This is a genomic window from Kitasatospora sp. NBC_00315, from assembly GCF_041435095.1.
Classification (GTDB): domain Bacteria; phylum Actinomycetota; class Actinomycetes; order Streptomycetales; family Streptomycetaceae; genus Kitasatospora.
Map to the genome: position 1 here is coordinate 1,776,588 of NZ_CP108025.1, position 57,671 is coordinate 1,834,258.

A 57,671-nucleotide genomic window follows, 5' to 3' on the forward strand; every position below is an offset into this window, starting at 1 on the left:
CGAGGTGACGCGTTCGTAGTGCTCCCGGAGTTCGACGATGTCCGGGTGATGCTCCATGCCCATCGGAATCTGGGTAGACACCGATACCACCTCCTCGGTTGCGGAACATGGAAGGCGCATGCCCACTACCCAGTTTGACCCTTTTCTAACATTTTGCTCAGATTCCGGGAACGATTCGCGGCCGCCGAACGTCAGGGGCGCTCCACCCGGAGGACCGACTCCTCCCCCAGGAAGCCGGCGAGGGCCTCGGACTCGTCCCGCAGCGCGCTCAGGACCGGCCGGGAGAGCACGCCGAACGGCTCCAGCACCAGGGTCGAGGCGCCGCGCGCCCGCTCGATCCGCCAGCGGCCGACCACCCGCCCGTCGGCCACCAGCGCCGGATGGATCACCCCGCCCCCCGCGTTGATCCGCTTCGCGTACGCCGGGTCGAGCATCAGCGCGCGGTCACGGTAGCCCAGCAGGTAGCCGTCGTACGCGCCGAGCAGCCGGACGTGCGGCGGGCCGGCGGCGGGCTCGGACCGGGGGTCGGCGAACAGGCCGGGTGCCACCTCGGGCAGCCCGGCCCCGGCGAGCGCGCGGCGGCACAGCGCCCGCGGCAGACCGGACCACGCGGCGAGGTCCTCGGCGCCGGCCGGGCCGAAGGCCGCGAGGTGGCGCCGGGCGAGCCCGGCGAGCTCCGCCTCCCCCGCGGGCTCCGGCGGCGGACCGTCGAGCAGTACGTACCCCGGCCTGCGCGGAGCGAGCTCACCACTCCGGCAGAGCACCCCGCGGGCCGCCGCGTACGCCATCAGATGGGCCGGCGCCTGGCCGCCGCGGTCCACCGCGACACCCCGCTCGATCAGCGCCGCGATCAGGTCCGCCCGGTCCAGCGGCGTGTGCAGCACCTCGGGGATGACCTCCACCGCCCGCGCGCAGACCTCCTCGGTGAGACCCAGCTCCCGCCGCCGCCGGGCACCGGCGGCCAGGTTCCGCGCCCCGAACACGCCGAGCAGCCCGCGCAGATCCGCCGCCGGGACGAGGTGCAGGGTGCCGCGCATCAGCCAGCTGGCGACGACCGAACCGTCCGCGTACGCCGCCTCGACCCGGGCCGGGGAGCGGACGCCGCGGGCCCGCAGCCCGAGCCGGGCCGCCGCCTCGTCCTGCGCCTGGACACCCGCGGCCCGGCCGGCGGCCACGGCCACCGCGCGCGGACCGTCCGGGGGCGCCGTGGCGGGCAGTTGGGCGTGCATCCGCCAGCGCAGCAGCCGCGCGTCGTCGATCGTCACGGCACCATTGTGCGCGGACCGGCGGCGCGGCGCCCGGGCGCCGGCGGGCTACTCCTCCAGCACCGACAGGATGTTCCCGGCCGGGTCCTTGAACCAGGCGATCGGCGGCCCCCAGCCACGGTGGACGCCGTGCTCGTCGGCCTCCATACCCGGGTAGCGCTCGAAGGTCACGCCCAGCTCGGCGAGCGCGAGGACGGCGGCGTCGATGTCCGCCACGGGGAAGTTGAGGACGGTGAAGGTCGCCGGGGTGTGGTCCGCCTTCGGGTAGACGATCACCCGGCCGCCCCCCGCGAGGTGCAGCTCCAGCATTCCGTTGCGCTCCGAGACCTCCAGGCCCAGCGGACCGCCGTAGAACTCCCTGGCCTTCTTCACATCGTCCACGGCGAAACCGCTGAACGCCTTGGCGCTGCCGAACATGACCGGCTCCTTCCCGCTCGGCGTACCACCGTCTCCAGTGTCCCCCCGGTCCGGGGGCGCGCGAGCGCTGGAGCGTCCGGCCGCACGCGGCGCCGCGTGTCGTCGGGCGCGGGCGTCAGCGCGTCCGGTCGCGCGGGCGGCCCCCGCCGCAGCGGCCCGCCGTCCGGGGCCCGGAGCGCTGCGGCGGGTGAGCTGCGTCTCAACCGGGCGGGGCGGCATTGCCTATGCAACTCGTTGCATAGCAGGATGCGGGTATGGCACTGGAGCACGCGATCCTCGTCTCACTGCTGGAGCAGCCCGGCTCCGGATACGAGCTGGCCCGCCGGTTCGACCGCTCCATCGGGCGCTTCTGGACCGCCACCCACCAGCAGATCTACCGCGTGCTGCGGCGGATGGAGACGGACGGCTGGATCGCCGCCGAGGAGGTCGCCCAGGACGGCCGGCCGGACAAGAAGGTCTACTCTGCCGCCGCGCCCGGCCGGGCGGCGCTGGCCGACTGGCTGCGCGAGCCGGTCGAGGCGGAGACCGTCCGGCACGAGCTGGCCGTGAAGATCCGGGCGGCGGCCTTCGACGAGCCCGCCGCGCTGATCCCCGAGGTCCAGCGGCACCGGGAGGGCCATGCCGCCCTGCTGGCCCGCTACCTCGCCGGCGAGCAGCGCGACTTCCCCGACGGCGCGGCCCTCGACGCCCGGCAGCAGCTGCAGCACGTGGTGCTGCGCGGCGGCATCGAGTACGAGCGGATGACCCTCGCCTGGCTGGACGACGTGCTCGCCACCCTGCACCGCCTCGGCAACTGACCACCGGACCCCGACCCTCATGGACGACATCATGCTGTTCAACCCGCGCACCTACGACCCCGTGCAGTTCGACGAGCCGACCCGCCGCCTGCTGCGCGCCACCGTCGACTGGTTCGAGTCACGCGGCAAGAAGGCCCTGATCGACAGCTACATCGACCGGGCCTGGTACGGCGACTTCCTCGAGTTCGCCGCCGAGGAGGGCCTGTTCGCGGCCTTCCTGACGCCGGCCACCGAAGCGGACGGCGACGTCGCCAAGCGCTGGGACACCGCCCGGATCGCCGAGCTGAACGAGATCCTCGGCTTCTACGGACTCGGTTACTGGTACACCTGGCAGGTGACCATCCTCGGCCTCGGCCCGGTCTGGCAGAGCGAGAACGAGGCCGTCCGGGCCCGCGCGGCCAAGCTGCTGACGGAGGGTCACGTGATGGCCTTCGGGCTGTCCGAGCGCACCCACGGCGCGGACATCTACTCCACCGACATGATCCTCACCCCGGACGGCGAGGGCGGGTTCACGGCCGAGGGCTCGAAGTACTACATCGGCAACGGCAACGTGGCCGGCCTGGTGTCGGTGTTCGGCCGCCGCTCGGACGTCGAGGGCCCCGAGGGGTACGTCTTCTTCGCCGCCGACAGCCGGCACGAGGCGTACCACCTGGTCAAGAACGTGGTGAACGCGCAGATGTACGTCAGCGAGTTCCGCCTCGACGCCTACCCGGTGCGCGCGCAGGACGTGCTGCACACCGGCCGGGCCGCCTTCGACGCGGCGCTGAACACCGTCAACGTGGGCAAGTTCAACCTCTGCACCGCCTCCGTCGGCATCTGCGAGCACGCGATGTACGAGGCCGTCACACATGCCCACAACCGCGAGCTGTACGGCCGCAAGGTCACCGACTTCCCGCACGTGCGACGGGAGTTGGCCGACGCGTACGTCCGGCTGACGGCGATGAAGCTGTTCAGCGCCCGGGCCGCCGACTACTTCCGCTCCGCCTCGCCCGAGGACCGTCGCTACCTGCTCTTCAACCCGATGACCAAGATGAAGGTCACCACCGAGGGCGAGAAGGTCATCGACCTGATGTGGGACGTCATCGCGGCCAAGGGCTTCGAGGCGGACACCTACTTCGACAAGGCGGCGAAGGACATCCGCGGCCTGCCGAAGCTGGAGGGCACCGTCCACGTCAACCTGGCCCTGATCCTCAAGTTCATGGGCAACTACCTGTTCAACCCGGCCGAGTACCCGCCGGTGCCGGCCCGACTGGACGGCGCCGACGACGCCTTCCTGTTCCGGCAGGGCCCGGCCCGGGGCCTCGGGGCGATCCGCTTCCACGACTGGCGCACGGCCTACGACGCGCACGCCCACGTGCCGAACGTGGCCCGGTTCCGCGAGCAGGCCGACGGGCTCTGCGCACTGCTCGCGGCCCACGCCCCGGACGAGGCGCAGCAGCAGGACCTGGACTTCCTGCTCTCGCTCGGCCAGCTCTTCGCCCTCGTGGTCTACGGCCACCTGGTACTGGAGCAGGCCGAGTCGACCGGCCTGGACGGCGACGTGCTGGACGAGATCTTCGACGTGCTGGTGCGGGACTTCTCCACCCACGCCACCGAGATGCACGGCAAGTCCGGGGCCACCGAGGCCCAGGCCGCCTGGGCGCTGGCACACGTGCGGCGCCCGGTGGCGGACGCCGGGCGCGCGGCCAGGGTCTGGGCCCAGGTCGAGGCGCTGTCCGGAGCGTACGAGATGCGGGACTGAAACCCCCGGACAGGGCCGGGCGGGGGCGCCGCACTGCTCGGCGGCGCCCCCGCCCGGCCGGTCCGCCGGGACACGGCGACGGCGCGCCGTCCTGGCCCGCGCGGTCGGCCCGCGAACCATTGGCGCGTCCATGATAGTTGAGTGACGCAAGGATGTCGCCGGGGCGACGCCGTCGCGCCCCGCGCCGGCGTCACAGCGGCCGCCGCCCGGACGTACGGTGGACCGTGGAGGCACTCGTCATGCACGTCACGGGTACGTACTTCACCGACCGGAGCGACGCCGGCCGGCAGCTCGCCGCCCTGCTGGAGCACCTGCGCGGGGCCGCCCCCGTGGTGGTCGCCCTGCCGCGCGGCGGAGTGCCGGTGGCGGCCGAGGTCGCCCACGCGCTGGACGCCCCGCTGGACATCTGCGTGATCCGCAAGCTGGGCGTGCCCGCCCAGCCGGAGCTGGGCATGGGCGCGATCGGCGAGGACGGCGCGCGGGTGGTCAACGACCAGGTGCTCCGGATGGCGGGCGTCACAGCGGCCCAGCTCGCCGAGGTCGAGCGGCTGGAGCGGGCCGAACTGGCACGGCGGGCCGAACGCTACCGGGGCGGGGTGCACCCCCTCGACCTGTGGGGGCGCACGGTCGTCGTGGTCGACGACGGCATCGCCACCGGCTCCACCGCCAGGGCCGCCTGCGGGATCGTCCGGGCCCGCGGAGCCGCCCGGGTGGTGCTCGCGGTACCGGTGGCGCCGAACGACTGGACGGTCCGGCTGCGGGGCGTCGCCGACGAGCTGGTCTGCGTCGCCACGCCCGCGCCGTTCTTCGCCATCGGCGAGTTCTACGACGACTTCACGCAGACCGAGGACGCGCAGGTGCTGCGCTGCCTGGAGCGGGCCGGGCGCCGGGGACACGTCGACCGGGAGGTCACGGTGCTGGCCGACGGCCGGCGGCTCGGCGGGCGGCTGACCGTGCCGGCCGGCGCCACCGGCGTCGTGGTCTTCGCGCACGGCAGTGGCAGCAGCCGGCACAGTCCGCGCAACCGCTTCGTCGCCGAGTACCTCAACCGGGCGGGGCTGGCCACCCTGCTGTTCGACCTGCTGACCGAGGAGGAGGAACCCGACCGGCAGAAGGTCTTCGACGTGGGACTGCTCGGCGGCCGGCTCGCCCAGGTCGCCGACCGGCTGGCCTACGAGCGGTGGGCCGGGGGCCTGCCGTTGGGCTACTTCGGCGCCAGCACCGGCGCGGCCGCCGCGCTCTGGGCGGCGGCGCAGAGCGGGTCGCAGGCCGCGGCCGTGGTCTCCCGGGGCGGCCGGCCGGATCTCGCCGGGGACTGGCTGGGCCGGGTGAACGCGCCGACCCTGCTGATCGTCGGCGGCCGTGATCCGGAGGTGGCCGAGCTCAACCGGCGCGCCGGGGAGCGGCTGCGGTGCGAGAGTGAGCTGGTGGTCGTGGAGCACGCGACCCACCTGTTCGAGGAGCCCGGGACGCTGGAGAGCGCCGCGCACCACGCCCGGGACTGGTTCCTGCGCCATCTGGCCGACCGGCACCACCCCGGCCCGCCCTGGCCGTGAGCCCGCCGCCCCGGCACGGCGGCCGCCGCGGCCCCGGCCGCCGTGCCGGGGCGCCACCCGCGCCCCGACACGGGCCGGCGGCCCGCCGCCGTACCCGGGCCGCGGACAGCGCAATGTGCTCAGCGGCCCGCGCGATTTCCTGCTCACCTTGTACACATTGAGCAGTGAGATCCCCCTCTGTTGCCCAATCGCCCCGGCAGGAGCAAGCTCGGCGATCAACCGCACCGCCCACCCCCGCGGCGCGGACGCCTCACCGTGGAGGAAGACCGATGACCCCGCAGTCGCCCGCCCTTGAGCTGACCCCCGAGGAGCGCGAGGCCGGCCTCACCGCCGAGCAGCTGCGCCGCCTGGTGGGCCTCGTCGAACACGACGCCGCCACGGACCCGTTCCCCGTCATCGCCCAGGACGCGGTGGTCTTCGTGGTCGGCAACGCCACCCTGACGGCCCAGCTCTACCAGGTCGTCTTCGGCATGGAGTTGGTCGCCTACTCCGGCCCGGAGACCGGCCGCCGCGACCGCAAGGCGTTCGTGCTGCGCTCCGGCTCCTGCCGGTTCGTGATCAAGGGCGGGGTCGCCCCGGACAGCCCGCTGCTGGAGCACCACCGCCGGCACGGCGACGGCGTCGTCGACCTCGCGATCGAGGTGCCGGACGTGGACAAGTGCATCGCCCACGCCCGCGCCCAGGGCGCCCGCATCCTGGAGGAGCCGAACGACGTCTCGGACGAGAACGGCACCGTGCGCCGCGCCGCCGTCGCCACCTACGGCGAGACCCGGCACACGCTGATCGACCGCTCCCGCTACCAGGGCCCCTACCTGCCGGGCTACGTCGTCGCCGAGACGAAGGCGCAGCGCCCCGAGGGCGCGCCGAAGCGGCTGTTCCAGGCGCTGGACCACGCGGTCGGCAACGTCGAGCTCGGCCACATGAACGAGTGGGTCGGCTTCTACAACAGGGTCATGGGTTTCGTGAACATGGCCGAGTTCGTCGGCGACGACATCGCCACCGAGTACTCCGCGCTGATGAGCAAGGTGGTCGCCAGCGGCAACCACCGGGTCAAGTTCCCGCTCAACGAGCCGGCCGTCGCCAAGAAGAAGTCGCAGATCGACGAGTACCTGGAGTTCTACGGCGGCCCCGGCTGCCAGCACCTCGCGCTCGCCACCAACGACATCCTCACCACCGTGGACGTGCTGCGCTCGCGCGGCGTGGAGTTCCTCGCCACCCCCGACTCGTACTACGACGACCCGGAGCTGCGCGCCCGGATCGGGCACGTCCGGGTGCCGGTCGAGGAGCTGAAGAAGCGCGGCATCCTGGTCGACCGCGACGAGGACGGCTATCTGCTGCAGATCTTCACCAAGCCGCAGGGCGACCGGCCGACGGTGTTCTTCGAGTTCATCGAGCGGCATGGTTCGCTGGGCTTCGGCAAGGGCAACTTCAAGGCGCTCTTCGAGTCCATCGAGCGCGAGCAGGACCGTCGCGGCAACCTCTGACCGGAGCACCGGCTGGCCGGGAGCCCCGTCGCACCCGGCCGGCCACCTGACCGGCCTCGATCGGCTCAAGGGAGAGCGGACCATGGCGCACTACCGGCAGCTGGGCAGCATTCCGCCCAAGCGGCACACCCAGCACCGCACGCCCGAGGGCGGGCTGTACTACGAGGAGCTGATGGGCGAGGAGGGCTTCTCCTCCGACTCCTCGCTGCTCTACCACCGGGGCATCCCCTCCGCCATCGTGGACGCCGTGCCGTGGGAGCTGCCGGACCAGGCCACCGTGGCGAACCACCCGCTGCTCCCCCGGCACCTCAAGCTGCACGAGCTGTTCGCCGGCCAGGAGTGGAAGGCCACCGACGCCGTCACCGGGCGGCGCCTGGTGCTCGGCAACGGCGACGTCCGGATCAGCTACGTCGCAGCCGGGGCCGCCAGCGAGCTGTACCGCAACGGGCTCGGCGACGAGTGCGTGTACGTCGAGGCGGGCGCGGGCACGGTGGAGACCGTGTTCGGTTCACTGGAGGTCGGCCCGGGCGACTACGTCGTCATCCCCCGGGCCACCACCCACCGCTGGGTCCCGGCCGGGGACGAGCCGCTGCGGGCGTACTGCATCGAGGCGAACAGCCACATCACCCCGGTCAAGCGCTACCTCTCCGAGTACGGGCAGCTGCTGGAGCACGCGCCCTACTGCGAGCGCGACCTGCGCGGCCCGGCCGGTCCGCTGCTGGCCGAGGGCGCCGACGTGGACGTGCTGGTCAAGCACCGCGGTCCGAACGGGGTCTCGGGCACCCGCTACACCGTGCCGCAGCACCCGTTCGACGTGGTCGGCTGGGACGGCTGCCTGTACCCGTACGTGTTCAACATCCGGGACTTCGAGCCGATCACCGGCCGGATCCACCAGCCGCCGCCCGCCCACCAGGTGTTCGAGGGCAACGGGTTCGTGATCTGCAACTTCGTGCCGCGCAAGGTGGACTACCACCCGCTGTCCATCCCGGTGCCGTACTACCACTCCAACGTGGACAGCGACGAGGTGATGTTCTACTGCGGCGGGGACTACGCCGCCCGCAAGGGCTCCGGCATCGCCCAGGGCTCGGTCTCGCTGCACCCGGGCGGCCACACCCACGGCCCGCAGCCCGGTGCGTACGAGCGCAGCATCGGCGCCGAGTTCTTCGACGAACTCGCCGTGATGGTGGACACCTTCCGGCCGCTGGAGCTCGGCGAGGCCGGCCGGGCCGCCGAGGATCCGGGCTACGCCTGGACCTGGTCGGGGCGGGGGCCGGGCCGGTGAGCGTGCCACCGCTGCTGCGGCTGCTGTTCGACGACGCGGCCGTGTTCCCGCCCGGGAACCTGCCGCTCGCCGAGGCCGTGCCCGCGCACCGCGCCCACCGGGTTGCCCGGTACGCCGACGCGGTCGGCCCGTTCCTCTGCGGGGCCGGCCGGCTGGCGGAGCTCGCCGCTGCGGCCGGCCCGGCGGACGGCCCGGCGCTGCGGGTCGGGCTGGTGCTGCCGGGGGGCAGCGCGAGCCTGGCCGAGGCCCTGGCGGCCGCCGCGCCCTTCGAGATCGCCGCCGTGGAACTGGTCTCGGCCGACCTCCCGAAGACCGTCGCCGTACTCGACGAGCGGTTGCCGGCCGGTACCACCGCCTACGTCGAACTCCCGCGCGACAGCCGGGTCGAGGACGCGCTCGACGTACTCGCGGGCACACCGTACCGGGCGAAGTTCCGTACCGGCGGGCTCACCGCCGAGGCCTTCCCCGGCGTGTACGAGCTGGCCGGGTCGCTGATGGCCTGCGCGGAGCGGGCCGTACCGTACAAGTGCACGGCCGGGCTGCACAACGCCGTCCGGCACACCGACCCGGTCACCGGCTTCGAGCACCACGGCTTCCTGAACGTCCTGCTGGCCGCGCTCGCCGCGCGGGCCGGCGACCGCACGGGAACGGCGGACGCCCTGCGGGAGCGCTCGGGCGAGGTCCTGGCGGGCGCGGCCCGCGCGCTGAGCGATGATCAGGTCACCCTGATCAGGGAATCGTTCACCTCGTTCGGCACCTGCAGCATCGCCGAGCCGCTGGCCGACCTCGCCGACCTCGGCCTACCGGCCACCACCTTGACCCCGCACCTGGAGGACCGTTGACCGCCGCCACCTGGATCGCCGCCGCGAAGGGCTCGCCGTTCGGCGTGCACAACCTCCCGTACGGCGTCTTCAGCACCGCGGACCGGCCGGGCCGGCGCCGGATCGGCGTACGGATCGGCGACTTCGTCCTGGACGCGGGCGCCGCCGCGCGCGCCACCGGGGCGCCCTCGGTGCTGCTCGACGCCGACACGCTCAACCCGCTGCTGGCCGCCGGGCGCCCGCTCTGGGCCGAGGTACGGGCCGCCCTCACCCACTGGCTGACCGAGGAGTCGTACCGGGGTGCCCTCACCCCGCTGCTGACCCCGCTGGCCGAGGCCGAGCTGCACCTGCCCTTCGAGGTGGCCGACTACGTCGACTTCTACTCCTCCGAGCACCACGCCACCAACCTCGGCCGGATCTTCCGCCCCGGCGCGGAGCCGCTCACACCCAACTGGAAGCACCTGCCCATCGGCTACCACGGCCGCTCCGGCACCGTCGTGGTCTCCGGCACCCCGGTCACCCGGCCGCACGGCCAACGCAAGGCGCCCTCGGACGCGGTGCCCGACTTCGGCCCGACCCGGCGCCTGGACATCGAGGCGGAGGTCGGCTTCGTCGTCGGCACCCCGTCCGAGCCGGGCAGCAGGGTGCCGATGGCGGGCTTCAGCGAGCACGTGTTCGGGGTCTGCCTGGTCAACGACTGGTCCGCGCGCGACATCCAGGCCTGGGAGTACGTGCCGCTCGGCCCCTTCCTCGGCAAGTCCTTCGCCACCTCGCTCTCGCCGTGGATCGTCCCGCTGGAGGCCCTGGAGCACGCCCGGGTCGCCCCGCCGGCCCGGGACGTGGAACCGCTGCCCTACCTCGACGACCGCGCCGGCGAGCCCTGGGGGCTGGACATCGAGCTGGAGGTCCGGCTGAACGGCCACACCCTCTCGCGTCCGCCCTTCGCCGGCATGTACTGGACGGCCGCCCAGCAGCTCGCCCAGATGACCGCCAACGGCGCCTCGCTGCGCACCGGCGACCTCTTCGCCTCCGGCACGGTCAGCGGCCCCGAACCGCGGACCCGTGGCGCGCTGATCGAGCTCACCTGGAACGGCACCGAGCCGATCGAACTCCCCGACGGCAGCACCCGCTCCTTCCTGGAGGACGGGGACGAGGTCACCATCACCGCAACCGCCCCCGGCCCGGCCGGCACCCGGATCGGCTTCGGCGAGGTCAGCGGCCGCATCCGGCCCTGAGCACCGCGCGCCGCCCCGGGTACGGTGTCGGAAGGACCAGGCAGGACGGCGAAGAGACGGGAACGGCCCGATGACCCCAGAGGTACAGCTGCGCAGGGACGGCCGGGCGGGACACATCGTGCTGGACCGCCCGCGCGCGCTCAACGCGCTGACCCACGGCATGATCACCGCCGTACGCGAGGCGCTGGACGCCTGGGCGGCCGACGACACCGTGGCCACCGTCGTGCTCACCGGCGCGGGCGGGCGCGGGCTCTGCGCCGGGGCCGACATCCGGGCGATCCACGACGACGCAAGATCCGGCGGGGCGGGCGCGCGGGCCTTCTTCCGGGACGAGTACCGGCTGAACGCGCTGATCGCGCGCTACCCCAAGCCGTACGTCGCGGTGATGGACGGCATCACCATGGGCGGCGGGGTCGGGCTCTCCGCGCACGGCGGCGTGCGGGTCGTCACCGAACGCTCCGCGGTGGCGATGCCGGAGACCAGGATCGGGCTCGTCCCGGACGTCGGCGGCAGCCTGCTGCTGGCCCGCGCGCCGGGCGAACTCGGCACCCACCTGGGCCTGACGGCCGCCTCGATGGACGCCGGGGACGCGCTGCTCTGCGGGTTCGCCGACCACTTCGTGCCGGCCGGACGGCTGGCCGGGTTCACCGGCGCCCTGGCCGTCCTGGACCCGGCCGAGGCGGTCGGCGGGTTCGCGGAGCCCGCGCCGCCGGCGGCCCTGGCCGCACAGCGCGGATGGATCGACGCCTGCTACGCCGCCGACACCGTCGAGGAGATCCTCGATCGGCTGCTCGACTGCGGCGTCCCGGAGGCCAAGGAGGCGGCCGAGCAGATCACCGCGAAGTCGCCGACCGCCGTGAAGGTCACCCTGGCGGCGCTGCGCCGGGCCCGGCTGCTCGGCTCCCTGGAGGCCGTGCTCGGCCAGGAGTACCGCGTCTCCTGCGCGGCGCTGGACTCCCACGACCTGGTGGAGGGCATCCGTGCCCAGGTGGTCGACAAGGACCGCGACCCGCACTGGGCCCCGGCGACTCTGGCCGAGGTCACCGAGGCCGACGTCGCCCGCTACTTCGCGCCCCGGGGCGACGACGAGCTCTGACCGCTCCGGACCGCTCCGGACCTCCACAGGGCGGGCGGCGGGCGGGCCGTGGCGGCCGGCAGCGGGACCGGGGGCCGTGGCGGCGGACGACGCCACGCCGGGTGACCACCGTCTCGCATACCAAGACTGGCGCGCTGCGGCGCCGGTCGGAGATCGTTGATCGGTCAGGGCGCGCACCTCGTGCCGCAGAGCAGGGAATGGGAGTCAACGGCGATGACCGACACCACGTCGACCGGGTACGACACGCTCTACGAGACCATCCTCGTCGAACGCAGGGACCGGGTCGGCCTGATCACCCTCAACCGGCCGAAGGCGCTCAACGCGCTGAACACCGAGCTGATGAACGAGGTGGTGGCCGCCGCCACGGCCTTCGACCGCGATCCGGGGATCGGAGCGCTGGTCGTCACCGGCTCCGAGAAGGCCTTCGCGGCCGGCGCGGACATCAAGGAGATGCAGGGCAACTCGTTCCCGGACGTCTACCTCGACGACTGGCTCGGCCCGTGGGACCGCCTCGCACAGCTGCGCAAGCCGGTCATCGCGGCCGTCGCCGGCTTCGCCCTGGGCGGCGGCTGCGAGCTGGCGATGCTCTGCGACATCCTGCTGGCGGCGGACACCGCGAAGTTCGGCCAGCCCGAGATCAAGCTCGGGGTCATCCCGGGGATCGGCGGCTCCCAGCGGCTCACCCGCGCGGTCGGCAAGGCCAAGGCGATGGAGCTCTGTCTGACCGGGCGGATGATGGGTGCCGAGGAGGCCGAGCGGGCCGGCCTGGTCTCCCGGATCGTCCCGGCGGCGGATCTGCTCACGGAGGCGCTCGCCACCGCGCGGACCGTCGCCGCGATGTCCGCCCCGGCCGCGATCATGATGAAGGAGAGCGTCAACCGGGCCTTCGAGACCACCCTCGCCGAGGGAGTCCGCTTCGAACGCCGGCTGTTCCACGCCACGTTCGCGACGGCCGACCAGAAGGAGGGCATGGCCGCCTTCGCCGAGAAGCGGTCGCCGGAGTTCGGGCACCGCTGAGCCGTGGCCGCCGGGGCCCGCCCAGGGCCCCGGCGGCGGCGCACCCCCGGCCCGCACCCCGACCGAGCGCCGACCGGAACCCGACCGAGTGCCGGGCCGAGCGCCGGGCCGGTTGGGTCAGGCCGGTTGCGTCAGATCGGCTGCGTCAGGCCGGGCTCTCCACCGGCGTGTTCAGCCGGGCCAGTCCGCTGCGGGTGGCGGCGACCACCACCCGGTCGCCCGGGAGCAGCCGGCGGGTGCGGTCCGCGTAGTTCCACAGGTGCTCCCCTGGGCGGCGCGCCAGACGGACCGCGATCACCCGCACGCCCCCCGGGTCCTCGATGTCGTGCTGGTTCATGCCGACCAGGCCCGTCCCCTCGTCGGCCCGCAGCTCGGCGATCAGCAGCACGTGCCGGAAGACCGAGAGGGTGCCGAGCACCTCGCGTCCCATCAGGGCGGCGGCGAAGGCGGGCGCGGAGAGGTAGGAGACCGAGCGCGAGGCGGCGTTGTCCAGTGTCGCGTAGACGTGGTGGGCGAAGTTGTCGTCGAACAGGCGCACGACGACGCGGACCTCGGGCTTGACCGCGCGCGCCTCCAGTGCCGCCTCCAGATTGGCCGCGTCGTTGGTCGTGACGGCGACCACGGCGCGGCTGCGGTGCACCCGGGCGCGCCGCAGCTGGGTCTCCAGCGGCGCGTCGCCGACCACCACCGGGATGCCCAGCGTGCGGACCGCCGCGATGCCCCGGGCCTGGGGGTCGTTCTCGACGCAGACCACCGGGACGCCCAGCTCGTGCACCAGGGACGCCACCCGGGTCCCGACGTTGCCGAGGCCCACCACGATGACGTGGTCCCGGGTGCCGGCGCCCGGGCCGCGGGCCTGACCGCGCCGCCCCGAGGCCAGCACCTCCACGATCACGGCGGTCGCCACCGGCACGAAGGTGATCCCGCAGAACGTGATCACCACCTGGGCGACCCGCTGCCACGTCCCGCCGGAGCCGTCCTGCTGGTCGGGCTGGGCGGCGCCGGCGAGGTCGAGCAGGCCCAGGTAGAGCGTCCAGCCGACATCCCGGTTGACGTACCAGAGCACTCCGAAGGAGGCCAGCACGGCGGCCAGCGCGGTGAGCAGCACCACGCGCAGCCTGACGCTGGTGACGTAGCGCAGGGTGTCGAGCAGCCGCCAGCGCAGCCGGCGGGCCCAGGGGATCCGGACGGCCGGCTCGCTCGGCAGGGCCTGCAGGGCGGCGACGCCCTCACCCTGCGCGTCGGGAGCGTCCGGCCCTCGCTCGCCGCCGGCGGCGCCGGGCCGGATCGGACCGTCACCGCCGAACCGCCGGGCCAGCTCGATGAATCCGGCGGAGGCCGCGCCGGGATCGGGCAGCAGGCGCAGCCGCCCGAGATCCTGCCGGTCGATCCGGTCGGCGACCACGCAGACCTGGCCGGCGTCGATGTCGTCGTCGTACGCGACGTGCAGGAAGCGATCCCCGACCCGGACGGAGTTGGGCCGGGCGAGCGCCGCGTTCGCGAAGGCGGGGGCCGCGGTGGCGGAGCCGGAGAGCGCGGTGGCGTTGCGCAGCAGGCTCTCGATGTTCTCGCCGAGGCGCTGGTTGAACATCCGCAGCACGATCCGGATGTCCGGGTTGTGGCCCTGGGCGCTCAGGGCGGCGTGGATGTTCTCCTGGTCGCTGCCCTCGACCAGCGCGATCCCGCGGGCGGTCTGCACCGAGGCGGCCCGCAGCGCCTCCTCGGTCACGCTGCTGTACTCGACCACGGCCGCGACGCCGGCGAGCCGTTCGATCCTCGGGGCGTGATCCCTGGCACGGTCGGGCACCAGGGCGATCACCGGGACGTCGTAGTGCTCGACCAGCTCCAGGATCAGCCGGTGGGCCAGCGCGTTGCCGCCGCACACGATGTAGTGGTGGCGGAGCGGCTCGACGGGAGGGGCCCCCGACCCTTCATGCGTCATATCGTCAGATCCTACTGACACGGCGGCAGTTGCGGGTGGCCGCCGGGTGACCGGACGGCGGTGATCCGCTGCACACTTCCCCGGCGCCCTGCCCGCCTGGCGTCCGGCCGGATCCGGCCGGATCCGGCGTGCGCCGCGGCGCCCGGTGACCGGCCGCCGAGGGCCGCCGCTGCCGGGCGCGGAGGTGGCGTGCTGGCCCCGAGAGCCCGGCCGGAGGCATCCTCGTACCCGTGAGCGGCGGTCCGCGACAGGAGAGGAGGACGCGATGAACCCGCGGTTCGAGGAGACGCAGTTCCCCATCTTCGAGCAGGGCCCGGCCGGCCGGACCGAGATCGCGCCGGGCGCGGTGCACGTGCCGGGCTGGCTCGGCCCCGAGGAGCGGCGCGAGCTGGTGGCGGCCTGCCGGGGCTGGGCCACCGGCCCGGTGCCGATCCGCCGGACCCGACTGCCACGCGGGGGCGTGATGTCCGTCCGGACGGTGTGCGTCGGCTGGCACTGGCAGCCGTACCGGTACACCCGCGTCGCCGAGGACGTGAACGGCGCGGCCGTCGCCGCCTTTCCGGACTGGATGGTCGCGCTCGGCCGCCGCGCGCTGGCCGCGGCCTACGGGGACGAGGCGGCCGCGGCCGACTACACCCCCGACACCGCGCTGATCAACTTCTACGACGGCGAGGCCACCCTGGGCATGCACCAGGACAAGGACGAGCGCTCCGCGGCCCCGGTGGTCTCGCTGAGCATCGGGGACACCTGCGTGTTCCGCTTCGGCAACACCGAGAACCGCAACCGGCCCTGGACGGACGTGGAGTTGGCCTCCGGCGACCTGTTCGTCTTCGGCGGACCGTCCCGCTTCGCCTACCACGGCGTCCCGCGGGTCCGCCCGGGCACCGGCGACCCGGCCACCGGCCTGGCGACCGGCCGGCTCAACATCACCATGCGGGTCACCGGCCTGCCGGGCTGAGGCCGCCGGATCGTGCGGTGGCGGTCGGAGCCGGGGCGGTCGGAGCCGGGGCAGTGGGAGCCGGGGCGGTCGGATCGGGGCGGTCGGGCCGGGGGCGGACCTGCCGGGTCAGAGCCACACCGGTGCGTCGGTGCCCCAGTGACCCGGCGGGCGGGCCCAGCCGGCGGGAGCGCCGTCGTAGCCGACCGGGGAGACGGCGTGCCGCAGCCGGCCCAGCGGGGAGTCGCTCTCGGCCAGCCGGGGCGCCGGGTCGGGCACGTCGGCCGGGTCGTGCGGGTCGGCCGCCGCCGGGCGCAGGCCGTGCAGCAGCCAGTCCGCGGTGCCGGCGAGGGAGAGCCGCAGCCGCCGTCCGCAGCCGTCCTGCGCCCGGTCGGTCAGGGCGCGCTGGACGGCGGCGGCCAACAGGTAGCCGGTCCCGTGGTCGAGCGCCTGGGCGGGCAGGACACCGGGGCGGCCGTCCGGGCCCGCCTCGACCACGGCGATGCCCCGGCCCGCCTGCACCAGGCTGTCGAAGCCGCGCCGGCCGGCCCAGGGACCGATCCGGCCCCAGGCGTCCAGTTGGGCGACCACCAGGCCGGGGCGGCGCTCCAGCAGGGCCTCCGGGCCGAGCCCGAGCAGGTCCAGGGCGCCGGGGCGGTAGCCGGTGACGACCACGTCGGCCGTGGCGAGCAGGGCCTCGAAGACGGCCCGGTCGTCGGCGGCGGCGAGATCCAGCCGGGCCGACCGCTTGCCGAAACCGGTGTCGGCGTGCGCGTCCGGGGACTCCGGCAGGCGGGGCGGGTCGATCCTCAGCACGTCGGCGCCGAGCAGGGCGAGGGTCCGGGTCGCCACCGGTCCCGCGATCACCCGGGTGAGGTCCAGGATCCTGACCCCGGAGCACGGCAGCGCGGCCGGCGGGAGCGGTCGGGCCACGCCTGCGCCGACCCGGACGGACTCGACCAGCGGGTGCCCGGCCGGCCCGGCCGCCGGGGGCGCGACCGCGACGGCGAGGGCGCCGGCCGCGAACGCGCGCTCCTGTACCTGCTCGGCAGCCGACTCCCGCAGGATGCCCGCGAGTGCCCGGACGGCCTGCGCGTCGCCGGCTCCGCCGCCGTCGTCGGGCAGGCCGAGGGCGGCGAGCAGCCGGGCCCGGTGGTGCGGGTAGTTGGCGTGGGTGCGGACCCAGCCGTCGGCGGTCCGCCAGAACCCGGACAGCGGGGCGAAGGTGGTCAGCGGCCGCCCGTCGATCCGCAGGTGGCGCTCGCTGACGAAGGCCGTCGCCACCGCGCCCTCGTCGATCCGGACGGCGGGCACGCCGCGCCCGCTCCCGCCGCCACGCGCGGCGGACAGTTCGGCGGCCGCGAGCGAGCAGGCCGCGACGGTGGCCCGCGCCAGCTCGCGGACCGGCAGTCGCGCCGGCAGGCCCGCCGGGCCGTGGAAGGAGACCCGTTCAAGGAGGGCTCCCGGGCCGCCGAGGGCGGTCCAGGCCTGTGCGGTGGCGGCGTCCTGCTGCTGCGTCATGCCGTCATTCTCGCTCCCGGCCCGCTCCGGCGGCGCGCGGCACTCCCCCGGCGCGGACGGCGGCCGACCGACCCGCCCCAACCGCCCCGACCCGAACTGCAGCGCCCGAACCGAACCGAGCCGCCCCGAACCGCAGCGCCCTAGCCGCAGCGCCCCGACCCGAGCCGACGAATGGGAGCAGGCCCGGAGCGCGGCGCAGTGGTACGGGGGCGATTTGTCCCACCGCCCGGCCGCTGATGGTAGGTTACGGCGCCGACGGTACGGCCCCGGAGGACCGGCGACGGGACGGCCGTACGGCCTGCTGCCCCCGGGCGGCGCCGCGCATGGACGGGGGCACCACATGGCGCGCCAGGAGCGTGCGATCAGGACCCGCCGCCTCATTCTGGAGGCGGCCGGCGCGATCTTCGCGGAACGCGGCTACGAGGGCGCCAGCCTCGCCGACGTGTACGCGCGGGCCGGGCTGACCAAGGGCGCGTTCTACTTCCACTTCGACTCCAAGCAGCACCTGGCGCAGGCCGTCCTGGAGGCGCAGATCGGGCAGGGCCGCTACCCCGTCGTTCCGCGGACGCTGAAACTGCAGGAACTCGTGGACGCCGGGCTGGTGTTCGCGCACCTGCTCGGCCAGGACACGATGCTGCAGGGCAGCGTCCGGCTCTCGCTGGAGCCGGGCACTCACGGGCTGGACCGGCAGGGGCCCTTCCGCGACTGGATCGAGCGCTGCCGGGCGACCCTCGCCGAGGCCCGTGACCGCGGGGAGCTGTACCCGCACGTCGAACCGGGCCAGACCGCCGAGCTCTTCGTCGGGGCCTTCTCCGGCGTCCAGGTGCTGTCGAAGGTGATGGCGGACCACGCGGACCTGGAGTACCGCGTCATCGCGCTCATGACGCATCTGTTCCCCGCCGTCGCCGTCCCCGGGGCGCTCGCCCGGCTGGATATGACGCCGGGTCGCGGCGCCCGGGTGCTGGACGAGGCGGGTGCCCGGGTGCTGGACGAGGCCGGCGCCCGGGTGCTGGACGAGGCGGGTGCCCGGGTGCTGGACGAGGCCGGCGCCCGGGTGCTGGACGAGGCCGGCGCCCGGGTGCTGGACGCGGGCCCCGGTGGAGGGACGGATCCCGGGCCGACGGCGGCCGCCGGCGCCCGCTGAGCCGGACCGGCCGCGCCGGAGCCGAGCCGGCCGGCCGGAGCGTGCGAATCGGCCCTGCTCGACAGTGCGTTCGGATATCGTCTACGTTCCGCACCCGTACTGACCCGACGTCACCGGCCGGTCCCCGCGGGCATCCGACAGGACCGCCCGCCCCGGCCCGGTGATCCTCCCGCCAGGAGACCATCTCCCTTGAGCACCTCACGCCGCTCCCTCCTGCTGTCCGCCGCCGCCGCCGGCGGAGTCGCGCTCGGGACCGCCGCCGCCGGGGGTGCCGAGGACGCCTCGGCCGCCACCACGGGCGGCGTCGACCCGAGCAGTACGAAGATCTTCGCCGCCCCGGTGAGCGGCAACGTCAACCTGGACGTCTCCACGGCCGCGGTGTTCGTCTGCACCCTCGCCGGGAACACCACGTTCACCTTTCAGAACTGGCCGGCGGGCGCCGTCACCACCGAGCCGACGGTGATCGCCGTCCAGGACTCCACCGGGCAGCACGGCATCTCGTTCACAGGCGTCAGCTGGCTGCCCGCGGGCGCCCTACCGGCCTTCCAGACCGAGCCGAACGAGGTCAACGTCACCGGCTTCTTCAGCACCGACAACGGCACCACCGTCTACGGCCAGGGCGCCCCGGTGGACGGTGCCCGTTCGGACGGCGCCCCGGCGGACGGCGGCCCGTCCGGGTTCTACGGCGACGGCGGGGACGGCGCGTTCGTGCTGGACGGCACCCGCACCTACGCCGGGGTCCTCGGCAAGTCGGGCAGCTACTACTGGCTGCTGCGCGACCTCTTCGCCTCCTCCGTCACCGTCGGCAGCGGTGTCACCCTGCAGCTGGCCGGCGGCGCGACGGCGTCCTACCGTCTGTTCTGCGCCGGGACGCTGGACAACGCGGGCAGCGTGGTGACCTACGTCAACACCGCCTCCAGCGGACGGACCGCCGGCTCGAACCTGGCCACCGGCACCCTGAAGCCGGGGCTGAACCCGCCCTCCGGCGGGACCGGCGCGGGCGCGGCCGGCACCGGCGGAGCGGGGCGGCCGGGCCTGTCCGCGGGGAGCGGCGGCGGCTCGGGTGCCCGCGCCGGCGGGGCGGGCGGCGTCTCGTCGCTGGCCGCCGGTTACAGCCTGCCGCAGGCCCTGCCGTGGGCCGCCATGATGGCGGCGACCGGCCCGAACGTCACCGGCGGCATCGACTACTTCCCCGGCGGGGCCGGTGGCGGCGCCGGGGCCGGGGACGGCACCAACGCGGGCGGCGCCGGCGGCCCCGGCGGCAACCCGCTGTTCGTGGCCGCCCGGAAGATCCTCAACAGCGGTCAGATCGTGGCGTACGGGGGCGGCGGCGGCGCGGGCACCGGCGGCGACGCGGGCGGGGGCGGCGGTGGCCAGGGCGGCCCGGTGATGGTCATCCACGGCGGCTTCACCGGCAACGACCCGAAGTCCGTCGGCGGCCCCGGCGGCGCGAAGCAGGGCAACGGCAACCCCGGCGGGGCCGGTGGCGCCGGCTGGGTCGTCAGGCTGGCGAACTGACCGTGCGGATGTTCACCGCGCCCGGTTGGGGCGCCGCCAGGACCTCCGACGCCCGGCCCGGCAACCTCGCGATCGGCGTGGCGCTGGGCTCCGGCTACCAGGCCCGGTTCGCGGCGCTGGGCGGGGACCGGCAGCAGGCCGAGATCGCCCGGATGCGGGCCGCCGGAATCAGCTGGGTACGGATGGACGCCGAATGGTGGACCGTCCAGCCGAGCGGCTCGGGCCCGTACGACTGGAGCGTCCCCGACCGGACGGCCGCCGCCCTGCTCCAGGGCGGCATGAACGTCGTCGTGCTGCTCAACACCTCGCCCGACGGGGGCCGGCTGGCGGCCGGCGCGCCGCCGCTGGGCAGCCCCTGGCGGGCGGTCGACCCGCAGGGGTTCGCCCGGTTCTGCGCGGCGGCCGCCGCGCACCACGCCGCGTCGGGCGTGCACGTCTTCGAGGTCTGGAACGAGCCGAACCTGGACTCCGGCGGCGACCCGGTCACCGGCTGGAGCACCGCCTCCGGCTGGGGCCACCTCTCGCCCTGGGGGTACGCGGACCTCGCGGTGGCCGCCTACCCGGCGATCAGGGGCGCCGACCCGCAGGCGCTCGTCCTCGGCGGCTCACTGGCCACCCACCCGTCCTTCGGCGTCGGCGGAGCGGCCCGGCCGGCCTCCTGGCAGGCCGTGGCAGCCGGGGCGACGAGCGCCACGATCAGCTGCCCGGCCGCGGTCGCGGGCGACCGCTGGGCGATGCTCGCCGACCCGGGCGGCCGCTGGCCGGACGGCACCGTCGTGACCGGCGTGAGCGCCGGCAGCGGCTACACCGTGTCACCGCCGCCGAACCTGGGCGCGTTCCCGGCCGTACCGCTCTCCGGCGGCGCCACCCTGAGCCTGGCCCGCGGCTACCCGCCGGACGTCTTCCTCCGCCTGGCGTACGACCGGGCGGCCGGGCAGCCGATGTTCGACGCGCTCGCCATCCACCCCTACACCCAGCCCTCGATGCCGGCCGCGCACCCGCCGGCGTACGGCGGCTGGGGCGCCGTCCCCGCGCTGCGCGACCTCATGGTCGCCCACGGCGACGGCGCCAAGCCGATGTGGATCACCGAGGTGGGAGCGCCCACCGGTACCGCCTCCGCCTCCTGGCCCGCTCCCGCCCCCGGCGCGGGAACGCTCACCGTCACGTCGGCCGCCGCGTCGGCCGCGGACCTCGGGTACCGCGTGGTCGCCCCCGGCCTTCCCACCGACAGCCACGTCACGGCGGTGGCGCCCGGCACCTCCTGGACGCTCTCACCGCCGACCGGGCTCACCCTGGCCGGTCCGCTGGCCGCCGGGGCCGCCGTCGGTGCGCTGAGCGTCAACTGCGCGACCGCCCTGACGATCCCGGCCGGCACCGAGCTCGGCGTGGTGGTACCGGCCGGCCGGCCCGGTGTCACCCGGGTGCTGGCGGTGACGACCACCACCGCCGTGACCACCGTGCCCGGCGCCGCCACCGGCGTCCCGGTCGGCGCCGTCACCCCCGCGTACGCGTATCCGGTGGACAGCACCGTCCGGGGCGCGCTCGGCCAGGGGTGGGGCGGTGCGACGGCCGGTGTCGACGCCACCGTCGAGTTGCTGGCACCCGGTGTGGCCGAGGTGCCCAGCACGGTCGGCGAGCCGGTGCAGGCCGCGCTGATCTCCCAGGTGTTCCGTTCGCTGGTCAGCGGCGTCCCGGCGGGTGGCGGCACGCCGGGCGCCGGCCCCTGGCCGTACGTGGGCCCGGTCTTCCTGTACTGCTGGAGCGACGACGGCGGCGCGGCGGGCCCGTTCGGCCTGGTCCGGGTGGACGGCACCGCCAAGGCGGCGCTCGCGGCGGTGACCGCCCTGTCCCTCACCGGCGGGGTCTGAGCGCTCCGATCCCCCACCGGCGGGTCCGCGCCCGGCCGGGCGGTCGGGTCGCCCACGGCTACCAGGTGAACTTCAGCGACTTCACCCGGTTGTCGAAGGAGGACGGGACGAGCACCGGCTCGCCGACCGCGCGCAGCCCCGGCAACCGGGTGAACAGCTCCCGCAGCAACACCTTCATCTCCTGCCGGGCCAGGTGGGCGCCGAGGCAGTAGTGCGGGCCGCCCCCGCCGAAGCCGAGGTGCGGGTTGGGCGTGCGGGTGATGTCGAAGGCGTCCGGGTCGCTGAACACGGCCTCGTCGCGGTTGGCGGAGCCGAAGAAGAGCACCACCTTCTCGCCCTCGGCCAGCCGGGTGCCGCCCAGCTCGTGGTCGGTGGCGACGGTACGGCGGAACTGGATGATCGGCGTGGCGTGCCGGATGATCTCGTCGACCGTGCCCCCGAGGTGGCGGTCCACGTCGGAGAGCAGCAGTTCACGCTGGTCGGGGTGGTCGGTCAGCAGGGTGAGGCCGTGCGCGAGGGCGTTACGGGTGGTCTCCACCCCGGCCACCAGCAGCAGCGAGAAGAACGCGCCGAGTTCGCGGCCGGTCAGGTTCCGGCCGTCGACGTCGGCGGTGACCAGGGCCGAGATCAGGTCGTCGGTGGGGTGGTCGCGGCGTTCGCGGCCGAGGTCGGCGACCATGCCCTGCATCGCGGCGAGGGCGCGCAGCCCGCGCCCGGGGATCCGGATCCGGCTGCGCAGCGGGCGATCCACGCCGGTGTTCTCGGACGCGTGGTCGACCTGGTCCAGGATGCTCCGGCGGGGCTCCTCGGGGATGCCCATCATGTTGCAGATGACCTGGAAGGGCAGCTCGGCGGCGACCGCGGTGACGAAGTCGTCCGGGCGGTGCTCGATCACCTCGTCGACCAGCCGGGCGGCGACCCGGCGGATGTCGGCCTCGGCCCGGGCGAGCAGGCGCGGGGTGAAGGCGCGGGAGATGATCCGGCGCAGCTGGGCGTGCCGGGGGTCGTCCAGGTTGACCATCGAGTCGCCGAACAACGCCCGTACCCAGCGGGCGGGTTCCGGGGTGGTGACCCCCGGACCGCTGAGGAACACCGAGGGTGTGCGGCTGGCCTCGACCACGTCGGCGTGCCGGACCAGCGCGTGGAAGCCCTTGGCGGGGCGGCGGCCGCCGGCGGGCCGCTCGGTGAAGTACACCGGGCCGGGGAGCCTGCGGAGTTCGGCGAAGGCGGCCGCCCTGGCCGGGGCGGGGAGTTTCCAGAACGCCGGGTCGGCGAGATCGATGCCGGGCGGAGCGGATTCGGCTCGCGCGGAAGTCCCCGCCGGTGCGGTCATGGTGTGTCTCCCTGTGCCTGTCGGTCCCCACCATTGGCGGCCACCGACTGGTTCGGTGTCAAACCATGCTGATCTACCGATGATCTGACTGTTCCTCACCCAGTGGGTACAAGAGCCCGCCGGGCACGCCGGCGCCCGACGTGCCGGAACCGGCCCGCCCTGCCCGGCCCCGCCCGGACCGGCCGCTCCGGGGGCTGCGGCCGCCGGGCGACGGATCCTGGCGAGCGCCCCGGGGGCCGGACGGGCGGATCGAGACGGCGGGAGGAGCAGCCTCGCGCGCTCCTGGCAAGGGTCGTCCGCGAATCGTCCGGTTGTGACCGCTCCCCCACCGGGGATTTGACGATTCGTCATCTGTGACGGCGACACTACGAAGTGCATCCGAACCATCCGTACCGAGCAAGGAGTAGCACCGTGCGCATACTGTTCACCGGCCCGGCGGCAGCCGGCCATCTGTTCCCGATGGTGCCCACCGCCCAGGCCCTACGGGCGGCGGGGCACGAGGTGTTGTTCGCGGCGTCCCTGCCGCTGGACCAGCTGCGCGGCTCCGGGTTCCCGCTCACCGAGATCGGTGACGGCAGCAGCATCCAGGACGCCTTCGCGCGCAGCGCCGAGCGAGGCGCGGGTTACGTCAACCACGACCGCACGCAGGACGAGATCCTCGCCCTCGCCGCCGTCGGTTTCGCCGAGCTCTCCCGGCCCACCGTGCCGGGCCTGCTGGACGTCGCCGAGCAGTGGCGGCCGGACGTCCTGGTCTTCGACTCGTTCCAGGCCGCTGCCCCGCTGGTCGCCGCGAAGCTCGGCATACCCTCGGTGCTGCACAACTTCGGGGTCACCTCCGGCCACGGCATGGTCGCCCGGCTGGCCGCGAACTTCGAGGACGTCTACAAGGAGCACGGGGTCGACGGCCCCGCCCGGCCGATGGCCCTGGACGTGCTGCCCGCCTCGCTCGGTGGCGACGGTGACGGCTGGCGCGTGCGCTACGTCCCTTACAACGGCGGGGGTCTGGTCCCGGCCGACCTGCTGCGTCGTGGCGAGCGGCCGCGGATCGCGGTCACCCTCGGCACCGTGCTGACGCAGGTGGACGGCGTCCGGGCGATCGCCGGGCTCGCCGCCGCCGCCGGCACGGTGGACGCCGAGTTCCTGTTCGCCGTCGGCGGCGCGGATCTCTCGCTGCTCGGCGACCTCCCGGACAACGTCCGGACGCTGCCCTGGGTCCCGCTGGCCGAACTGCTCAGCGTCACCGACGCGGTGGTGCACCACGGTGGTTCCGGCACCATGCTCACCGCCCTCACCGCGGGCGTCCCCCAGCTGCTGCTGCCGCAGGGCGCCGACCACTTCGCGAACGCCGACGCCCTGGTGGCGGCCGGCGCGGCGCTGCGCGCCCGCTCCGAGGAGGTGGACGGCGAGCTGCTCACCCGGCTGCTCACCGACACCGCGCTGCGCGCGAGCGCGACCGCCCTGCGCGCGGAGAACGCGGCGCTGCCCGCACCGGCCTCGCTGGTGCCGGAGTTCGAGGCCCTGGCCGCGGCCTCACGCTGAACCCGCCCGGGGCGGGCCGGCCACGGCCGCCCCGCCCCGGTGGCCCGGCTATCGTGGCCGGGTGAGCGCCTCCCCCTCGTTCCCGGCCGCCCGCACGCTGACGGACGACCTCGGGCTGCCCGTCCGGATCGGCGCGGTGCGGCGGGTGGTCTCGCTCGTACCGTCGCTGACCGAGGCCGTGGCCGGGACCGCGCCCGGTCTGCTGGTCGGAGCCACCGACTGGTGCACCCACCCGGCGGAGCTGGCGGTCACCCGGATCGGCGGCACCAAGAACCCGGACACGGCCCGGATCCTCGCGCTGGCACCGGATCTCGTGCTCGCCAACGAGGAGGAGAACCGGCTGCCCGACCTGGACGTCCTGCGGGCCGCCGGAACACCGGTCTGGGTCACCCGGATCCGCACGCTCGACCAGGGGTTCGCCTCCCTGGAACGGATGCTGGACGAGGTCTGCGGCCTGGGCCGGCCCGCCTGGCTGGAGCAGGCGCGGGCCGCCTGGCGGGAGGTCCCGGTACCGGATCGCCCGCTCCGGGCCGTCGTGCCGGTCTGGCGCCGTCCGTGGATGGTCCTGGGGAGTGACACCTTCGCCGGCGACCTGCTGCGCCGGCTCGGCGTCGAGCCGCTGCACGCCGGACACCCGGAGCGCTACCCCGCGATCCCCGTCGCCGAACTCAACGCGTCCCGGCCCGAGTTGCTGGTGCTACCGGACGAGCCGTACCGCTTCACCGCCGAGGACGGACCCGAGGCCTTCCCCGGCGTACCCGCGGCGCTGGTGAGCGGGCGCCATCTCACCTGGTACGGACCCTCGCTGGCCGAGGCTGCGACCCTGCTACCGGCGCAACTGGCCCTGCGCGTGGGGTAGGTGGCCCGGGACCGGAGGCGGGCCGGGGTTCGCTCCGGCGAAGGCCCCGCGCACGGTTCCTCCGTATGCGGGTCGTAGGATGACGCTTCTTCGACGAAGAACTGTCAACGGGGGTTGGTCACCTATGCGGGTGAAGGTTTTCAAGGGGTCGACGGTGCTGGCCACGACCGTCGTCCTGTCCGCCGCGCTGCTCACGTCCTGCGGGACGAAGCCGGCGCACGACGCGAGCGCTCCACCACCGGCCACGGCCGCCGGGACCTCCCCCGCCGCGTCCCCGTCCCCGTCCGACTCCCCGCCGGCCGCCGCGAGCGAGTCCCCCAGCGCCTCGCCGAGCCCCTCGGCCAAGACCTCCACCGCTGCAGCGAGCAAGCCGGCGAGCGCCAGACCCAGCACGCAGGCGGCGAAGACCACCCCGAAGCCGGTCGCGGCCGCGGCCCCCGCCCCGGTGGCCAAGCCCGGCCCGGTCGCTCCCCCGCCGCCGGCGCCGACGACGCCGCACGTCCCGCCGCTGGAGAGCAGCTGCAAGCCGTCCTACCCCCGGCCCAACGAGCCCCGGAGTACCGTCGGCGCGGCGCTGACGGCCGCGGCGGCCCAGTCGCGGGTGCTGAGCCTGAGCAACGGCGGCACCGACCGGATGCCGCCGCTGCCCACCAGCCTCGTCAGGGCGATCGCCTGGCAGGAGAGCGGCTGGCAGTCGGGCATCCTCGCCTGTGACGGCGGCATCGGCACGATGCAGGTCATGCCCGCCACCGTCGCCTGGATGAACGGCAAGTACGCGGCGAAGTCCGACCCCGAGACGCTGGAGGGCAACGTCCAGCTCGGCACCCAGCTGATCGACTGGCTGATCGCGTACTACGGCGACTCCAGCTTCGGCGGGAAGTACGACCTCACGCCGGACCCGGCCACCGGAAAGACCCCGCTGCTCGACCTGGTGATCGCCGCCTACAACGCCGGCGCGGGCAATGTGCACTACAACAGCGTCACCGACCCGGTCACCAACACCACGACCGGCAGTCTGGTCATCCCCAATCCGGGCTACGTCGCGAACGTGAAGGCCCTGATGTCCAGCGCCCCCTGGAACGCCGGCTGACGGACCCACCCGCCGCGCCGCCGCCCGGCGGCGCGGCGTCGGATCGGATCGGATCGGATCGGATCGGATCGGATCGGATCGAACCTGACCGGGCAGGTCAGGGCCGGTCAAGGCCGGTCAGAGCAGCGCAGGACGGCGTGAGCCCGGCGGACGGATCCGCCGGGCTCACGGGTGTCGGCGGCCGGCGCTACGGCCGGGCCGGGAACCGGCCGCTCAGCGGCGGGCCTCGGTGACCGCGGTGCCGAGTGCCTCCTTGATGCGGGGGCCGAGACGGGCGAACCCGAACTCCTTCATCGCCGCCCGCAGAAGCTCCTCGTCGGTCCGCTTCACCGAGTCGGTGTCGAGCCACCGCACCACGGCGAGCAGCTCCTCCGCCGAGTAGCCGGTGACGGGCTTGCCGGGGGTGAAGGCCGGCTTCTTCGGACGGCGGGCACGGCCGGCCGTCCCTTCCTCCTCCGCAGCCGGAACGGGCTCCACGACCGGGGCCACGTCGACGACCTCGACCACCGGCGCAGCCTCGACCTCGACGACCTCGACGACCGGCGCGACCTCGACGACCTCGACGACCGGCGCGACCTCGACGACCTCGACCACCGAGGCCACCGCCTCGGGCTCGGGCAGCACCTCGGCCTCCGGCTCCTCAGCGGCCTCGGCCACCTCGGAGACGACCTCGACCGTCTCGGGCTCCGTCGCCGTCTCCGTCTCCGTCTCCGTCTCCAGGAGCACGGGCTCGGCAACCACCGGAGCGGTCTCGGCCACGGGCTCGACAACGGGCTCGGGCTCGGGCTCGGGCTCGGGCTCGACAGCAGCCTCGGGCTCGACAACGGGCTCGGGCTCGGGCTCGACAACAGCCTCGGGCTCGACAACGGGCTCGGGCTCGGGCTCGACAACGGTCTCGGGCTCGGGCTCGACAGCAGCCTCGGGCTCGACAACGGGCTCGGGCTCGGGCTCGGGCTCGACAGCAGCCTCGGGCTCGACAGCAGCCTCGGGCTCGGGCTCGACAGCAGCCTCGGGCTCTACGACGGGCTCGGGCTCGACGACGGCCTCGACGTCCGCGATCACCTCGGTGGCCTCGGCCACCTCCACGATCACCTCCGCCTCGACGGCCTCGACGGCCTCGGTCTCCTCGACGGCAGACGCGAGGTGCTCCTCCTCCGAGGCCGGCGCCGGGATGCTCACGATGGCCTCAGCCGGGGCGAGCCCGTCCTCCGCGTCGGCGGAGCCCCCGTCCTCCGTCACCGTCTCCTCGGCCGCCGGTTCGACGGCCTCGGGCTCGGCGCCCTGGCCGTCGCGCTGACCACCGGCCAGTGCCTGGCGGGCCGCGTCGGCGCCACCGGTGTGGCGCTGGTACGCGGCCTCGGCGGCACGGCGGTCGGCGCCGGCGGCGGTCAGCTCCGCGAGCAGGTCGGCGAGGCCGGCCTCCTCCAGGGCGAGCCGCAGGGAGCGGATCGTGGGCAGCCGGTAGAGCGTGCCCTCGTCGTCGGCGAGGCGCTCGACCAGCGCGGTGAGCTCCTGGAAGGTGAGCGCCTCCAGGTCGTGGCCCGGCAGCAGGCGGGCCAGTTCGACGGTCCCGGCGTTGATCGCCTCGAAGGCCTGCGCCGTGGCGTCCACCAGGGCGCCGTCGGCCGGGGCGACCGGCAGCGTGCCGTCGGCGGCGAAGACCGCCCAGGCCCGGCGCTCGACCTCGGCGGCGGCGAGCGCCTCGTGCAGTTCCTCGCGGCGCAGCCGGGTGACGGCCAGCGTCTGGGCCTGCTTGCGCAGGCTCCGCGCGCGGAGCCAGGAGAGGCGGACACCGCGCTCGCGGCGCCAGGCGCTGCCGGCCGTGGCGGCGGCGAGCACGTCGAGGTCGGTGTCGTAGGCCGCGCCGTCGAGCGTGGCCGAGGTGCGGTGCACCCGCTGGAGCAGCTCGACCAGCAGGGCCGCCTGCGCGACGGTGCCGGGCTCGCTGAGGGAGGCGTCGGCGGCCAGTCGGGTGACCGACTGCCAGGTCTGCTGAAGGTCGCCGCCGCGCAGTTCGGCGAGGGCGGTGGAGGCCGCGCGGGCGTCCTCCGGGGTGGCGACGGTGTCGACGGCGCCGTACCAGGCGTGGGTGTCGGCACTGAGGGTGAAGGCGCCGAGCTCGGCGTACCTGCCGAGGTCGGCCCGGAGGTCGGTCTCGGTGGTGCCGTCCTGGGCGGGGGCCTCGTCCAGGTCCGATACGTCGGCTACGTCGGCGTTGCTCGAGTGAAGCACTGTCATGTGAAGTCCGGTTCCTGGCAGGGCGACTACGGCGGGGACTGGCGGAGAGGGTGACGGCGCCGGTGAGCGCCGCGACGGGTCGGTCGGGCGTCCGACGCGACGGGCAACCGGTCTGGACGCCGGTGTGGACGCCCAGAATACGGGTGCCCGTTCGAGGCTTGCACGCACCCACCGCCCGACGGGGCCGATGACGCGCCGTAGACCCCCCTACCGGCCCTCGTCCGGCCACCGGCGCGCTTCCTCCTCGGGGCGCTGTGCAGGACGGATCGGCCGACCCCGGCGCCGACGGATCGGGCCGAGCGGCACCGTCCGAACCCTGCGTCCGGGCGGGGCGCGGCCGCCCGGGGGCAGGCCGTGTCCGGTGCGGCGGAGCGTCTCCGGATTCACCGGTGCGAGGTACTCGGACAGCTCCGTCCGGTGCCACCAGGCGCCGGTTTCCCGGCGTTCGCGCCGGTCGGTGAAGCGGTAGAGGTAGAGGACGGCCCGGACGTGGGTCGGCGGTTCGGCCGGGAAGGGGTTGCCGCGCAGCAGCCGCAGAGTGTCCGGATCGTTCGCCAGCAACCGGGCGACGAGCGGCAGGAACCACGGCCGGGCGTAGTCGGGCGAGATGCCCGCGAACCACATCAACCAGTCCAGTCGCAGGTGGTAGGGCGCGAACTGGCGCGGTCTGCGCCGTACGTCACCCGGCTTCCCCCGGAACCCGTACTCCTTCCAGACGGTGTGCCCGGTGATCTCGGGGTCGTCGGTACCCTCCAGCACGACCTCCTGGCGGATCCGGTTCACGCTCCCGAAGGCGCCGTAGGTGTTCACCAGGTGCAGGTGGTCGAAGGAGCGGTTCATCACCTGCCGCCGCGAGAGCATGTTGCGCACCGGCCGGCGGCTGAGCACCACCACCAGGAGCGTCGTCGCGAGCACCAGGCCCTCGAACCAGCCGGGCACCGTCCCGTACGAGGGCGTCGCCGGCAGTGGCAGCACACCGCGCAGCCGGGTGGCGTCGACGACGGAGAGCGCGAGCGCGACGGTGATCCAGTTCAGCCAGGCGAAGTTCCCGGACGCCACCAGCCAGAGCTGGGTCAGCACGATCAGGCCGGCCGCCACCGTGGCCACCGGCTGGGGCAGGAAGAGACAGCCGGGCACCAGGAGCTGCGTGACGTGGTTGGCCGCCGCCTCGACACGGTGGAACGGCGCCGGCAGGTGGTGGAAGTGCCAGCTGAACGGCCCGGGCATCGGCTGGGTCTCGTGGTGGTACCGCAGACACGTGAGGTCCCGCCAGCAGCTGTCGCCGCGCAGTTTGATCAGCCCCGCGCCGAACTCCACCCGGAACAGCAGCCAGCGCAGCAGCCAGAGTGTCGGCACCGGCGGCGCCACCTCGTCGTTGCCGAGGAACGTGGCGAGAAACCCCGCTTCCAGCAGCAGCGACTCCCACCCGAAGGAGTACCAGGTCTGACCGACGTTGACGATCGACAGGTAGAGCGCCCAGAGCAGGGCCCAGCACAGCATCGACGCCCAGAGCGGCAGGAGGTCTCCGGCGCCGGCCAGCAGGGCCGCCGCGAGCGCGCAGCCCGTCCAGGCGACGGTCGCGAAGAACCGGTCGGAGTAGCCCAGCCGGAACAGGCCCGGAGCCTGCCGCAGGCTCACCCGGGCGAGGTGGCGTGGCACCGGCAGCATCCCGTGCTCGCCGATCAGCGCCCGGAACTGGCGAGCCGCGGTGAGGAATCCGACCAGGTAGACGGCGGCCAGCAGCCGTTGGACGAGCTGCCGGCCCAGCCAGTAGTCGGGCGCCGCGAACCACTGCATGCCGGGCCGCTCCAGGGACGGTGGTCTTCCTGCGGTATCCGTACCACTCGCCCCTCCGGTCGCCGGGGCCGCGACGGGCCGGGCTCCGCCCGGTTCACCCGATCGGGCCTCCGCCCGCCGCCGAGCGGCCCGCCCCCGGCGGGAGCGGGGCGCCCCGGACCGCTCTCACCGGCCGTCGGGCGGCGACCAGGCGGCCGCGCACAGGGCCGTGGCCAGCTCCTCCCCGTAGCAGGACGCCGTCAGCCAGGCCTCGGTGAACGCCCGGTGGTCGTCGACCAGGACCCGCCCGAAGACGTCGCGCTGCTGGTCGCCGGCGCTCCCGGCCAGGGCGTCCAGCAGCAGCGCCGCGGTGGCGAGCCCGGCCGCCCGCAGGCGGTGACCGTCCCGCGCGGCGGAACCGGCGCCGACGGCCAGCAGGGCCAGCGCGCGCCGGCCGCCGGTGACGGCCTGCTCGACCCGGCGGGTCAACAGGTGCACGGGGGCCTCGACGGCGAACGGAGCCTCGGGGCCCCACGGCGGACCGGAGCCCGGACCCGACGGCGGACCGGACGGCGGACCCGACGGCGGACCGGAAGGCGGACCCGACGGCGGACCCGACGGCGGACCGGACGGCAGATCGGACGGCAGATCGGCGCGCTGCAACCGCTCCAGGCCGAGGTTGACCCGGCCGGAGCGGTCCGCCGCGAGCGTGAGGGTGGCGCCCGGCGCGCCGGGGTCGGCGCCGACGGCCAGCAGGCGCAGCTGCGGCCGGGGTGCACGCTCCAGCCGGCCGATCACCCGCAGGCGCAGCCCCGGGCAGTCGGCGAGCAGCGCCAGATTGGCCCCGTACGCGAGGTCCGGGTGGTCGTGGGCCGGGCGGAGCACGAGCGGGAGGCCGTCGCAGTCGGCGTGCGGATAGCGGGCCGCCGAATCCCCGGACGGGGCGGCCGCTCCGCGCAGCGTGACCTCCAGGAAGAGCAGGTCGCCGCCGGCCGGACGGCTGTCGTGCGGCAGGTCCGTCCAGGCCAGGGCCCGCGCCACCTGGCGCGTGACGGGCTCGGCCCAGAGCCGGTCGGCGGGCTCCGCCGTCCAGGGCGCCCCGCCGGCCCGGACGGCGCGCACCCCGGCGCCGGCGCCGAGACGCCCGGTGGCGGACCGGGTCGCGCCCTGGACGGAGAGGCCGGCCCGGGTGAACTCCCGGTGGCTCAGCACCGCGTCACCCAACCGCACCGGGCGGTTGGCGGCGGCCAGGGCCCCCGACGCCGCCGTGGACCGGTCCGCGTGCGGGGTGATCTCCGCGACCGTGCTCAGCCGGCCGGTGGCGTCCACCGCCCAGCTCAGCACACCCGCGTGGGTGGCCGTCAGCACGGGCTCGGTGAACAGGCCGTACAGCCGCAGCCCACCCGCCTCCCGGTAGGCCTGGCGGGCGGTGCCGCGCAGGTCGCCCAGGGCGGATCGGGGCGTCGCGGCCGAGCACAGCGCGCTCGTCAGGCCGAGCAGCTCGCGCAGTGCGTCGGAGAGGTCCGTGAGCCGGTGGTCGGGCTCCCCGGAGCGGGCCGCGCGCAGCCGGGCGACCACGCCGACGGCCTCGGCGCAGGGGCGGTGCAGGCCGACCAGCCGGGCCTGGTGCGCGGCCCGCAGCAGCTCCGCCTGGAGCACGGCGCCCGCACCGCTGATCCCGGCGGCGAGCACCGCGGACGCGCAGGTGTGCAGGCGCTCGGCCGCGCCGCTCTCCGCCCCGGTCAGCGGGACGGCCGTGCTCCCCGGCTCGGCGGCGTCGTCGTCGGTCTCGCCGGGTGCGCCGGGTGCGCCGGCGGCTTCACCACCGGGCTGGCCACCGGATTCACCACCGGGCTGGCCACCGGCCTCGCCACCGACGGCGCCGGCGTGTCCGGTGGCCAGTGGGGCGACCGTGACGGCGGCCGCGCGGTGCAGGCAGGCGGGAGCGAGCAGACAGCCGCAGCGGACGTCCGCCGCGCTGCGGACGACCCCGCCAGGAGCGTGCAGGACGAGCAGGACGTCCTCGTCGACCTCGATCGTCCAGTCGTCCCCGGTCCGCCCGACCGGCCGGTCCGCGAGCTTCTCGGCGGCTCCGTCCAGCCGTTTCCGCAGTCGGGGCGAGAGGGCGGCCACCACCTCGCTGACCACCTCGGGCCGGACCGGCGGCAGGGCCGGCTTGTCGAGTCCGGTCAGTACGGTCATCGGACCTTCTCCCCCACCCAGCGGGCCAGTTCGAGCGGACTCAGCGCCGCCACGGGCATGCCGGCCGCGACCAGCTGCCCGGCCACCGCCGTCGAGTAACGCGCCGTGCCGCTGTCGTCGAGGGCGGCGCAGCCGAGCAGGTGGCAGCCGGCACCGACCAGGGCGCGGGTACGCGCCAGCAGCCCGCCGAGCGGACGGCCCTCCTCGAAGTCACTGATCACCGCGATCAGTGTGCGGGACGGCACCGTCACCAGGCTCTGCGCGTACTCCAGGCCCGCCGCGATGTGCGTGCCGCCGCCGACCCGGACCTCCAGCAGCAGGCCGAGCGGGTCCTCCACCCGCTCGGTCAGGTCGACGATCTCGGTCGAGAAGGCCACGAAGTGGGTGCTCAGCGAGGGAACACCGGCCAGGATCGAGGCGGTCAGCGCCGCCCAGACGGTGGAGGCCTCCATCGAGCCGGAGACGTCGACGAGCAGGATCAGGCGCCAGTCCGAGGCCGTGCGGGCCCGGCTGCGGAACACCGGCCGCTCGGGGATGATCAGCGTGCCGCCGTCCGGGCCGGGCCGGGCGGTGGCGAGGTTGGCGCGGATCGTCCGGTCCAGGTCGAGACCGCCGCCGGGGCGGCGGGTGGGCCGGGGCACGCCGATCCCGGTCAGGGCCGGGCGAAGTGTGCTCGCCAGCTCCCGGGTCAGCTCCTCCACCAGGCGCCGCACCAGCGGGCGCAGCGCCGCGAGGCGGGCCTCCGGCAGGCCGCCCGCGTGTTCCAGCACGGTGCGCAGCAGGTCGACGGAGGGCCGGACGGCACCGGGATCGATCACGTCCAGGACGTCGCCGCGGCCGTGCTCGACGGCGGCGGCGAGGACCTCCTCGCGGATGCCCGGCCCGAACAGGGCGGTCAGCTCCTCCGACCACTCCCGTACTCCGGGGTACGGGGCCTCCCGGCCTCCGCCCCGGCCCGCGCCGCCGGGGCCGGATCCCTCCCCGCGACCGGTGCCGTAGAGCTCGTCGAGAGCGGTGGCCAGGCGGGCGGAGCGGCCGGTCGGGCCCCGGCTGCCGGGGCGGCCGAGCAACAGTCGCCAGCGGTCGGCGGGCGGCAGCACGCTTGCCCGGGCCGCACCGGTCGGCGGCGGCGGGACCACCGGCGCCGGGGCGGCGACGCCAGGGGCGGCAGGGTGCGGGGCGGCGACGTCCGGGACGGCAGGGTGCGGGGCGGCGGGGGTCGGGTCGGCGGCACCCGCTGCCGGGCCCACCGGCTCGGTGAACAGACCCCGGCGCAGCAGGGCCCGGCGAGCGGCCAGGTCCGCTCCGGTCCAGGCGGCGAGCAGGGCCGGGTCGAGGGCCTGCGGCAGGGCGTCGACCCGCTCCCCGAGCCGCTCCTCGACCAGGGCCAGCAGGCGGTCCCTGGCGGCGGGGCTGAGGGTGTCGAAGCCGCCGCGCAGCGCGGGGAGGCGGTCCAGGAACGCGGAGTCGGGCAGCGCGGCGATCCGCTCCAGCAGGGGTGCGAGCACGGCGGGCGCGGTGGCCAGCAGGCTCTCGGCGGCGGTCAGCAGGCCGGTGAGGGCCCGGGCGAGCGTGCGCCGTGCGCCGGGGTCGGTGGCGCCGTCCACCCAGGAGGCGGCGCGGTCGCCGAAGGCGCCCGGCGGCTCCTGCCCGAGCAGCACCCGTACGGCGCCGGCGGCGCCCCGGATCAGCGGCGTGCCGCCGGCGGCCAGCCGGGCGAGCGCATCGCCCAGCCGGAGTCCACCGAAATCGTCGGCGCGGCGGGCCAGTTCGAGCAGCGCCCGGGCGTCGGCCGGGTCCTCGGAGCCGCCCAGCCCGTCCAGTTGCCGGACGGCGGCGGCCGTCAGCACGGCGGCCGTGGCCCCGAGGGCCTCGGACCGCTCGGCGCAGAGGTCCAGACCGGCCACATGACCGGCCGCCAGGCGGTCCAGCAGCCCAAGGGCGTCGAGGAGTTCGGGCAGACCGGCGCAGCCGGGCAGCAGCTCGGCGAGCTGCGCCAGCCGGGCGTCGGCCAGCTCCGGGAGCCCGCAGGCGGCGGCGTCGGCGAGACCTCGGACGGCCTGCCGGGCCGTGCTCCCCTCGCCCTCCGCCTCGCGCCGCAGCCGCTCGCGCAGCGCGCCCTCGGCGGCCTGCGCGGGGGTGACCCCGCGCAGCCCCGCCACCGTCAGCATCGCAGCGACGGCCGGGGTCCACCGGACCCGCCAGCGGGTGCCCACCGTCTCGGTGCCGCCCGCGCCGGAGCCGGTGACCGGCTCGCCGTACGGCACACCGCACGCCTCCAGCCGGTGCAGCAGCAGTTCGCGGCGGCGGTCCAGGGCGGAGCGCAGCGGGTCGAGGCGCAGCTCGCGGGGGGCGTGCTCGGTCCCGTCGGCGGGGCCGGGCAGGCCGAGGGTGTCGAGCAGGGCCTCGACCGCGGGCGCCAGGCCGCTGCGCGGGGCGGCCTGGGTGGCGATCCCGGTGCGGGAGCCGACCAGCACGAGTTCGAGGGCGCGGGCGACGGCCCGGCCCCGGCCGAGCGGCTCGCCCTGGGCCAGGACGCTCTGGACGGCTTCGACGAGTTCGCCGCGGCCCGGGCCGGGCAGGCCGCGCAGCCGGGCGAGGTCGCCGGCCAGGCGCACGATCTCGCGCGCGTCGGCGGGCCCGGCGGGGTGGTCCTGCGCGCGCAGCGCCACGCAGATCCGTACGGCGGTGCGGGTGAGGGCCTCGGCGAGCCGGGCCGGATCGCCGCCGGCGTCCAGCACGGTGTGCTGCCACTCGGGATCGCGGATGCCCGCCGGATAGCCGGAGCGGGCGTCGAGCAGCGGGTAGGTGTAGGGGATCAGCGAGAGGACGAACCCGCCGTCCGGGCCGCTGGCGCCGTGGGTGGTGGCGCCGTCGCCGGTGCTGGTGCCGTCTGCGATGCCGTCGCCGGTGGCGGTGTCCTCGGCGGTGCCGTCCCCGGTGGCGGTGTCCTCGGCGGCGGCGAGCAGCGCGGGCGCGTGGAAGGCGCCGACCACCGCGGCGACCCGCCGCCCGCCGGCCGTCGCCTCGGCGAGCCGGGCCCGCATCCACGCCTCCCGGCGCAGGTCGTACGGGTCGACGCCGCCGGCCGCCGCCGCGTCCCGGCGAAGTGCCCAGCCGACCAGCAGGGCGGCCCGTCGGACCGCCTCCGGGGTGGAGCCGGGCGCGGTGGTCTCGACCAGGCGGTCCCAGAGGTCCTCGTCCGGGCGGCCGGTCAGGCGGGCGCGCAGGGCGTCGGCCACCCCGGGACCGTCGGGCGCCCCGCCCTGCCGGTGCTCCGCGCGGGCCGCGAGCGGCAGATCGCAGGCGACCACCCGCACGCCGCGCCGGGCCGCCCAGCGCAGCGCCGCCAGCTCCGGTGAGAAGTCCGCGAAGGGGTAGAACGCGGGCCCGGTCCCGTCCGCCGCGCCGGCCGCCGGCGCGGCGGCCAGGGCGACCGGCGCGCGGGTGCCCTCGTCGGCCAGCCACCCCAGCCACGGCTGGAACTCGGCGGGCAGCTCGACCAGCAGCACCTCCGGATCCGCGGCGTCCAGCAGGGCGGGCACCACCGCCGCGAGCGAGGGCGCGTGGTGCCGTACGCCGACCAGGTAGGGGCCGGGGTGGTCGAGGCCGGCGCGGGCCAGCCGGTGTGCCTCGGCCTCCAGCGTCGCGCGGTCGTGCCCGGACCTCCCGATCCGGTCGGCGGTGCCGTCGGCGGCGGCCGCCGCGCGGTCGTGCCCGGACCTCCCGATCCGGTCGGCGGTGCCGTCGGCGGCGGCCGACGCGCGGGCGGGGCCGGGGGCAGGACCGGGGACGGCCCCGGTTGCAGCCGTGCTCATCGGGTTCAGTCCTCCAGTGCCGAGCGCAGGTCCCACAGGGTGCGCCAGGTGGCGGCGCCCTGTTCGGCACGGCGGCGGACCGGGCCGTCCCAGTACCCGAGCAGCCGGGCGGCGTCGGCCGGGTCGTCCTTGCGGACCACGCCGATCAGCTGCCCCGGCAGCCGGTCGAGCAGCTCGCCGGTACCGGGGAGGTAGGCCGCCGAGACCCCGAGGGCGGTGGCCACCGAGACCGCCTCGGCGGTGCTCATCACGGTCGAGGGGCGCTCGACGTCCCACCCCTCGGTGGAGCGGCCGGTGCGCAGGTCGCGGAAGGCGGTGACCAGGGCCTCCAGCACCGCGTCGTCCACCGCGTACGCGGCGCCGGCCCGGGCGACGGCGGCGGTGGACTGGCGGCGGACCAGGTCGACCTCGGCGGCGAGGCTGCCGATCGGGCCCACCGTCTCGAAGTTGAAGCGGCGCTTGAGGGCGGCCGACATCTCGGAGACGCCCTTGTCGCGGAGGTTCGCGGTGGCGATCAGCGTGAAGCCGGCCGCCGCGTGCAGCTGCCCGTCCGGGCCTCCGGCCAGCTCGGGAACGGCGATCCGGCGCTCGGAGAGCAGCGAGACCAGCGCGTCCTGCACCTCGGGCAGGCAGCGGGTGACCTCCTCGACCCGGGCGACGGCGCCCGCCGTCATCGCGGTCAGCACGGGCGAGGGCACCAGGGCCTCCCTGCTCGGGCCCTTCGCCAGCAGCAGGGCGTAGTTCCAGCCGTACTTGAGCTGGTCCTCGGTGGTGCCCGCGGTGCCCTGGACGGTCAACGCGCTGGTGCCGCAGACGGCGGCGGCGAGCAGTTCGGAGAGCATCGACTTGGCGGTGCCCGGCTCACCGACGAGCAGCAGGCCGCGCTCACCCGCCAGGGTCACCACGCAGCGCTCCACCAGGGAGCGGTCGCCGACGAACTTCTGCTCGATCGCCAGGCTGCGGCGGCCCGCCCTGAGCTTCTCGCCGTCGCTGCCCATCACGAAGGTGACGACGGCACGCGGGGTGAGCAGCCAGCCCGGCGGGCGCGGGCCGCCGTCGTGGGCGGCCAGGAACTCCAGCTCGGCGGCGTACCGCTCCTCGGGCGGGACGACCTGGCGGTCGGCGGTCGCGCTCACGGCTCCGTCGGCGCCGGAGCCGGCCGAGGAGCGGGCCGGAGTGGTGGCAGGGGTGCCGGCCGGGGTGGCTGCAGGGGTGCTGGTGACGCTCATCGGCGGCCCTTCTTGCGGGTGCTGGTCCGGAGTTCTTCGTAGCCGGGGGTGTCGCCCTCGCCGATCCGTCGCCAGGCGAGGGCGAACAGCTCGGGGACGGGCAGCCGGGGCAGGATCGGGCCGTGGTCGGCGGGGTCGTAGAGGCCCGCCTTCCAGGTCTCCACCGGCAGGCCCGGGGAGCGGGCCTCCCGCCAGCCGCCGGGCAGGAAGAGGCTGCGGCCCGCCCGGGCCCGCTTGGCCTCCAGGACCAGGGGGGTGGCGCCGAGCTCGGCGCGCGCCTTCTTCAGCCGGGCCGGCTTCCAGCCCGTCCAGCGGGCCACGTTGCGGTCGGTCGGGTCGGGCAGCGCGAGCAGCTGCAGGTAGAGCGCCGCCGCGTCCTCGCCGAGGCCGTGTGCCGCGGCGACCTCCGCCACCAGCGCGGGCACGCTGAGTTGCGGATCCTGCGCCCAGCCCGCCCCGCCGGGGCCCCGGTCCGTCAGCAGACACTCCAGCTCCTCCCCCAGGACGGCCTGCAGGGCGGGCGCCTGCGAGCCGAACCAGTAGCTGCCGGACAGGCCGGTGAGCAGCTCGAACAGCGGATCGTCGGGGCCGGTCAGCCCGGCGGGCCGCAGGTAGGCCCGCTCCAGGAGCCGGCCGCCGGGCGCGAGCACCAGGGCCTCCCCGCAGGCGACCAGGCCGTCGCTGCCCGCGCCGCCCTGCTCGGGCAGTCCCGCCCGGGTGCGCAGCAGCGGCGCCAGCGGCTCGCCCTTGGCGGTGTGCGCGAGGTCGTGGTCGAGCAGCAGCCCGGGATCGGCGAGCCGCCGGCGCAGTGCGGTCAGTGCCTCGGGCAGCAGCGGGCGCAGTCCGTCCCCGTACGGCAGGTGGTAGGCCAGCCAGCGCAGCGCGTCGACCGCCGCGGAGAGGCTGCCGCGGCCGGGAAGGGCGCTGTCGTCCTCGGCGGTGAGCTGCTTGTCGGTGCTCCCGTCGACCGTCCGCAGGCGCTGCACGGTGGTGCGGGCGAGCCAGGCCGTACGGGCCGGGTTGAGCATCTCCTCGATCGCCGTGACCTGCGCACCGGCGACCGTGGCCTGGGCTTCGGCGGGCAGGGTGACGATCCGTCCGATCCGTCCGAGCCAGAACTCGGCGCCGGCCTCGACGGCGGGGCCCTCGCTCCACAGTGCGGCGGGATCGGCGGGCAGCAGGGCGGTGCGCAGACCGGTGATGTCGGCGTCGTCGAGCGAGCGGATCCAGGCCCGGGCCGCCGTGGCCTCGCCGGCTCGGATGCCGAAGCCCTTGAGCTGTTCGGCGCTCAGGAAGGAGCCGTACCAGTGGAACAGGTTCGGTGCGGCGCCGAGCAGCAGGGTGGCCCGGATCCGGCCGATGCCGGTGCGCTCGCCGAACGCCTCGGCGGCCTCGGGGCGCCAGCGGAAGCTGCCGTGCTCTGCCAGGTGGGCGGTGAGTGCGGCGATCCGGGCGGCCATCGGCTGCCCGTCCACCCGCCGTTCGTCGTGCAGGGTGAACCCGGCGACCGGCCCGAAGGCGCCGGACGGGTCGTGGTCGAGCGCGAGCCAGTGCAGGCGGTCGCCGTGCGGGCCGTGGCTGGCCAGCACCACGACCGTCCGCCCGCCCCGGCGCAGCACCTGGCCGAACCGCGCACCGGTGTCGGGGCGGCCGTCGGACCGGGTGGGCCGACCGGCCTGGGCCTCGCACAGCGTGACCACGCGCAGGGTGTCGCCGGGATCGGCGAACGGGCCCCGGGTGAGTTCGGTGAGCAGCAGCGCGAGCGAGGCGCTGACCTCCGGCGCGGTGACCGGGCCGGCGGCCGCGAGGGCGAGCGGACCGAGCCGGCCCAGCAGGTGGACCCAGCCGTGGAAGCCGTCGCCGCCCCGCAGCGGGAGCCGCTCGACGTCCGGCGCCCAGCTGTCCTCGGCCGCGGGAGCCGGGGCGGCGAGCAGGTCCGCGACGATGCGCAGGTTGGCGAGCGTGTGCCAGCTGCCCGAACCGGAGCTGCCCCAGGAGCGGCCGAAGCCGTTGACGCCGTGCAGCACGGTGGCGACCGCGTCGCGCAGCTCCAGGTCACTGCCGTGCGCGGGGCGGTGGGGCGCACCCGCGGAGGCCGCCCCGGGGCGCGCGGCGGCCTCGGCCTCGGGCTGCGCGACGAAGCGGGCGGCCCGGTCGAGGGTGTCGGTGGCGATCCGGGCGAGGCCCGCCACACCGGCGGCGAGCAGCGGGTGCCCGAGCTCCGGCAGGACGGCGGTCACGGCCGGGACGGGCACGTCGGCCGCCTCCCGGTTGCGGGCTATCGGACGGCGCACGCCCCGGACGGTGAGCCAGCGCTGCTCGGGCCCGTCGGCCGTCTGCGGGTCCGCCGGCCAGGCGGCGTCGATGAGTTCGGCCGCCTGGGCGTCGGTGACGCTTCGCAGCACCTTGGAGTCCTGTTCGTCGCGGGGGCGCAGCGCGTGCCAGTGGTCGCGCGGCGGCACCAGCGCGGTGCCCGCGGCGGTCAGGCCGCCCGGTTTTCCGGGGGTGAGCTCGGCGATCCGGTCGGCCGCGGTGCCCGCCCCGTCGGCGAGGCTGAGCGAGAGGCCGTTGGGCTCCTCCACCAGCACCGGTTCGGCCCCGGCCGGCAGTCGTAGGCGGGCGATCGGGTGGCGCTGCGGGCGGCCGGTGATCCGCGGCAGAACCGCCGTGCGGCCGTCGGGGGTGGTGCTGGTCACCTGGTGGTCGCCGACCCGGATCCAACTGCCGAGCAGGCGGCCGTCGGTGCCGAGCGGGGTGTCCTCCAGCCCCGGCTGCAGGGGCAACAGCGAGGATGGGACGGGCCGCAGCTCGCCGGCCGCGGCGGAGGCCGCGAACACCGGTGGGAGCGAGTCGCGGCCGGTGGCGCCGGTGGCCGGGTCGTGTTCGGTCAGCACGGGCCGGCCGGCGACATGGCGCCGGACCCAGTGACCGGTGCCGTCGCTGTAGACCTGCCGTTCGACCGGCAGGCTGGTGTCACCGGCGTGCAGGGCGCGGGCGCCGGTGGCCCGGCCGCCGCCGGGCAGGGGTACGGAGGTCGGCGCCAGGCCGTCACCGCTGCTGTAGTAGCCGGCGATCGACTCGCCGCCGATCGCGGTGATCTCTCCGGGCCGGTTCGACCAGTACCCGCGCTGCTTGCCGTCGTGGAACCAGAGGACCAGCAACTCGCCGTCCACGTACCGCAGGCGGGGGCGCTGCCAGCGCTCCAGCCGATCCGGGATGCGCAGGGTGTGTTCCAGCAGGACGCCCTGCGGGCCCACCACGACGGCCCTGTCCTCGCGGTGCAGGACCAGCTGCGGCCAGGCGTTCTCGACGGTGACGCCCTGGAGGCCGGCCTTTGCGCGGGGCATGCCGGGAGCGGCGGACTCCTCGACGCCGAGCAGGCGCAGGCCCTCCTCCAGGGCGGGCCAGCCGAGTTCGTCGGTGATGCCGGCCCGAAGGGCGCGGCCGAGCAGGGCGGCGACGTCCAGAGCGGCGATCCGCGCCGCGGCCTCCGGGTTGGCGGCCAGCAGGGCGCCGCGGTGCGGCCGCAGGGCGATCAGCAGGCTCTGGGCGCCCACCAGTCCATCGGCGGCGAGGAGTTCGTCCGCGCGGTCGTCCGCCCACCCGGTGAAGAGTTCGCGCAGCACGGGTGCGCCGGCGACGACGATGCCGGCCTCGGTGTCCTCGTCCGGGGTCCACACCCCCGGGGTGGCCGCCCGCAGCACGGGCCGAAGGCGCGGGTCGGCGGCGACGGCGGCGAGGTCGCGGCGGCCGGGGCCGCCGAGGCTCACCCACGCCGCCAGGTCGAAGGAGAGGCCGACGGGCGGGTCGGCGACCGGCACCCGTTCGGCGAGCAGGAGGTCGAGCAGATTGAGTTCGGTGGCGCCGCGCCGGCGCCGGTCGGCCAGGATCTCGACCGGGACGCCGTCGGCGCGCAGCCGCGGCGCCATCCGCCCGACCAGCGCGAGGGTGGCCGCGCAGGCGGGGCGGGCCCGCCAGCCGCGCCCGAGGTGGGCGACCCAGCGCCGGAGCCAGACGGCGGCGGGCTCGGCGCCGTCCGGGCGCGGACCGGTCAGCAGCAGTTCGGCGCCGCTGCGGGCGAGGACGTCGAGCCAGGCGCGGTCGCCCTCGGCCTTGTCCTCGGAGCCGCCCGGGTCGGGGAAGACCTCCAACAGGCGGACGCGGACGGCGCTGTCGCGTGCGGCGAGCTCGATCAGCGCGCCGTGCCAGGACTTCCAGAACGCGCCGGGGGCGCGGTTGACGGCGGGCGAGGCGAGCAGTTCGGCGAGCAGCGCCTGCTCGTGCTCGGCGCGGTCCAGGCCGGCGGCCCGGATCAGTGCACGGGCGTCCTCCGCGACGCCCGCGTAGGGGGCCATGCCGGCCGCCGAGCGCTCGGCGCACAGCTGCCGGAAGCGCTGCCAGGCGGTCTCGGGGTCGAGCCGGCCGGCCAACTCCTTGACGTACTGGCGCAGGGCCTTGACGGTGAGTGCGCCGGCCAGCGCGAACTCCAGGAAGACGGCGCGCAGCCGCTCCTCGTCGACCTCCAGGCTGTAGGTGCGCTCGGCCTCTCTGGCCTTGCCGAAGAAGGTGCCGGCGTAGGTCCGGTTACCGTGCTCCAGGAAGATCCTGCCCACCTCCTCGCAGTAGGTCGGCAGGAACTGCGGCACGGCCCGGCCGAGCCGGGTCGCGAGGGCCTCGAAACCGTCCTTGGCGTTGCCGGGCTTGGACTTCGCCTGTCGGCTGAGCCGCTCCATCTCCTTGACCAGGGCGAGCGCGTGGTGGCCGTTGGCCGGGTCGTGCACCAGCGCCCAGGCGGGAAAGCCGAGCGCCTCCTGGCGAACCTCGCCGACCTCCACCGGATCGGCGGCGGGAGCCATCCCCAGGAAGTCCGAGGCGAGGTCCTCGGCCTGACCGAGGGCGCGCGGGACGAGGCGGACCACCCGCCGCTCGCCGAGGGCGGCGTGCGCGTAGCTGCGGGCGGTCAGCACGTCCGCCGGGCTCTGCGGCCGGCCGGCGCCGGGCACCGTCCCCGCCGGGAGCACGGCCCCGGCGTCCAGCAGCAGTGCGGCGTGCCGGGCGGCCGCGTCGCCCTCGATGTCGCTGCGGTCGGCGCTCATGCCGACTCCTCCCCTTCGGTCGTGCGCCCGGCGTACAGCCCGGCTGCCATCCGCATCCCCTCGGACCACGCCACCGGCCCGACCTCGCCGAGCGGCAGCACGCTGCCGTCGGGGCCCGTCCAGCTGAGCGATCCGGTCTCGCACTCGTCGTACTCGTAGTAGTCGCCGACCCAGAGCCGGGCCTCCACCGTGAGACCGGCCTCGACCACGGGGACGACCGCGTAGCCGCCCCGCACCCGGTAGCCGAGCCGGGCGCAGCGCCCGAGCAGCTCGCGCAGCTCCTTGTAGCGGCCGCCGGCGTAGGTGGTGACCTCGGTGGCCGCCGCCCGCCCGGCCGGGCGGTGCCAGACCTCGCGGTAGAGCTGCTGGACCTGCTGGGAGACGCCGAGTTCGGCGGCGAACTCCCGCAGGTCGTCCAGGTCTTCGAGCAGCACGGGGTGCGGGATGCGGATCTCGGCGTCGGTCAGGCGTACGGTGTCGCCGTCCAGATCCACCACGCCGAGGCCGCGCTCGGCGTCGGCGCCGCGCAGGAACCCGGCCACGGAGCCGTCCTGACCGGTCACCACGAGGTCGCGGAGCACCTCCCGCCAAGCCTCGTCGGCCCAGACCGCCGTGACGACGGCGGCAGGCACCGGAAGCGAGCGGACCATCCAGCGCTCGACGTCCTCCAGGCAGCGCCGCCGGTGCGCGGTGAGCCACTCGGTGAGCCGCCGCAGGCCGGCAACCACCGGATCGTCACCCAGCTTGGTGGGGACGGTCTTCAGCAGCCGGCCCGCCGCGTTGCGGCAGATCACCCTGCCCTCGGTGTCCAGCGCGACCTGATAGCCGCCCACCCCCGCTTCAACCCATGCCACGGCCGCGCTCCTCCACCTGTCCGGTCTGCGATGGGAGGAACGTAACGGGCCGCACTGACATCGCGTCGGGTGGCCCCGGTCCGGCTGACGGGCAGGTCGGGGCACCCGGCGCGGGCACGGGCGCGACGGACGGGCGGGGCGGACCGGGCGGGACGGACCGGGCGGGACGGACCGGGCGGGACGGACCGGGCGGGACGGACCGGGCGGGACACCACCGCCGAGAGAGTGGACGCAACGTTGCGTCCACTGTTAACGTCAGACGCAACGTTGCGTCCAGATAGAGGAGCACACCCGGATGCCCATGCCACCCACCGCCCCGGCGCCCGAGGGCCGGGCCGGCTCCCCGGCGGCGAACCGGACGGTCATCACCTACGCCTTCTGGATCACCATGGCGGGCACCACCGTGCCCACCCCGCTCTACCCCCTCTACCAGCAGGCCTTCGGGTTCTCCTCCCTCATGGTCACGGTGGTCTTCGCGGTCTACGCCATCGGCGTGGTCGCCGGACTGCTGGCCTTCGGACGGCTCTCCGACCAGATCGGCCGCCGCCCGGTGATCGCGCTGGCCCTGCTGCTGGCCGCCGTGGCCGCCGGGATGTTCCTCGCCGCCGACGGCCTCGCCTGGATGCTGCCCGCGCGGGTGCTGACCGGGTTCTCGGCCGCCCTGGTGACCGGCAGCGCCACCGCGGCGCTGCTGGACCTGGCGGCGCCGGGCGGCCGGGCGCGCGCACAGAGCCTGGCCATCGGCGCGAACATGGGCGGTCTGGCCTGCGGCACCCTGCTGTCCGGCCTCCTCGCCCAGTGGGCGCCCTCACCGCTGCGACTGCCCTGGCTGGTCACCCTGGCGCTGACCGCCGTCGCCGCGGCGGGCGTGGCCGCGCTGCCCAGGGGCGCTCACCGCACGGCCGCACTCAACCTGCGCCCGCAGGCCCTGCGGGTGCCCGCCGGGATCCGGCCCGCCTTCCTGCGCGCGGCCCTGGCCGCCGGGTCGGGCTTCGCCGTCCTCGGTGTCCTCACCTCGGTGACCGGCCTGTTCCTCGCCCAGCTGCTGCACCTGGAGGATCCGGCGCTCACCGGCCTGGTGGTCTTCCTGGCCTTCGCCTGCACCGCCCTCGGCCAGTTCGCCGCCCGGGCGCTGCGGCCCGGCCCCGCCCTGGCCACGGCGTGCGGGGGCCTGGTGCTGGCGTCCGCGCTGATCGCCGTGGCGCTGCTCGACCGCAGCCTCGCGCCGCTGCTCGCCGGGGCCTGCTTCAACGGCCTGGCCACCGGGGCAGCGGTCGGCAACGGCCTCGCCGTGATCAACGCCGGTACGCCCCCGGAGCGCCGCGGGGAGGTGGTGTCCACCTTCTTCGCGATCCTCTACGCGATGCTCTCCGTTCCGGTGATCGGGGTCGGCCTGCTCATCCGGGCGAGCGGCCTGCGCACCGCCGGGGTGACCTTCAGCGCGCTGGTCGCCGCACTCGCGCTGATCGTCGCGGTCAGCCTGCTGCGCGGCGCCCGGGGCGGCGGAGAGCCGGACGGGGACCCGGACGGGGGGCGGGTCCGGTAGGCGATGGTGCGGACCGCCGGGCGGGCGCCCGTCGGTCCGCCCGTGAGAGGATGATCGCCCGAGCGGGCCCGGCCCGGCCGTGGTGCCCGAAGGTCACCGCGGCAGCGGACGGACCCCCGCGGTACCGGACAGATGAGACAGCCGCGGCAGCAGCCCGCGGTCGTACGGAAGGACGCCAGCGCCATCGCCGCCACCCGGCCGGTCGGCCCCGCAGCCGCTCAGCAGCCCGCCCCGGCGAAGCGCCGTAGCGAGGGTGCGCGTCTGGCGGTGCTGAACGCCGCGGACGACCTGCTGGTGGAACGCGGTTTCGAGGCCCTGACGATCGAGGGCATCGCGGCGCGGGCCGGTGTGGCCAAGCAGACGATCTACCGCTGGTGGAAGTCCAAGGTCGACATCCTGTACGACAACCTCGTCCAGGACGCGGCCGAAGCACTGGCCTGGCCGGAGCCGGCCCCCGGCGCCGGGTACACGGCGCAGGAGCTGCGCGGCTACCTGCACCGCTTCGCCGCCTTCCTCGGCGAGGCACCGGCCGGCCGGGTCCTGCAGGCCCTCGTCGGGCATGCCCAGCTCGACCGGCGCACGCACGAACTGCTGCACACCGGGTTCCTGGACGCGCTGACCGCACGGGACACGGAACGGATCCGCCACTGCCTGGCCGACCACCGGGCCGGGCCCGGGGAGCCCGTGTCGGGCGCCGAGGCGGCGGAGATGCTGGACGCGCTGCTCGCCCCGCTGTACTACCGCGCGCTGCTCGCCCGCGGCCCGATCGACGCCGCCCTGGTCGACGCCGCCCTCGACCGGCAGCTGGCCCTGTTCCGGGCGCGGCCCGGCAGCAGCGCCTGACGCCGCCGCGAGAGCACCCCCGCCACCGCCACCCGGCCGGACGGCGCCGCACCGGCGCCGGTGTTTCCACCGGACCGCCCTGGGCACCCGCCCCTCATGGTGAACATCGGATACACGATGATGACCGAGCAGTGCGGCCCCCGGCAGCTGGTGGACGACCTCGTCCGTGCCGAACACGCCGGCTTCGACTTCTCCGTCATCTCGGACCACTACTCCCCCTGGATCGGCGCGCAGGGCCACGCGTCCTACGCCTGGGCGGTGCTCGGCGCCGCCGCGCAGGCGACCTCGCGGATCCCGCTGATGACCTACGTGACCTGCCCGACCTTCCGCTACCACCCGGCCGTGGTCGCCCAGAAGGCGGCGACCGTCCAACTGCTGTCCGAGGGCCGCTTCCGGCTGGGGCTCGGCAGCGGGGAGAACCTGAACGAGCACATCGTGGGCGGCGGCTGGCCGTCGGCCGGCGTCCGGCAGGAGATGCTCGTGGAGGCCGTGGAGATCATCCGGGCGCTGTTCGGCGGCGGCTACGTCACCCGCCGCGGCAAGCACTTCGACGTGGAGTCCGCCAAGCTCTGGGACCTGCCGGAGCAGCCCCCGCCGATCGGTCTCGCGGTCTCGGGCGAGAAGTCCTGCGCGCTGGCCGGACGGCTGGCGGACCTGGTCGTGGCCGTCCAGCCGGACCGTGCCCTGATCGACTCCTTCGACCGGCACGGCGGGGCCGGCAAGCCGAGCGTCGGCCAGGTGCCGGTCTGCTACGACCCGGACCGCGGCGCGGCCGTGGCCCGGGCGCACGACCAGTTCCGCTGGTTCGGCGGCGGCTGGAAGGTCAACGCCGAGCTTCCGGGGCCGGCCGGGTTCACCGCGGCCTCCGCGTACGTCCGGCCGCAGGACGTGGCGGGGTCGATCGCGTGCGGCGACTCGGTCGAGGAGTTCGTCGAGGCGGTGCGCCCGTACGCGGAGGCCGGCTTCACGGAGGTCGCGCTGATCCAGATCGGCGGCGAGAGCCAGCGCGCGTTCCTGGACTGGGCCGAGAGCAGGCTGCTCCCGGCCCTGCGCGGTCTGTGACCATCCGGTCCGCCCGCCACCGCCGGGCATGACCGCGCCGAACCGGGGTAGACGGCGCGGCACGGCCCCCCGACCGGGGCGCCGCCGGTACCGATCCTGGGAGCACAGTGAGCCACGCGTCGCACGACACCGACCTCGACGGCTACGAACTCGTCTTCGCCGTACCCGGCGCCGGCGCGGACCAGGACGTGGTGCTGGTCTCCCGGAGCACCGTCACCGGCCCCGGCGGCCACCCGGTCTACCGGGACGCCACCGGCATCGTCTGCGCCGAGATCAGCGACCGCGGCGAGGCCCGGATGCTGGCCTCCGGCGGCCACCAGCGGCTCCGGCACCCGGTGGCGGTCCGGCGCAGCACGCGCCGCGCCGCACGACCGGTGGCCCGGGCCGCTGCACGCGCCTGAGCTCCGTGCGCACCGGGGCGCCGCCGGATGCCGGTCCGGCCGACGGCGCCCCGGTGCGCACGGAGCACGGGAGGCCCCGGCTCACTGCCCGGCGGCCGGCGCGGCGGCCAGACCGGCGCAGCCACGCAGGCCGTCCCGGCGCTTGGCGGCGGCGGTCGCGGCGGCCCCGGTCACCGGCACCGGCACGCCCGCGCCGTCGACCACGGCCGGGGTGAAGCTCTCACCGGTGACCTTGCCCGCGGCGGTCAGCGTCAGGGTGGTGACACCGGTGTCGTCGGAGTTCGGGTAGTCGGACGTGCCGTACCAGAGGAAGTTGCCGAAGCCGTAGCCGACGAAGGTGTTGCCCAGCATGCCCGCGCCGACCATGGTGTGGGCGTGGGTGCCGACCACGGCGGTGACGCCGGCCGCGGCGAGCTTCTTGGCCAGGGCGCTCTGCGCGGCGGTCGGGCAGGCCTTGCCCTCCTCGCCCCAGTGCAGGTAGACGATCACCACCCGGGCCTGCTTCTTCGCCTCGGTGACGGCCTTCAGCAGCGCGGTGACGTCCAGCGCCGAGGCGATGCCCGGCTTGGTCGCGCCGGCCCGCCACTTCTGGTTGGTGAGGTCCTCCACCTGGCTGGCGGCGAGCACCGCGACCTTCACACCCCGGATGGTGGTCAGGTAGGGCTCGTACGCCTCCTTGGCGTTGCGGCCCAGTCCGATCACCGGGATCGGCGAGTCGGCCTTGGCGGCCAGGGTGTCGGTCAGCCCGTCGGCGCCGAAGTCCACCGCGTGGTTGTTGGCGAGCGAGACGACGTCCACACCGGAGTCCTTGAGCGCGTCCAGGGCCCTGGGCGAGGTGCGGAAGGTGTAGAGCTTCGGCTCGGGCGCACCCCGGTCGGTGATGGCGGTCTCCAGGTTGAGCACGGAGAGGTCCGCGTCGGAGAGGGTCGCCGAGATCGGGCCGAGCGCGTGGTCGGGCGGCGCGACGGCGAGCCGGCTCTCGGTGCGGCCCTCGAAGTGGACGTCACCGGCGAACGCGACCGTGATGACGCCGTCCGGCCTGGGCCGGGCGGAGGGCGAGGCGCCGGGCGACGCGGCCCCGGCGGTGCCGGGCGCCGCCTGCGCGGCGGGGGCGCCCGTCGTGGCCTTGCCCGGGACCGGGTCGTCGGGCCCGCAGGCTGCCACCGGTGAGAGACCGATCAACAGAGCGAGCACGGGTGCGACGCGGCGACGCATGGAATCCCCCCGGGGGTTTGGCAAGAGCGCGGACAGACTACGCCATCCGGCCACAGACTCTTCGCGCCGCCGACACGTCGGGTTCGAGTGCGGAGTTCGATCGGACCGTCCGGACGGCGGCCCCGCGAGGGGCGCCGAACGGTGCCGGAGGCGGTGCACGGCGCGCCGGCGGTGCGATCCTGGTCCCCGGCAGGTGTCACCCAGGACGGGGAGAGCGATGGACACGGAGCGCACCGGGGCGCACCCGCGGCGGCGCGTGGCGCAGCGGGACGCCCCGCCACCCGGTGGCGGGCCCGCGGACCAGGACTTCACGGCGGCGCAGCGGGCTCGCGGCCGGGCACTGCGCCGCGCCACGAGCCCCTGGGCACTGGGCGGACGGCTCGCGGGCCTGGCCCTGTCTCTGCTGCTCGCCCTCACCCACGCCGGCGCCGGGCTGGTGACCGCCGCGGGCGCGATGTTCGGCGGCGGACGGACGGCCCAGGTGCTCGCCGGGACGACCGCCCTGGTCCTGCTCGGCCAGGCACTGCGGCTGCCGTTCGGAGCCCGGGTCAGGGCGGTCCGCGTGCGGTACGGGCTGGTCACCCAGGGCTGGGGCGGCTGGGCGGCGGACGTACTGCGCGGGCTGGGGCTCACCCTGGTGCTCGCGCTCCCCGCCGCGCTCGCAGTGTTCGCGCTGACCGGGCGCTCGCCCGAGCGCTGGTGGCTGCCGGCCGCCGCGGCCGCCGCCCTGCTGACCGCCGCGCTGTCCTTCCTCTTCCCGCTGGTGGTCGAGCCGGTCTTCAACCGGTTCACGCCGATGGCGCCCGGCCCGCTGCGCGAGGCCCTGCTGGAGCTCGCCGCGCGCGACCGGGTGCGGGTGCGCGAGGTCCTGGTCGCGGACGCCTCCCGCCGGACGAGCGCGCTCAACGCCTACGTCTCGGGCTTCGGCGCCACCCGCCGGATCGTCGCCTACGACACCCTGCTGGACACCGCCGAGCCGAGCGAGGTGGAGTTGGTGGTCGCGCACGAACTCGGCCACGTCAAGCACCGGGACGTGACCACCGGGACGCTGCTCGGCGCGGTGGGCGCCGCGGTCGCGGTCTGCCTGCTGGGGCTGATCACGGCCTGGGGCCCGCTGCTCTCGGCGGCCGGCGCCGACTCGGCGGCCGATCCACGGGTCCTGCCGCTGCTGGCGGGGGGTGCGGCGCTGATCGGCGCGCTGTCGGGACCGCTGCAGTGCGCGGTCAGCCGCCGGATCGAGGCGCGGGCGGACCGCCACGCCCTGGAACTCACCGGCGACACCGCGCGGTTCATCGCGATGCAGCGCCGGCTGGCGGTCGCCAACGTGGCGGACGTCGACCCGCCCCGGCTGCTGGAACTGCTCTTCGCCACCCACCCGAGCACGGTCCGCCGGATCGCCGCCGCACGCGCCTGGCAGGCGGCGCCCGGCCATCGCCCCCGGAGCGGATGAGACGACAGGGCGGGTGGACGGCCGGGGGGTGGGAGGGCCGGCGGGTGGGAGGGCCGGCGGGTGGGAGGGCCCGTGCGCGGGAGGGCCGGCGGCTCCCTGATCAGGCCGGACCACGTTCGACGTTGTACTGTGCAACGAAATACCGAGGAGGTGCGCCATGTCCGGCCGAGAGGCGTCGATCGACACCATCCAGCGCGAGCTGACCGCCTTCGCCCGGCGCGCCCGGCACAAGGCCTCCCAGCTGCACCCCGACCTCTCGCTGGTCACGTACAGCATCCTGGACCTGATGAACGAGCGAGACGGCTGCCGGGCCGCCGACGTGGCCTCGTACTTCATGCTCGACAAGTCGACGGTGAGCCGGCAGGTCGGCGCCCTGGAGAAGCTCGGCCTGCTCGTCCGGGAGACCGATCCCGACGACCAGCGCGGCCAGATCCTGCGCCCCACCCCGGCGGGCCTCGCCCTGCTGCACGAGGCCGCCGAGCAGCGGCGGCTCTCCTTCGCCGACCGGTTCACCGAGTGGGCCGACGAGGACGTCGCCCGGTTCGCCGACTACCTGACCCGCTACGGCGCGGCCGACTGACCCGCGCGGCGCGAGCCGCCGCGTGGCGCGGCGCCCACGCGCGGTGTACAGAAGAAGCGTGCCCCTTCAGCAGAGCCCTGGAGACCATCGCCCGTGGTGGCGGGCCGGCCGCGCACTGCACCTGGTCCCGCTCCTGCTCATCGTGGCCATCACCGTCGTCGACATCCTCTCGCCGCCGGACATCCACCTCGGGCCGCTGCTGATCGTCGCACCGGCCGTCACGGCCTCCTTCGCGGGCCCCCGGGCCACCGGCGTCGTCGGCCTGGTCGCCATCGCCGCCCAGGTGGTGATCGGCCTGCTGCGGGACGGGCTGACCACCTCCAACCATCTGGCCCAGCTCGCCGCTCTCGTCGTGGTGACGGCCTTCGTGGTCGCCCTGCGCGCGCTGCGCGACCGCCACGAGCGGGAGCTGGTCCAGGTCCGTACGGTGTCCGAGGCCGCCCAACGCGTCCTGCTGCGACCGCTGCCCGCCAGGGTGGGACCGCTGAGCCTGGCCCACGTCTACCTCGCCGCGGAGGAGGAGGCCCAGGTCGGCGGCGACCTGTACGCGATCGCCCGGACGGCCGGCGGGACACGCCTGCTGGTCGGCGACGTCCGGGGGAAGGGGCTGGCCTCGCTCGGCGACGCCGCCCTGCTGCTCGGCGCCTTCCGGGCCGCCGCCCATCTGCACACCACCCTGCCCGAGCTGGCCCGCTACCTGGACGGCAGCATCTGCTGGGATCTCTCCCGGCCCACCGAGGCCGACGACCCGGGCGAGTCCTTCATCACCGCGGTGATCCTCGACTTCCCGGACGACGACGCGGTGATCCACATGATCGACTGCGGCCATCCCCCGCCGCTGCTGCTGCACGGGAGCGCCGTGACCGCGCTGACCACGCTCCGGCCGGCGCCGCCACTGGGCCTCGGCGAGCTGGCCCCCGCCGACTACGTGGTGGAGACCCGGCCGTTCCGGGCCGGCGACCGCCTGCTGGTCTACACCGACGGCGTGATCGAGGCCCGCGACGCCCGGCGCCGGTTCTACCCGCTCGACGAGCGGATCACGGCGTGGGCGGCCGAGCACCCGGACGGCCTGCTCCGGCAGCTGCGCCGCGACCTGCTCGCCCACGTCGGCGGGCGGCTGGACGACGACGCCGCGATGGTCGCCGTCGAGCGGCTCGCCGACGTGGCGCCCGGGGCCGACCGGGCCTGACCCCGCCGGGCCCCGCGCTATCCGCCGAGCGGCGGCATCGGCGGCAGCGGCGGGAGGGGCTGCGGCCACGGGGTGGACCGGCTCCCGCCCGCGGCGCGCTCCGGCCGCCGCACGCCGGTGGGCACCGGCGCGGCGAGCAGCCGGGCCGCCGAGGTGCTGTTGCCCCGGCGGGCGGCCGAGGCCATGGCGGTACGGGCGAGCGCCGGGTGGGTGTGCGGCGGCACGACCAGGAGCAGGAAGTGATCCTGGTGGCCACCGCCGACGCCGATGGTGTGGGTGCTGGACGAGAAGCAGTTGACGCGCACCACCCGCCCGTCCACGGTGACCCGGCCGGGCACGTCTCCCCAGGCCGAGCGCTCCACGCCGACGTGCAGGATCGGACCGACCCGGCGTCGCAGGACGGCGACCAGAGCGGGCAGCTCGCGCTCCAGGCGGCGCGAGCGCGGCCACCAGGCGCCGTCGAACATCCCGGTGTGGGAGAGCGAGGGGTCGAGCACGAGGCGGGGCACCCCGGGACCGGTGGGAGCGGTCGGGCCCAGCAGGCCCGGAGTCTTGAAGAGCGGATGCTCGAAAGCACGGTCGGTGGCCACGGCCTGCCCGTCCCCGGCTCTCCACGAGCCGGTTGACTGTCCGAGACCGACGCCGGTCCGGATGCCGGCGCTGCTCGATGTCCTCGGTACGTCAACTCTACTGCCGGAGGGGGCCGATCCGGCCGGTCCACGGGAGTCCGGGGGCCGCGGTGCCGGAGTAGGCTGGCAGTACCGAAGGCACTCCGCATGCCGGCACGCCCGGCGCACCTCCGGGGAACGACGACGCCGGCTCCACGCGAGTGGCACCGGGGACTGGTCGGCGGCCATGACTGCGACCTCGGACACCACCCCGACCACCTTCGAGCCGCGGACGCCGCACGCGCCGCCCTCGCCGCCCGGATGGGAACGTCCGCTCCCGGTACTCGCCCCGACCGCGTCGACGGCCTCGGTCCGCCGGCCCGTCCCGGCCGGGGCCGACGCCACGGTCGCCCGCCTGATGGGCCCGGTGGGACTCCAGCTCAGCGACGACGTCCTGGTGGACACCGCCATCGCGGTGATGTGCGGCGCCCGGGTGGACCGGCTGGTGACGCGTGATCACGACGGCCGCTGCAGCGGGATGCTGACCAGTGCACAGCTCCGGCCCTACCGTGGCCGCACCTGGTACCGGGAGCACCTCGCCGTCCGCGACATCGTCCACGACGGCGGCCCGTACGCCCTGGCCGGCATGCCCGCCGGCACCGCCGAGAACGCGATGTCGGTGCGCGGCCTGGCGGCGTGGCCGGTGGTCGACTCCGACGGGTACCTGATCGGCGTGATCGCCCGCAGGACGCTCGCGCCCGAGAGCGCGGAGCGGGCCTGACCGGTCCCCGCGGGCCTGCGGCGGTCCCCGAGGGCCTGCGGCGGGCGCCGGACGCCCCACCGGCGTGCGCGTCGCGCCCGGGTACGCGCGGGCGTGCGCGCCGCCCGTGTCCACCGGCCGTGACAAGCGTCGCGACCGGATCGGAGCTCGTGCCCGAACCATGGAGATGACCTGGAGGAACACCCCCCCGCTCGTCCACAACGCGGGCGCGCTTTCACTCCCGTAACACAGTATGACTAGTATCGCTCCGTCAAAAGTCATACTCCAGACGGCCGGCCCCGACCCGGGCCGCCGCCTCCCCCGAGGAGAATGCTCTGCGCGCGCGTGCGAATCGGCGGACCGCTACACCTGGTCAGGGGGCGGCCGCGGGGCCGCCGCGTACCAGAGGCGGCCGATCCAGTAAAAAGCCCCCCCGGCTGTCCCTGCGAACGGCACTGCTCGTCCTCGCGGTGGTGCCGGGTATCGCGCTCGCCGCGCTCTGGGCGGTGACCAGCGGTCAGACCGTCTTCGACTTCCAGCGACAGGCCGGCCAGGGCCTGCTCGCCCAGAAGGCCGGCCAGCCCTCCAACATCGTCTACTACAACCTGCAGGAGGAGCGCCGGCTCAGCGCCGAGGCGCTCGCCGACCCGGGCGCGCCGACCGATGCCCTGCGCGCCCAGCGGCAGAAGACCGACGAGGCGGTCCGGACCTTCCAGGCCCTCTCCGAGGACGTCGCCGCGGACGCCCCCGCCGAGGTGCGCTCGGCCGTGTTCCAGGCCCGCCAGGCGATGACCCAGCTCGACGCGGAGCGCGCCGGCGTGGACCACGGCACCGCCGAGCAACAGGCGGTGTACACCTACTACACCGACCTCATCTCGGTGGACCTCTCGCTCTTCACGGCGCTCAGCCACGTCGACAACGGTGAGATGACGTACATCTCCCGCGTCCTGGTCGACGCCTTCTGGGCGAAGGAGATGCTGGCCCGCGAGGACGCCGTGCTGGCCCGCGGCTGGCAGTCCGGCAAGCTGAGCATGCAGGACCTCCAACTGGTCCAGCAGTCCATCGGCAACCAGGGGTTCCTCTACGGCACGAAGGTCGGACCCTACCTTCCGGCCGGCGAGGCACCCGCCTACCAGGCGCTGATCAACAGCGACAGCTGGCAGGCCAAGGCGACGGTCGAGCAGTCGCTGACCCGCCCGACCGCCGCCGACGGCGCGGGCAACGTCAGGCTCCCGCCGCTCCACGACCAGTGGCGCCAGGCCGTCGACAAGGTCAACCCCCAGCTGATGAAGATCATGGAGACCCGTACCGCGGGCGTGGTCGACGTCGGCAAGTCGAGCATCCTGGGGCTGCTCCTCAAGGTGGCGCTGACCAGTGCCGTCGGCCTGATCGCGGTCATCGCGGTGATCCTGACCACCTGGCGGCTGACCCGCTCGCTGCGTCGCCGGATCCTCGAACTGCAGGCCCAGGCACAGGAGCTGGAGCGCACCCTGCCCGAGGTGGTGGAACGCCTCGGCCGCGGCGAGCAGGTCGACGTGGAGGCCGAGAGCCGGGCCGTCAGCGAGGGCGCCGGGACCACCTCGGGTGACGAGCTCGGCCAGCTCGGCCACGCGCTCAACTCCGCGCGCACCAGCGCGCTGGAGACGGCCGTGCGCCAGGCCGACCAGTACCGGGGCTTCGAGCGGCTGCTGCAGCGCATCGCCCGCCGCACCCAGCTGCTGATCGGCCTCCAGCTCAAGAAGCTGGACGAGCTGGAGCGCCGCCACGAGGACCCGGAGGTCCTGGAGGGGCTCTTCGACCTCGACCACCTCACCGCCCGACTGCGCCGATACGAGGAGAACCTGGTGATTCTCGCCGGCGGGCAGCCCCAGCGCCGCTGGCGCAAGCCCGTCCCCCTGCTCGACGTGCTGCGCTCCGCCCAGGGCGAGGTCCAGGACTACCGCCGGATCATGCTGGACGTCGAGGGCAGCCCGTGGCTGTCCGAGCGGGCGGTCGGCCCGGTGGCGCACGTGCTCGCCGAGCTGATGGAGAACGCGGCGACCTTCTCCCGGCCGCCCACACCGGTGGAGGTGCGGGCCGCGATCGTCGGCCGTGGCCTGGCCATCGAGGTCGAGGACCGGGGCCTGGGCATGGATCCGGAGCAGTTCGCGGCGGCCAACGAACTGATGAGCCGTCCGCCCCGGATGGACGTGCTGGCCAAGGCCGACGACATCCGCCTCGGCTTCTACGTGGTGGCCCGGCTCGCGGCCAACGCCGGCCTGCGGGTGGAGTTCCGCCCCTCCGCGTTCGGCGGGACCAGGGCCGTGGTGCTCGTCCCGGCCGAGCTGGTCGCCGACGGGGATCCCGGCTACGACGCGGTGGAGCCGGTCGAGCCGATCCCGCTGCCCGTCCGGACCCGGGGCCGCGAGCTTCCCGGCGCCCCGGCCGCGCTGCCCGTCGCCGAGCCGCTGGCGTCCGTGGTGGCGCTGCCGGAGTACGCGGGCACCGGGTACCCGAGCGCCGAGTACCCCACCGCCGAGTACCCGGGCACGGAGTACCCGGGCACCGAGCGCCCCGCCACCGAGTACGCCGCCCCCGAGTACGCCGGGGCCCCGTTCACCGGAGCCGACCACCGCGCCCCCGGTTTCGCGGAGCCCCCGTACGCCGAGGCGGAGTTCGCGGAGGCGCAGTTCGCGGAGGCCGAGTACACCGAGGCCCGGTACACCGAGACCGGCCTCCGGGCCCCCGCGCACCGCCCGGCCCCGTACGCGGCGTCGCCGTACCCGGCCGAGGACCGGCACACCGCCGCCTTCCGGGCCGCGGGCCGCCAGGGCGGCTACCTCGGCGAGGAGCACCGCGCCCCCGAGCAGCCGTACGCCGGCGAGCCCGCCCGCCCGGCCGCCCGCCCCTCCTGGGCCGCCCCCGAGTCGTACGGCGGCGAGGGGCTGGTGGAGGACGAGAAGCCGCTGCCGAAGCGGGTGCGCCAGGCCAACCTGGCGGCCGAACTCCGGCTGCCACCGCCCGTGCAGGGAACGGCCCCGCAGGCCCCGGCCGCCGAGGACGACCCCTTCCGGCGGCCCGCCGCCCCGCGCCGCTCCGGCGCGGCGATCGGTGCCTTCCAGCGCCAGTCGCGGGTCGCGCGCAGCCAGGGCGAGCCGGACCAAGGACACCAGCAGCACCCCGCACCTCCCGCCCAGATCCCCTCCCCCTGGGACGGGCAGCAGGCGGATCCCCTCTCCCCTAGGACGGAAGACCGGACATGACGCGCACCATCGCCACTCACCAGGATCTGGACTGGCTGCTGGACGGACTCGTCGACTCGGTGGCCGGCACCAGGCACGCCGTTCTGCTCTCCGACGACGGCCTGGTGGTCAGCCACTCCCGGAGCATCGACCGCTCGGACGCCGAGCGCCTGGCCGCCGTCGCCACCGGCCAGCAGAGCCTGGCCCGCGGCGTCGGGCAGCTCTTCGACGGCGGCCAGGTCCACCAGGTGATCGTCGAGCTGGCCGACCTCTGGCTGTTCATCATCGCCGCGGCCCAGGGCACCCACCTCGCGGTGGTCGCCTCCCAGGAGGTCGACGCCGAGGTCATGTCGATGGCCATGCACACGCTGGTCCAGCAGGTCGGCCAGAAGCTCGCCACCCCCACCCGCTCCAGTGAGTTCGACGCGTTCGCCGCCCGGGGTGGACGAGGGTGAGGCCGCACTGGAGCGACGAGGAGGAGGACGACGAGGATCTGTCGGGCACCATGGTGCGCCCGTACACGATCACCCGGGGCCGGACCGCCCCGGAGCGCGACGACCTCACCCTCATCACCGTGCTGACGACCGTCCAGGACGGCGGCCGCGCGGAGTTCGGGCGGACGGGTTTCGACCGCGCCGCCCGGACCCCGCGCGGGCTCCAGCCGGAACACCGGCTCATCCTCGACCGCTGCCGCCGGCCGGCCGCGGTGGCCGAGGTGGCCGCCGATCTCAACCTGCCGGTATCGGTGACCAAGATCCTGCTGGGCGACCTGATCGCCCAGGGCCTGCTGCTGGCCCGCGCGCCGCTCTCGGTGGCGGTGGCCGGCGGCGGAGTGGACCTCGGCCTGCTCAGGGCCGTTCGCGAAGGACTCCGGAGACTGTGAACACCATGACAATCGGGACGAACGGTCAGACCGCACCCGCCGCCGTCAAGATCCTGATCGCCGGCGGGTTCGGCGTGGGCAAGACCACCCTGGTCGGCGCCGTCAGCGAGGTGCCGCCGCTGCGCACCGAGGAGTACCTGACCAAGGCCAGCGTCGGCGTCGACGACCTGAGCGGTGTGGACAACAAGAGCACCACCACGGTGGCCCTGGACTTCGGCCGGATCACCGTCAGCAGCGA

At 75.4% G+C, this 57,671-nt stretch carries 43 protein-coding genes (2 of these 43 cut by a window edge); 28 read left to right on the top strand and 15 right to left on the bottom strand.

Going from position 1 to position 57,671, the window contains the following annotated elements; all coding sequences use genetic code 11:
- From OG823_RS07450 to OG823_RS07460, 3 genes are all read right to left on the bottom strand, one after another.
- Nucleotides 1-81 carry the 5' end (the start) of an SPW repeat protein gene (locus OG823_RS07450; RefSeq protein ID WP_371478542.1) on the bottom strand. 423 nt of this gene lie to the left of the window's left edge, so 81 of the gene's 504 nt are visible here — the first part of the coding sequence; the start codon lies at nt 79-81; the stop codon falls past the left edge of the window.
- A gap of 110 nt (nt 82-191) precedes the next feature.
- Entirely contained in the window at nt 192-1,265 is a 1,074-nt protein-coding gene (locus OG823_RS07455; RefSeq protein WP_371478543.1) for a winged helix DNA-binding domain-containing protein, read from the bottom strand.
- A 48-nt stretch (nt 1,266-1,313) separates the two neighbouring features.
- Complete coding sequence (locus tag OG823_RS07460; protein ID WP_371478545.1) at nt 1,314-1,682, bottom strand: VOC family protein; 369 nt, start codon at nt 1,680-1,682, stop codon at nt 1,314-1,316.
- Between the two features lie 254 nt (nt 1,683-1,936).
- Here OG823_RS07460 and OG823_RS07465 point away from each other — a divergent pair, with 254 nt between their 5' ends.
- From OG823_RS07465 to OG823_RS07505, 9 genes are all read left to right on the top strand, one after another.
- A complete protein-coding gene (locus OG823_RS07465; protein ID WP_371478548.1) occupies nt 1,937-2,479 on the top strand; it encodes a PadR family transcriptional regulator in 543 nt (180 codons plus the stop codon).
- Nucleotides 2,480-2,498: 19 nt separating this feature from the next.
- Nucleotides 2,499-4,220: an acyl-CoA dehydrogenase gene (locus OG823_RS07470; protein WP_371478549.1), complete on the top strand. Its 1,722-nt coding sequence runs from the start codon at nt 2,499-2,501 to the stop codon at nt 4,218-4,220.
- 239 nt (nt 4,221-4,459) lie between these two features.
- Nucleotides 4,460-5,776: a phosphoribosyltransferase family protein gene (locus OG823_RS07475; protein ID WP_371478551.1), complete on the top strand. Its 1,317-nt coding sequence runs from the start codon at nt 4,460-4,462 to the stop codon at nt 5,774-5,776.
- A gap of 347 nt (nt 5,777-6,123) precedes the next feature.
- Complete coding sequence (hppD, locus tag OG823_RS07480; protein ID WP_371484344.1) at nt 6,124-7,260, top strand: 4-hydroxyphenylpyruvate dioxygenase; 1,137 nt, start codon at nt 6,124-6,126, stop codon at nt 7,258-7,260.
- 82 nt (nt 7,261-7,342) lie between these two features.
- Complete coding sequence (locus OG823_RS07485) at nt 7,343-8,542, top strand: homogentisate 1,2-dioxygenase (protein ID WP_371478553.1); 1,200 nt, start codon at nt 7,343-7,345, stop codon at nt 8,540-8,542.
- Entirely contained in the window at nt 8,539-9,384 is an 846-nt protein-coding gene (locus OG823_RS07490) for a hypothetical protein (protein ID WP_371478555.1), read from the top strand. Before OG823_RS07485 ends, OG823_RS07490 begins: the two co-directional genes overlap by 4 nt.
- Nucleotides 9,381-10,598, top strand: coding sequence for a fumarylacetoacetase (gene fahA, locus OG823_RS07495; protein WP_371478556.1), 1,218 nt, complete (start codon nt 9,381-9,383; stop codon nt 10,596-10,598). The genes OG823_RS07490 and fahA overlap by 4 nt, the downstream gene beginning before the upstream one ends.
- 70 nt (nt 10,599-10,668) lie before the next feature.
- On the top strand, nt 10,669-11,694 hold the full coding sequence (locus tag OG823_RS07500; RefSeq protein WP_371478557.1) for an enoyl-CoA hydratase/isomerase family protein: 1,026 nt from the start codon (nt 10,669-10,671) through the stop codon (nt 11,692-11,694).
- Between the two features lie 213 nt (nt 11,695-11,907).
- Nucleotides 11,908-12,711, top strand: coding sequence for an enoyl-CoA hydratase (locus tag OG823_RS07505; RefSeq protein ID WP_371478558.1), 804 nt, complete (start codon nt 11,908-11,910; stop codon nt 12,709-12,711).
- A gap of 145 nt (nt 12,712-12,856) precedes the next feature.
- On the opposite strand, the gene OG823_RS07510 is transcribed toward OG823_RS07505, so the two are convergent.
- Nucleotides 12,857-14,653, bottom strand: coding sequence for an NAD-binding protein (locus OG823_RS07510; RefSeq protein WP_371478559.1), 1,797 nt, complete (start codon nt 14,651-14,653; stop codon nt 12,857-12,859).
- Nucleotides 14,654-14,918: 265 nt separating this feature from the next.
- Here OG823_RS07510 and OG823_RS07515 point away from each other — a divergent pair, with 265 nt between their 5' ends.
- Nucleotides 14,919-15,611 (top strand): alpha-ketoglutarate-dependent dioxygenase AlkB, encoded by a 693-nt coding sequence (locus OG823_RS07515; RefSeq protein WP_371478561.1) that lies wholly within the window; start codon nt 14,919-14,921, stop codon nt 15,609-15,611.
- A 108-nt stretch (nt 15,612-15,719) separates the two neighbouring features.
- Here the strand turns inward: OG823_RS07515 and OG823_RS07520 are convergent, their stop codons facing one another.
- Nucleotides 15,720-17,111: a CoA transferase gene (locus OG823_RS07520; protein ID WP_371478562.1), complete on the bottom strand. Its 1,392-nt coding sequence runs from the start codon at nt 17,109-17,111 to the stop codon at nt 15,720-15,722.
- A 340-nt stretch (nt 17,112-17,451) separates the two neighbouring features.
- Here OG823_RS07520 and OG823_RS07525 point away from each other — a divergent pair, with 340 nt between their 5' ends.
- The 3 genes from OG823_RS07525 (at nt 17,452) to OG823_RS07535 (ending at nt 21,641) form a co-directional block, all read left to right on the top strand.
- Nucleotides 17,452-18,255, top strand: coding sequence for a ScbR family autoregulator-binding transcription factor (locus OG823_RS07525; protein WP_371478564.1), 804 nt, complete (start codon nt 17,452-17,454; stop codon nt 18,253-18,255).
- 189 nt (nt 18,256-18,444) lie between these two features.
- On the top strand, nt 18,445-19,773 hold the full coding sequence (locus OG823_RS07530; protein WP_371478565.1) for a hypothetical protein: 1,329 nt from the start codon (nt 18,445-18,447) through the stop codon (nt 19,771-19,773).
- Nucleotides 19,774-19,781: 8 nt separating this feature from the next.
- Nucleotides 19,782-21,641 carry a hypothetical protein gene (locus OG823_RS07535; protein ID WP_371478567.1) on the top strand — a complete coding sequence of 620 codons (1,860 nt, stop codon included), beginning with the start codon at nt 19,782-19,784 and terminating at the stop codon, nt 21,639-21,641.
- Nucleotides 21,642-21,699: 58 nt separating this feature from the next.
- On the opposite strand, the gene OG823_RS07540 is transcribed toward OG823_RS07535, so the two are convergent.
- Complete coding sequence (locus OG823_RS07540) at nt 21,700-22,974, bottom strand: cytochrome P450 (RefSeq protein ID WP_371478568.1); 1,275 nt, start codon at nt 22,972-22,974, stop codon at nt 21,700-21,702.
- A 411-nt stretch (nt 22,975-23,385) separates the two neighbouring features.
- Between OG823_RS07540 and OG823_RS07545 the strand changes: the two genes are divergently transcribed.
- From OG823_RS07545 to OG823_RS07555, 3 genes are all read left to right on the top strand, one after another.
- Entirely contained in the window at nt 23,386-24,513 is a 1,128-nt protein-coding gene (locus OG823_RS07545; protein WP_371478569.1) for a glycosyltransferase, read from the top strand.
- 97 nt (nt 24,514-24,610) lie between these two features.
- Nucleotides 24,611-25,372, top strand: a complete 762-nt coding sequence (locus tag OG823_RS07550; protein WP_371484346.1) for a helical backbone metal receptor — start codon at nt 24,611-24,613, stop codon at nt 25,370-25,372.
- Nucleotides 25,373-25,502: 130 nt separating this feature from the next.
- The gene (locus OG823_RS07555) at nt 25,503-26,462 is read left to right on the top strand and encodes a transglycosylase SLT domain-containing protein (RefSeq protein ID WP_371478570.1); all 960 of its coding nucleotides are present in this window, start codon (nt 25,503-25,505) and stop codon (nt 26,460-26,462) included.
- 213 nt (nt 26,463-26,675) lie between these two features.
- Here OG823_RS07555 and OG823_RS07560 read toward each other — a convergent pair whose 3' ends face one another.
- The 7 genes from OG823_RS07560 to OG823_RS07590 form a co-directional block, all read right to left on the bottom strand.
- Entirely contained in the window at nt 26,676-28,700 is a 2,025-nt protein-coding gene (locus OG823_RS07560) for a hypothetical protein (RefSeq protein ID WP_371478571.1), read from the bottom strand.
- Between the two features lie 207 nt (nt 28,701-28,907).
- The gene (locus OG823_RS07565) at nt 28,908-30,497 is read right to left on the bottom strand and encodes a lipase maturation factor family protein (RefSeq protein ID WP_371478572.1); all 1,590 of its coding nucleotides are present in this window, start codon (nt 30,495-30,497) and stop codon (nt 28,908-28,910) included.
- 165 nt (nt 30,498-30,662) lie between these two features.
- Nucleotides 30,663-32,678, bottom strand: coding sequence for a hypothetical protein (locus OG823_RS07570; RefSeq protein WP_371478573.1), 2,016 nt, complete (start codon nt 32,676-32,678; stop codon nt 30,663-30,665).
- The gene (locus OG823_RS07575) at nt 32,675-36,496 is read right to left on the bottom strand and encodes a DUF5682 family protein (protein ID WP_371478575.1); all 3,822 of its coding nucleotides are present in this window, start codon (nt 36,494-36,496) and stop codon (nt 32,675-32,677) included. The genes OG823_RS07570 and OG823_RS07575 overlap by 4 nt, the downstream gene beginning before the upstream one ends.
- Nucleotides 36,497-36,501: 5 nt before the next feature.
- Nucleotides 36,502-37,725, bottom strand: a complete 1,224-nt coding sequence (locus OG823_RS07580; RefSeq protein ID WP_371478577.1) for an AAA family ATPase — start codon at nt 37,723-37,725, stop codon at nt 36,502-36,504.
- On the bottom strand, nt 37,722-42,821 hold the full coding sequence (locus OG823_RS07585; protein ID WP_371478578.1) for a hypothetical protein: 5,100 nt from the start codon (nt 42,819-42,821) through the stop codon (nt 37,722-37,724). Before OG823_RS07585 ends, OG823_RS07580 begins: the two co-directional genes overlap by 4 nt.
- Nucleotides 42,818-43,675, bottom strand: coding sequence for a DUF4132 domain-containing protein (locus OG823_RS07590; RefSeq protein ID WP_371478580.1), 858 nt, complete (start codon nt 43,673-43,675; stop codon nt 42,818-42,820). Before OG823_RS07590 ends, OG823_RS07585 begins: the two co-directional genes overlap by 4 nt.
- Before the next feature lie 295 nt (nt 43,676-43,970).
- Here OG823_RS07590 and OG823_RS07595 point away from each other — a divergent pair, with 295 nt between their 5' ends.
- The 4 genes from OG823_RS07595 to OG823_RS07610 all read left to right on the top strand — a co-directional run bounded on the left by OG823_RS07595 (nt 43,971) and on the right by OG823_RS07610 (nt 47,527).
- Nucleotides 43,971-45,221 carry an MFS transporter gene (locus OG823_RS07595; protein WP_371478581.1) on the top strand — a complete coding sequence of 417 codons (1,251 nt, stop codon included), beginning with the start codon at nt 43,971-43,973 and terminating at the stop codon, nt 45,219-45,221.
- A 132-nt stretch (nt 45,222-45,353) separates the two neighbouring features.
- Complete coding sequence (locus OG823_RS07600) at nt 45,354-46,064, top strand: TetR/AcrR family transcriptional regulator (RefSeq protein WP_371478583.1); 711 nt, start codon at nt 45,354-45,356, stop codon at nt 46,062-46,064.
- Between the two features lie 96 nt (nt 46,065-46,160).
- Nucleotides 46,161-47,126, top strand: a complete 966-nt coding sequence (locus OG823_RS07605; RefSeq protein WP_371478584.1) for an LLM class F420-dependent oxidoreductase — start codon at nt 46,161-46,163, stop codon at nt 47,124-47,126.
- A 107-nt stretch (nt 47,127-47,233) separates the two neighbouring features.
- Nucleotides 47,234-47,527, top strand: a complete 294-nt coding sequence (locus OG823_RS07610) for a DUF6296 family protein (RefSeq protein WP_371478586.1) — start codon at nt 47,234-47,236, stop codon at nt 47,525-47,527.
- 81 nt (nt 47,528-47,608) lie between these two features.
- On the opposite strand, the gene OG823_RS07615 is transcribed toward OG823_RS07610, so the two are convergent.
- Nucleotides 47,609-48,721 carry a CapA family protein gene (locus OG823_RS07615; RefSeq protein ID WP_371478587.1) on the bottom strand — a complete coding sequence of 371 codons (1,113 nt, stop codon included), beginning with the start codon at nt 48,719-48,721 and terminating at the stop codon, nt 47,609-47,611.
- Between the two features lie 238 nt (nt 48,722-48,959).
- On the opposite strand from OG823_RS07615, the gene OG823_RS07620 reads away from it, so the two are divergent.
- The 3 genes from OG823_RS07620 (at nt 48,960) to OG823_RS07630 (ending at nt 51,961) form a co-directional block, all read left to right on the top strand.
- Nucleotides 48,960-50,192 carry a M48 family metalloprotease gene (locus OG823_RS07620; protein ID WP_371478589.1) on the top strand — a complete coding sequence of 411 codons (1,233 nt, stop codon included), beginning with the start codon at nt 48,960-48,962 and terminating at the stop codon, nt 50,190-50,192.
- 157 nt (nt 50,193-50,349) lie between these two features.
- Nucleotides 50,350-50,772, top strand: a complete 423-nt coding sequence (locus tag OG823_RS07625; protein ID WP_371478590.1) for a MarR family winged helix-turn-helix transcriptional regulator — start codon at nt 50,350-50,352, stop codon at nt 50,770-50,772.
- Between the two features lie 58 nt (nt 50,773-50,830).
- Nucleotides 50,831-51,961, top strand: a complete 1,131-nt coding sequence (locus OG823_RS07630; RefSeq protein ID WP_371478592.1) for a PP2C family protein-serine/threonine phosphatase — start codon at nt 50,831-50,833, stop codon at nt 51,959-51,961.
- A 17-nt stretch (nt 51,962-51,978) separates the two neighbouring features.
- Here OG823_RS07630 and OG823_RS07635 read toward each other — a convergent pair whose 3' ends face one another.
- On the bottom strand, nt 51,979-52,551 hold the full coding sequence (locus tag OG823_RS07635) for a DUF5994 family protein (RefSeq protein ID WP_371478594.1): 573 nt from the start codon (nt 52,549-52,551) through the stop codon (nt 51,979-51,981).
- A gap of 265 nt (nt 52,552-52,816) precedes the next feature.
- Here OG823_RS07635 and OG823_RS07640 point away from each other — a divergent pair, with 265 nt between their 5' ends.
- From OG823_RS07640 to OG823_RS07660, 5 genes are all read left to right on the top strand, one after another.
- Complete coding sequence (locus OG823_RS07640) at nt 52,817-53,350, top strand: CBS domain-containing protein (protein ID WP_371478595.1); 534 nt, start codon at nt 52,817-52,819, stop codon at nt 53,348-53,350.
- A 449-nt stretch (nt 53,351-53,799) separates the two neighbouring features.
- Complete coding sequence (locus OG823_RS07645) at nt 53,800-56,571, top strand: nitrate- and nitrite sensing domain-containing protein (protein WP_371478596.1); 2,772 nt, start codon at nt 53,800-53,802, stop codon at nt 56,569-56,571.
- Nucleotides 56,568-57,005, top strand: coding sequence for a roadblock/LC7 domain-containing protein (locus OG823_RS07650; protein ID WP_371478597.1), 438 nt, complete (start codon nt 56,568-56,570; stop codon nt 57,003-57,005). Before OG823_RS07645 ends, OG823_RS07650 begins: the two co-directional genes overlap by 4 nt.
- Nucleotides 57,002-57,433, top strand: a complete 432-nt coding sequence (locus OG823_RS07655; RefSeq protein ID WP_371478598.1) for a DUF742 domain-containing protein — start codon at nt 57,002-57,004, stop codon at nt 57,431-57,433. Before OG823_RS07650 ends, OG823_RS07655 begins: the two co-directional genes overlap by 4 nt.
- 5 nt (nt 57,434-57,438) lie before the next feature.
- Nucleotides 57,439-57,671 carry the start of an ATP/GTP-binding protein gene (locus OG823_RS07660; RefSeq protein WP_371484347.1) on the top strand. Its footprint extends 358 nt past the window's final position, so 233 of the gene's 591 nt are visible here — the first part of the coding sequence; it begins with the start codon at nt 57,439-57,441; the stop codon falls past the right edge of the window.

Bases quoted from the DNA above. Each gene is read 5' to 3' on its own strand.
- OG823_RS07485 (WP_371478553.1), top strand. From the start codon at position 7,343: ATGGCGCACTACCGGCAGCTGGGCAGCATTCCGCCCAAGCGGCACACC.
- OG823_RS07625 (WP_371478590.1), top strand. From the start codon at position 50,350: ATGTCCGGCCGAGAGGCGTCGATCGACACCATCCAGCGCGAGCTGACC.
- OG823_RS07515 (WP_371478561.1), top strand. From the start codon at position 14,919: ATGAACCCGCGGTTCGAGGAGACGCAGTTCCCCATCTTCGAGCAGGGC.
- OG823_RS07650 (WP_371478597.1), top strand. From the start codon at position 56,568: ATGACGCGCACCATCGCCACTCACCAGGATCTGGACTGGCTGCTGGAC.
- OG823_RS07580 (WP_371478577.1), bottom strand. From the start codon at position 37,725: ATGAGCGTCACCAGCACCCCTGCAGCCACCCCGGCCGGCACCCCTGCC.
- OG823_RS07595 (WP_371478581.1), top strand. From the start codon at position 43,971: ATGCCCATGCCACCCACCGCCCCGGCGCCCGAGGGCCGGGCCGGCTCC.
- OG823_RS07560 (WP_371478571.1), bottom strand. From the start codon at position 28,700: ATGACAGTGCTTCACTCGAGCAACGCCGACGTAGCCGACGTATCGGAC.
- OG823_RS07510 (WP_371478559.1), bottom strand. From the start codon at position 14,653: ATGACGCATGAAGGGTCGGGGGCCCCTCCCGTCGAGCCGCTCCGCCAC.
- OG823_RS07525 (WP_371478564.1), top strand. From the start codon at position 17,452: ATGGCGCGCCAGGAGCGTGCGATCAGGACCCGCCGCCTCATTCTGGAG.
- OG823_RS07600 (WP_371478583.1), top strand. From the start codon at position 45,354: ATGAGACAGCCGCGGCAGCAGCCCGCGGTCGTACGGAAGGACGCCAGC.
- OG823_RS07570 (WP_371478573.1), bottom strand. From the start codon at position 32,678: ATGACCGTACTGACCGGACTCGACAAGCCGGCCCTGCCGCCGGTCCGG.
- OG823_RS07535 (WP_371478567.1), top strand. From the start codon at position 19,782: ATGTTCACCGCGCCCGGTTGGGGCGCCGCCAGGACCTCCGACGCCCGG.
- OG823_RS07575 (WP_371478575.1), bottom strand. From the start codon at position 36,496: ATGAGCACGGCTGCAACCGGGGCCGTCCCCGGTCCTGCCCCCGGCCCC.
- OG823_RS07620 (WP_371478589.1), top strand. From the start codon at position 48,960: ATGGACACGGAGCGCACCGGGGCGCACCCGCGGCGGCGCGTGGCGCAG.
- OG823_RS07585 (WP_371478578.1), bottom strand. From the start codon at position 42,821: ATGAGCGCCGACCGCAGCGACATCGAGGGCGACGCGGCCGCCCGGCAC.
- OG823_RS07475 (WP_371478551.1), top strand. From the start codon at position 4,460: ATGCACGTCACGGGTACGTACTTCACCGACCGGAGCGACGCCGGCCGG.
- OG823_RS07470 (WP_371478549.1), top strand. From the start codon at position 2,499: ATGGACGACATCATGCTGTTCAACCCGCGCACCTACGACCCCGTGCAG.
- OG823_RS07500 (WP_371478557.1), top strand. From the start codon at position 10,669: ATGACCCCAGAGGTACAGCTGCGCAGGGACGGCCGGGCGGGACACATC.
- OG823_RS07540 (WP_371478568.1), bottom strand. From the start codon at position 22,974: ATGACCGCACCGGCGGGGACTTCCGCGCGAGCCGAATCCGCTCCGCCC.
- OG823_RS07460 (WP_371478545.1), bottom strand. From the start codon at position 1,682: ATGTTCGGCAGCGCCAAGGCGTTCAGCGGTTTCGCCGTGGACGATGTG.
- OG823_RS07520 (WP_371478562.1), bottom strand. From the start codon at position 17,111: ATGACGCAGCAGCAGGACGCCGCCACCGCACAGGCCTGGACCGCCCTC.
- OG823_RS07640 (WP_371478595.1), top strand. From the start codon at position 52,817: ATGACTGCGACCTCGGACACCACCCCGACCACCTTCGAGCCGCGGACG.
- OG823_RS07465 (WP_371478548.1), top strand. From the start codon at position 1,937: ATGGCACTGGAGCACGCGATCCTCGTCTCACTGCTGGAGCAGCCCGGC.
- OG823_RS07565 (WP_371478572.1), bottom strand. From the start codon at position 30,497: ATGCAGTGGTTCGCGGCGCCCGACTACTGGCTGGGCCGGCAGCTCGTC.
- OG823_RS07605 (WP_371478584.1), top strand. From the start codon at position 46,161: ATGGTGAACATCGGATACACGATGATGACCGAGCAGTGCGGCCCCCGG.
- OG823_RS07505 (WP_371478558.1), top strand. From the start codon at position 11,908: ATGACCGACACCACGTCGACCGGGTACGACACGCTCTACGAGACCATC.